The following is a 57,406-nucleotide window of genomic DNA, read 5'->3' as shown; positions in this document are numbered from 1 at the left end:
ACCTCGCCGGCCAGCACCTGCTGGTCCTTGGTGAAACCGTGGCGGCCGGCGGGCAGGACCGTCTGGCGGATCGGGCAGGGAAAGAGTCGCAGCCGTCGCGCGTCGGAGGTGACCTCGGCGATCATCTCGGTGCGGCTTTCGACCGGACCGGGCAGACCCAGCTCGCGGATGGCACCGCCGACCAGCGCGTCGATGGTCTGTCCCGCCGCCTGCTCGCCGATGCCATGAACGACCAGAACCAGATTGCGTTGCACCATGAAAACCCCGCCTGAAAACAGGACCGGCGTTAATACTATCATAGGGCAAGGAAATTCGAATGGAGTTCCATTCGGGCGCGGCCGCGAATGGGTCAGCCCTTGAGGGTCAGCAGATCCTCCAGCACCAGGGCCATGACCTTGGCGCTGTCGACCATGTCCTGAACACCGATCCATTCGTCGGGCTGATGGGCCAGATCCAGGATGCCGGGCCCGTAGGCGATGCAGTTCTTCAGCTTGCCGATGCGGTCGATATGTTTCTGGTCATAGGTGCCGGGGCTGACGACATAGGCCGCCTCGTGGCCAAGCACGCGCTGGATGGCCTGCGCGGTCGTGCGCACCACCGGCGCATCCCGGTCGGTCATCGAGGGAACCACCTCGAACAGGTCGCGCAACTCGTAGCGGAAGCTGGGGCGCTGTGCCTTCACGCGGTCCAGCAGCGCCGTAACCTCGGCCTTCACCTCGGCCAGATCCTCTTCCATCAGGAAGCGCCGGTCGATGACGATGCGGCAGCGGTCGGGCACGCAGGGGGCGGGCAGGCCGGTATAGTCGGCGTCATGTTCGGCCGCGCCGCCGTGGATGGCGTTGATGTTCAAGGTCGAGGATCGGGCGCCTTCGGGGATCACCGGCATCTCGGTCCTCTTGCCGGCCAGCAGCGGCCACAAGCTTGCCTCCATCTCGGCCAGCACGGCGCCCATGTGACGGACCGCGCAGTCGCCCAGGAACGGCATCGAGCCGTGGGCGATGCGGCCCTGGGTCTCGATCTCGGCCCACCACACGCCACGATGGCCCAGGCAGATCCTGTCCTTGTGCAGCGGTTCGGGGATGATGACGTGATCGACATGGGCGAAGGCCCCGTGTTCGGCCAGATACGCGACGCCGCCATAGCCGCCCGATTCCTCGTCCGCCGTTGCGCTGATCTCGATGCTGCCGGCATGGTCTGGCCAGGTCGCGACGAAGGCCTCGGCGGCGATGATGCTGGCGGCCAGCCCGCCCTTCATGTCGCAGGAACCGCGTCCATAGATGCGGCCGTCGACCAGTTCCGCCCCGAACGGGTCGCGGCTCCAGCCATGGCCGACCTCGACCACGTCGTGATGGCTGTTGAAGTGGACGCAGTCGCCACGCCGTGCCCCGGCCCGGCGCGCGACGAGGTTCCAGCGCGGATACCGGTCGCTGTCGCCCGGTGTGCCGGTCGCGCGGATCAGGTCGCATTTCCAGCCCTGGCGGGACATGCGGGCCTGAAGATACTCGCATATGTCCAGATAATGGCGTCCCGGCGGGTTCAGGGTCGGTATCCGGATCAGGTCCTGCGTCAGCGCGATCAGCTGCTCGCGGCGGTCGTCGATGGCGTCCTTGAGGCGGGTCATGGTGCCAAGGCTATGCGGGCGCCGCGTTGCTGACAACGGGCATTGTCCCGCCCGAAGACCGTTGCGCCCCTTGCGCCGCCGGGCTAGCGCCCTAACATCCCGTCAAACAGTCAGGGGGAACCGCGATGGCATCGCTGGAGAAGCAGATCGACGACAGCAAGAAGCAGGTGGCGACCGCGCAGGGCAAGATCGCCGAGATGACGGCCGCGCTGGATCGTGTCGCCGCGCGCGCCGAGACGGCGGAACTGCCCGTGGATGTGGCCAATGCCACACTGGCCGATGTCCACGCGCATACCGAGGCGATGAACGCCAATATCGCGGAACTGATCATGGGGCTGGACGACGTGACGGCGGGCTTTTCGAAGGATTTCGAGGAGTTGCGCAGCAAGACCGGCTGGGAAAGTCTTGTCGGCATCTTCGCCCGCGGCAAGTCCGAGGCGATGCGCCAGGAACGGTTGCGTGCCGCCAGCATCGACGACAAGTTGCAGGATCTTCTCGCCAAGTCCGACAGCATCACCCGGCTGTTGCAGGGCCAGCTTGAACTGCTGAACGACCAGAAGCAGAAGGTCGAGACCAACCTGAGTCAGACCCTTGCAGAACGCGAGGAAACCGTCGCCACGATGGAAAGCCTGCGCGACCGGATCAGGGCGATGGACCCGCAGCTGATCGAACTTGAGAACAGGGTCGCCTCGACCACCGATGCGACCGACCGCACGCGGCTGGAAACCGAACTGGCCAACGCCAACAGGGAACACAACGCGCTGGTGCAGGACGAACAGGTGGCGCTGGCCAAGTCGCAGACGCTGGAACGCTATATCGAGGCCGGCAAGACCTGGGTGGACAGCCTGCAGAACCAGGCCGCCACGCAGATGGTGCTGATCAACAAGCTGCAGACCGATACCCGCCAGCGGGTGGTGCTGTATGACGCCTTGACCAAGTCCCTGAAGACCGCGCAACAGCAGGACGTCGCCCATCGCATCAACGAGATCGGCGTCAGGACCGACCAGGAGGCGCAGGCCGCCATGGCCGCCATCGGCACCGCCACCAACGACCGCATGGCCGACATGCTGGAGGTCCACGGCGACCACATGATCTTTGCCCGCAAGGTCCTTGAGGAAAAGGCCCGGGCCGACGAACGCTTTGCACGCCGCTTCGCCGAGATCGTGAAAAAACACGACAGCAACCTGTATGGCGGCTGACCCGTGGCCGAGACGGGCAATCTGGACGCCGATCACCGCCGGCTTGACGACGACCTGACCGCGCGTGCGTTCTTCGACCAGACCCGGCGGATCGCCGGCGTGCTGCCCGCAGCGCTGGCCGAGATGGTTCGCGACGGCGTGTTCACGCGGATCGAGACCGAAGTGATTGGCGGTTACCTGGCCGCGCTGCGGACAAGCCTGGACGCACTGTCGATGAAATACCTGGTCTCGGGGCGGATCGAGGGGCCGCTGCGCCGGCACGTCACCATCGACATCCACGAATCCGGCTTTCCGGTCTGGTCCGAGATCGCCCAGACCGCCGCCGATGCCGCACAGGCGGGCGAGGAACTGGCCCGCACCCCCGATCCGCAGGCGATCAAGGACGACATGATCCGGCAGATCGTCGGCGATCTGGTGATCCCGACGCGGCTGCAATACGCGCTGTCGCAGCGGCTCTATTACGAGGCGCTGGCCAAAGGCGGGCTGTTCTGGCCGCAGATGCACCCGCAAGGCTACTGGCTGTCGGGCGATGACCGTCAGCGTCGTCGCTGGCTGCTGCACTGGGCGGTCTATGACAGTCAGCTGAACGTGCCGGTGATCTATCTGATGGACACTGACGACAGTGGCCGCCGGCCGCTGGTCGAGGATGCGAAGCGCTGGCCGGAACTGCGCGCCCATCTGCTGGCGCAGTCGGTGACGTCGTTGCAGCTGCTGACCATCGCACGGGGTTGCGATCGCGATTTCGATACGCTGCACCCGATGCGGCTGCGGCGGATCGTGCTGGGACCGGTCTATTCGCAGGGCTTCACCGTGCAGGAAGGGCCGATCCGGCAGGTTCTGGAAAACGCCGCCGCCCCCGCGGACGAGGATTGGGCGGTCGCTATGACCATCGAGGACCTGCAGGCAGAGCGCGCGACCATCGAGCACAGCGGGCTGTTCAGCGTCGTCGAGCGGCAGGTGTTCCGGCTGGACCCGCTGAACCGGCACGGAGCAGGGCAGGGGACGACGGCTGTCACGCGCGCGCTGATCCTGCCGCAGCGGCCCTATCAGGCGCTGGCGGCGCTGGACCCGGCCGGATTTCGCGACATCCGCAAATACGTGCCCGGCCCGGATGGCCGGGTCGCGGGGTATCGCTGATGGCCGGTGCGCTGATCCTGTGGCGCAGGCTGGACGTCCCCGGCCACGATGCCTGCAACCTGCGTTTCGATTCGGGCCAGTGGCATCTCGACGGCGCGGCGGCGTGGCGCGGCCGGGCGGGGCCGGCACATCTGGTCTATGAGGTGATCTGCGGCGAGGATTGGCACAGCCGCTCCGCGCGCATCCAGGGCCGGGTCGGTGGCCAGGGGCTGAGCCTGTCCATCCGCCGCGGCGCGGGGGGTGAGTGGCGCGTGAATGGCGATGAGGTGCCGGGCAGCCACGGTCTGACGGATCTTGATCTGGCCTTCACGGCGGCCACCCATGCGCTGGCGCTGAACCGTCTCAAGCTGTCAGGCGGAGGCGACAGTGCGGCAGCTTGGCTGGACGAGGCCGACTGGCGGCTGAGGCCGCTGCACCGAACCTATCGCCGGACCGATGGCGGGCGGTGGGATTACCGCGCCGCCGAAGGCGGCTCTGGCACGACATTGACGGTGAACCGACACGGCCTGGTGACCGATTTTCCGGGATTCTGGACGCAAGAGGACTGAATGGACGCCCGCAACGAGATGGAACTGCCCGAGGACGAGATCCGGCGGCGCTACCCGCAAGCTCTTTCCTTGCTGACCGGGTTTGAACATGCGCCGCGTCTGGGGCGGGCTGCACCGCAGGCCATGCCGGAACGCTCGCCCGGCATTCCGGCGGGCGGCCGGTTCCGCCCGACCACGCCCGGCCTCGTCGGGCGTCCGGTCGCCCGGCCTGACGGGGTGCGGCTTCTCGAGCGCATCGAGGATGCCGGCGGCGACGACCTGCTGACCCCCGCTGCCGCGACGATGGCGCGCGTGATGCGCCGGGCCATCGCCATCGCCCTGACCGTCGCGGACGAGGTGGCGGCGCGATCCGGAGCCGCGGAACTCAAGCGCATCAACCTGGAAAGCCGCTTGCCCGCCGACCGACACCGCGAGTTCGCCGAGCTGCTGGCGGTGGAATCGCTGGCCGCGCTGGCGGTGCTTGCCAACGCGACGACCTTTCTTCTGGCCGAACATGCCGGCGAAGAGACGACCGAGGGCGTCACCGCCGACGAGGTGCTGACCGACAACCCGCTGGCCGCGCTGAAGGGGGCGCTGTGGGAACTGGACCAGAATCTCGCACGCGAGGCCAGGACGGACGACAGCCTGATTGCAACCGCCCTGGCTTGGGCCGAGGCGCTTTCGGCGGCGGTCGCCGCGCGGGGCGAGAGTGCCCCCCGCGTCCGTGCCTTCACCGGCGCCGCCTGGCGGGTGGCCGAGGACGATCTGCCCATCGCCGGCTTCGCGCCCGCCACCAAGGCCAGGGGCGGCCCCGTCGCCATGGACTACAAGCGCCCCGACGAGGTGATCGGCAACGCGCTGGCCAAGCATCAGGCGATGCGGCTGGCCCGCATGATGGTCGCCTATGATTTCGATCGCATGATGAACCCGTTCGTGGAACTGGGCGGCTTCACCTTCACCTTCCTCGGAGATGGCCGTCCGGGAACCGGCAAGACCACGCTGATCCAGATGATGGCCGGTCTGATCCACGACTACTGCGCGGTGGCGGGCTATCCGTTCCGCTATCGCAACCTGTCGGTGGACAATGTCGACAGCTACCAGGGCAAGTCGGGCCAGAACGCGCGCGCCTTCATCAACGCGATCATCGACCCCAAGGTGATCGGTTTCGGCACGATCGACGATATCGACCAGATCGCCGGCCGACGCGGCGATCGGCAGTCATCATCGGGCCAGCAAGAGATCACCGCCGTGCTGATGGAGGCTTTCGCGGGGGCCTCGACGGTCGTGCGCGGCAATGCGACCTTCGGAATGTTCTCGAACCATGCCGAGAATATCGACGACGCCCTGCGCCAGCGGGCGAGCGCGCGTTTCCTGATCGACGGGCCCAAGACGCGCGCCGACTATATCGACATCCTCGCCCTGCTGCTGGGCCGCCGCCACGGCATCCCGGTGGGCGAACACGACCTGATGCGTGCACAGGCGATGCAGCGTGCCGTGGCCGAAAGCTATGAAAGCCATTTGCGGCCGCAAGAGGCCGGGCTCCAGAAGGTCTTTGACGCGGTCGCGGCGCAACATGGCCCGCTCGACAACCTTGCCGAGCTGGGCAGTTACCTGTTCGCCATCGCCCAGGCCGAGCCGCGCTTTACCGGCCGCGCGGTGAAAAGCATCACCGACGCGGTGAAGGCCCGTGCCATGGATTTCGACATGCCCGACGAATGGTTCCAGACGCCCGAGCCGTTCCTGCAACAGCCCTATGTCCGCAAGATCCAGATGATCGAGGAACTGCGCCGCCCCATCACCACGGAAATGGTGGTGCAGGAAATCAACCGATACGCCGACAGCGAATGGCGCTATTCCGACAGCGCCGACGAGAATGCCATCGCGGCGGCGGTGCGGAACATGGAACGGCTGGCCGAAGCCAGGCGGCGGTTCGAAGGGGAGGCATGATGCCGGACAATCTGGTTCTGATCCTGACTGCAGGATGGGCCTTCGGCCTTGGTCCGGCGCTGTCGGGCTTGATCGCGGGATGCCTGATGAGGAGCGCCGGGCCGTGAAGCGCCTCATCGAGAAAGGCCTGATGTTCGGCAATCTCATCCGGGTGGATTCGACCGCCTGGGTGGCGCTTTACAACCGTGCCCTCGCCAAGGCCATCGGGCAGCAGACCCGGCTTTCCGAATTCCACATCGACATCAGCGGCTATTCCCCCGAGGTCGGGGACGAGTTGGGCGACATGGACTATCTGTCGCTCAAGGGGGGCGAGCGGCAGTTCATCCTGCTGACGACCGAGCAGAAGTCCGCCCCGATGCTCAATGCGGATCTCTCGGTGCTGCGCGAGGTGATGCGGCGGTTCATCGCGGAGAACGAAAGCCAGCTGTTCAGCCTGACCGCCCGCGATGCTGTGCTGGGCCAGGTCGAGGATCAGGTCTGGACGCTGTCCGGACCTGCCGATCTGCCCGGTATCCGCCGCCTGAAGGTCAGCGCCGACACCACCGGCAACCATGTCGCCGAGGCCGACAGACTGGCCGCGATGATCGACACGTTCCGCAGCAAACCCGACGCGTGGTGGGACGATGTGCTGATCGCGCAGATGATCCGGCAGGCGCAGAAATCCGGCGACGTGCTGCGCAATCCGATCCGGCTGAAGCACACCGATTTCGACGTCCCCGATTTCTGGACAGCGGATTTCGGCGGCGTGTATCTGATACGCTCAGCGAAGGAACCGGCGATGATCTTCGCGGATCCCTCGCAGAGGACCGAGGTGCAGGGCTTCCTGACCCTGACCCTGAAGGATCGCCACCCGATCGCCGCATGGCTGGCCCGCAATGCGCTGGCCGAGCCGATCATCAACGCGCGCGGTGCCGACGCGGCCCCGATCCTGCGCCAGAAGATCGATTTCGTGCTGGCCGACGCCGCGATCCGGCTGGGACTGGGCGCCGGCGACGGGGGCCGTACGGCGCTACGCCGCGCGGCGGGGCGGATGGGCAGCGACCTGCCGCCCGAGATCAGGGGGCTGTCCGCCTTGCAGCGCTATGCCGAACAGGGTGGCGACTGGCCGGTGATCGACAGCGGCGACCCGGCCTATTTCTATGCCATCCGCGCCACGCCGGTCCCGGCGCGCGATCTGATCAACCGGCTGCTTGCCGAACTGGCGCCCCACGATCTGCGACAGCTTTTCATCACCCACAAGCCGCTTTTCTACCAACTCTACCAAAGCTGGCCCGACGAAAAGCGCGCCTATGTGGCCGACATGCTGGCGCGCGAATACCTCATCGACAAGCAGGGCACGCGCGATGCACTGTTCGGGCCCGAGCCGGGAATGTCCGAGGCTGACGCCACGCGACGCCCTGCGCCGGCTGGTCCCTGGGGCCCGGCACGTGTTAGCCTGACCGAGGCGGGGCTGCCGCGTCCATCCGGACCATGGGGCAGCGCGACAGGAGGTCTGGGGTGATCGCGCTGTTTCGACTGATCGTGCTGGTCCTGCTGCTTGAGGCGATGTTCTATCTGCTGCTGCGGATCTATATCCGGTCACTGCGGCGCGAGACGCTGGAAGAGAAATGGGACGAGCGCCATCCCGACATGGCGGGCGACAACGCGCTGCGCGACGAGTTCGTCCGCAAGTCGATGGTCGGCTTTGACAGGACGCTGAAATCGCGGCTGTTGTGGCTGGTCTTCATCATTCCGACGCTGGCGATCATGGCGATCGTCTACTGGGTCAACTGGCAATAAGGGGCCGGCGCTTATGTACTACGTCAAGGTCGTTCTGGGGGTCATGCTGGGGGTCGTGATCTTCCTGTTCCTCGATTATGCGCTGCCGTCGCAGAACACGGTGCGGATCACCAACACCTATAACCGGCTGACGGCCGTCACCTCGTCGAACGCGATCTTCTATGCCTCCGAGGACACCGGGACGGTCGAGAATGCGGCCGGTCAGCGCGACGTGCGGTTCATCGAGACCGTGCGCCCCAACGGCAAGGTCTTCGTCTATCGCAACGAGGACACAGGCTGGATCTGGCCTCCCTATTTCAAGTATGACAGCGCCAACCTGCACGCCGAGGCGACCAATCTGAAATCAACCGCGGCGGCGCCGACCTGGGTCAGCGTGACCGCCTATGGCTGGCGGCTTCCGTGGCTGACCGCCTATCCCAACGCCATCGCGATCGACACGCTGGCCTCGCCGAACGAACGGCCGCGCAACTGGGGTGCGCTCATCATCTGCGCTTTGCTGCTGCTGTTCCTGATCCTGCTGTGGCGGATGTGGGCGCAGTTCCGCGAGCGCACCATCGACCCGGCAATAAGGTCTGTCGATGACGGCTGGGACCGTGCGACCGACCGCGTCTCCTCCGAGGCGGCCGAGGCGCGCGGTCACGTGCGCGGGTGGTGGAACAGCTGGAAGGGGAAGCCCCGCAAATGAGGCGAAATCCCGGCACCGCGCTGGACACGGCGTTCTTCTCGGACATCCGGATCAACACCCCGGCGGTCGAACGCCGCGCGGCCACGCTGCCGGCTCGGCGCAGCCTGAAAAGGGAATGGCAGGCAGCATGGCTGCTGAACGCGGTCCGTTGCATCGACCTGACCACCCTCGCGGGTGACGATACCGAGGACCGGGTCGCCCGGCTATGCGCCAAGGCGCGCCAGCCAGTCGCGCCCGACCTGTTGCAGGCGATGGGGGTCGAAGGACTGACCACGGGGGCCGTCTGCGTCTATCCGACGATGGTCGCGGCGGCGAAGCGCGCGCTTGGCGACTGCGGCATTCCCGTAGCCAGCGTGGCGACCGGCTTTCCCGCCGGGCTGATGCCACTCGACCTGAGACTGGCCGAGATCCGCTATGCGGTCGATCAGGGGGCCGACGAGATCGATATCGTCATCACTCGCGCTCATGTGCTGAGGGCCGAGTGGTCGGCGCTGTATGACGAGATCCGCGCGATGCGCGAGGCCAGCGGCGCGGCGAAGATGAAGGCGATCCTGGCGACCGGCGATCTGAAGTCACTGGAAAACGTCGCGCGCGCCAGTCATGTCGCGATGCAGGCCGGCAGCGACTGGATCAAGACCTCGACCGGAAAAGAGAGCGTCAACGCGACCCTTCCCGTCTCTCTGGTCATGTGCCGCGCCATTCGCGATCATCACGCGCAGACCGGCCACAAGGTCGGGTTCAAGCCCGCCGGCGGGCTGCGGACGGCCAGGGATGCGATCGCCTGGCAGGTGCTGATGCGCGAGGAGCTGGGGCGCGACTGGCTTGCGCCTTGCCTGTTCCGGATCGGCGCAAGCTCTCTGCTTGGCGATATCGAGCGCCAGATCAGCCACCACGTGACGGGCCGCTATGCCGCTGCCCATCGCCAAGCTGTCGCCTGAGGAAGAAATGAGCCGTGTGAGCGAAATCATGGAAAGCCTGGAATACGGCCCTTCGGTCGAAGACAGCGGCGCCGTTCGCGCCTGGCTGCGCCAATATGCGCCTTTCGGGCATTTCATCGGCGGCCGGTTCACGACGGCCGGCAACATCTTCACCAGCCGCGATCCATCGACCGGCGAGGCGCTGGCGGACGTGTCGCAAGGATCGCCCGCCGACATCGCCCGCGCCGTCGAGGCCGCCCGCAAGGCGCAGAAGACATGGGCTGCGCTGTCGGGCAGCGAACGCGGCCGCCATCTTTATGCCATCGCGCGGCATGTGCAGAAACGCGAACGGTTCCTGTCGGTGCTCGAGACGCTGGACAACGGCAAGCCGCTCCGCGAATCGCGCGACATCGACATCCCGCTGGTCGCCCGGCATTTCTATCACCATGCCGGCTGGGCCGAACTGCGCGACAGCGAATTCCCGGGCCAGGCCCCGCTTGGCGTCTGCGGCCAGATCATCCCGTGGAACTTTCCGCTGCTGATGCTGGCGTGGAAGATCGCGCCGGCGCTGGCGGCCGGGAATACCGTCGTGCTGAAACCCGCCGAATACACGCCGCTGACCGCGCTTGCCTTTGCCGAGATATGCCATGAGGTCGGGCTGCCGCCGGGCGTGGTCAACATCGTCACCGGGGACGGCCAGACCGGTGCGGCGCTGGTCGAGGCAAAGCTCGACAAGATCGCCTTTACCGGCTCGACCGAGGTCGGCCGGCAGATTGCCGACAGGCTGGCCGGCAGCGGCACCCCGCTGACGCTGGAACTGGGGGGCAAGTCGCCTTTTGTCGTGATGCCGGACGCCGATCTGGACGCCGCCGTGGAAGGGGTCGTGGATTCGATCTGGTTCAACCAGGGCCAGGTTTGTTGCGCGGGTTCGCGAATCCTCGTGGCCGAGGCCGTGGCCTCGCGTTTCGAGGATCTGCTGCGCGCCCGGATGGCGCGGTTGCGCGTCGGCGCGCCGCTGGACAAGTCGACCGATATCGGCGCGATCGTCGATCCTGTCCAGAAGCATCGCATCCTGGCGATCTGCGCCGCCGCGACCGCCGCGGGGGCCGAACTGGTCGGCGGGGAATCGGGCGAGGGCTGCTTTGTCGCGCCTGGCTATCTGAGAAATATCGCGCCGGCCAATCCGGGGATGGAGCAGGAAATCTTTGGCCCGATCGCAACCCTCTCGACCTTCCGCACGGCGGATGAGGCGATCGAACTTGCCAACAACACCCGCTACGGGCTGGCGGGCTCTGTCTGGTCTGAAAGCGCGACCGTCGCCACTGACATCGCGGCGCGTATCAAGGCGGGCGTCATCTGGATCAATTGCGCCAACATGTTCGACGCCGCCGCACCGTTCGGCGGTTATCGCGAAAGCGGATTCGGTCGCGAGGGCGGCCGGGCGGGCATGCGGGACTATCTGGTCGAACCGAAGGCGAAGCCGGCCAAGGAACCGCCTGCAAGCCAGCCTGTCCTGCTGGACCGGACAGAGGGCAAGGGCGGTGAGATCGACCGGACCATGAAGCTGTATATCGGCGGCGCGCAGAAGCGCCCGGATGGCGGGGCGATGTATCGGGTCCCGGGCGGGCTTGCGCCACTGGGCAGCCGCAAGGACATCCGCAACGCGGTCGAGGCGGCGGCGAAGGCCGGCAGATGGGCCGCCATGGGCGGTCACGCCCGCGCGCAGGTGCTGTATTACATCGCCGAGAATCTGGCGGCGCGGGCCGAGGAGTTCGCCCGGCGCACCAGCCGGCAGGAAGCCGACGCGGCCATCGCACGCGCCTTCCACTATGCCGCCTGGGCGGACAAGTTCGACGGCGCGAATGTGCAGGCCAGGCCGGGTCATCTGGTGAACGTGATCCCCGAACCGTTCGGAGTCATGGCGATCGCCTGCCCCAACACCCAGCCGCTGGCCGCGTTCATGTCGCTGGTCATGCCGGCCATCGCGATGGGCAACAGCGTGGTCGCGATCGCTGCGCAGGACGATCCGCTGGTTCTGGCCGATCTGTACCAGGTGTTCGACACCTCGGACCTGCCGGGTGGGGTGGTGAACATCGTGACGGGTGTCAGGGGGGAACTGGCGCGGACGGCCGCCGCCCATGATGCGGTCGCCGCGATGTGGCATGTCGGGGACACGGACGGACTCGCGGCGGTGGAACATGCGGCCGGCGGCAACCTGAAACCGGTCTGGTCGCCCGCGAACCGCGACTGGACCAAGGACGATGCCCAGGGCGCGGTGTTTCTGCGCCACGCCACGCAGTGGAAGACGGTCTGGCTCCCCTATGGTGCCTTGCCGGCGGGATCGGGCAGCGCCGCCTATTGACCGGCCGGCGCGCCGTAGCCGCCGCGCGTGGCCCGGTCCCCTGCGATCAGGCGGCGGCCTGCGCGCGGGACAGGGCGTTCTGCACGGGGGCCCCTGCGCGCCGAAGATCCCCCGCAACGCAGAAGGGCTGCGCCCGCGTCAGCGTCCGCGAATGCGCGGGTCCATCGCGTCGCGCAGGCCGTCGCCGATATAATTCACGCACAACACGGTCAGCGAGATGAAGATGCCCGGCAGGATCACCCGGCTGGGATACAGCACCATCTGGTCCACCGCGTCAAACAGCAGCCGACCCCAGGTCGGAAAATCGGGCGGGAAGCCCAGTCCCAGGAAGCTGAGCGCGCTTTCGGTGATGATTGCCGTCGCGATCCCCAGCGTCGCGGCCACCATGATCGGCGACATCACGTTGGGCAGGATATGACGCAGGATCATCCGCCGGGGCGGAGTGCCGATGGATTTCGCGGCCAGGATGAACTCTCGCTCCTTCAGGCCCAGCACGTCGCCGCGCACGATCCGTGCGGCCTGCATCCAGCTGGTGGCCCCGATGGCCGAGACGATCAGGATGAAGATCCCCATCGCCGGTCCGAAATTCTGCGACAAAGGCTCGCGGAACAGCGTGACCATCAGCAGCAACAGCGGCAGCAGGGGCAGCGCCAGGAACAGTTCGGTCATGCGCATCAGCGGGGCGTCGAGGCGCCGGAAATAGCCGGCCATCACGCCGATGAAGCTGCCAAGCGTGATCGCGATGATCATCGCCGTCAGTCCGACCGCGATCGACACCCGCCCGCCCGCCATCAGCCGTGCCAGCATGTCGCGGCCCAGCTGGTCGGTTCCCAGGGGATGGGCCAGCGAAAAGCCCGAGTTGCGGGCACGGATGTCCACATAGGTCGGGTCGAGCGTCCACAGATACGGCCCCACCGACACGAACAGCAGCACGCCGACGAACAGCAGCAGCGCGACCATCGCGCCGGTGTGGTTGCGGAACTGGCGCCACACGTCACGCCACTGGCTGCGGCTTTCACCGCCGGCGGTGACCGGATCGTCCGGCGGCAGTTCGCCGGTCACGGGGGCGGGGCCGGCCGTTTCAGCGACCTGTTCGGCGACATCCAGGGCTCTTTGACGTTCGCGGTCAGTCATAGCGGATCCTCGGGTCGAGAATGCCGTAGAGGATATCGGCAATCAGCGTGAACATGACGATCAGGATCGCGAACAGGAATGTCACGGTCAGCACCATCGGCAGGTCGTTGGCATAGATCGCGGTGATCAGCAGCTGGCCGATGCCGTTGATCTTGAAGACCTGCTCGGTGATCAGGGCTCCGCCGAATACGGTGGGCAGGCCCAGTGCGATCACGGTGATGACCGGGATCAGGCTGTTGCGCAGCACGTGCTTCAGGACGACGGCGCGCTCACTCAGGCCCTTGGCGCGGGCGGTCCGCACATAGTCCTGCCCCAGATTGTCCAGCATCGAGGCGCGCATGAAACGGCTGACCTGTGCGGCGTTGTACAGCGCCAGAACCGTCACCGGCATCACCATCTGCCGGGCCTGCGCCAGGAAACTGTCCCAGTCCCGCACGACAAGGGTGGTGTCATAGACCGAGGGAAACCATTGCAGCTTGACGCCGAAGACGATGATCATCACCACGCCGGTAAAGAAGGTCGGCATCGAAAAGCCGATCATCGACACGAAGGTCCCGATCTGGTCGAACCAGCTGTATTGCCGGTAGGCCGAGATGATGCCGATCGGAATCGCGATCATCACGCCGACGACATAGGACATGCCCACCACGGTCAGCGTCTGCGGCACCCGCTGTGCAATCACGTCGAAGACCGGGCTGCGCGACTGAAAGCTGATGATGCGCTGCGCGCCCTGGCTGAAATCGGTGCCGAAGATCTGGTCGAACCAATGCAGCGGCTCGACCCAGAAGAACTGCTTCAGCCAGAGAACATAGCGGATATACCACGCCTGGCCCAGCCCCAGCGCCTCGCGCATCTTTTCCTTCACCTCGGGCGGCACGGTCAGCGGCACGTCGCCCAGAGGATCGCCGGGCGAGGCCTCGAGAAGCAGGAAGATCACCAGCGAGATGAACAGCAGGGTCGGGATGGCAAGCAGCAGGCGGCGGATGGTGAAGTTCAGCATGGCCTCTCCTTACGGGTCCTTGGTCTGATCGCCATCGGCAGTGTCACTTGCACCGGCGCCGGGCGGTTCGCGGCGACGCAGGAAGGACCGCCCCGCGCAAGGCGGGACGGTCGCGGTCATGTCATTCCTTGATCCGGTGCCAGTCGGCGACATTCCAGATTTCGGTGTCCCAGGCGTTCAGCTGCACACCGCCAAGGGTGTTGCTGACCGCCGAGGCGGTGCCGCGATAGACCAGCGGAATGAGCGAGTTGCTTTCCTTGGTCACCATGTCGTTCATCTTCTTGCCCAGCTCTCCGCGCGCCTCCAGATCGACCGTCTTGCCCAGTTCCGCGACCAGCTTGTCGTATTCGGGATCGCAATAGCGGCTGGTGTTTTCGCCTTGCCACTGGTTTTCCGGGCCCGGCGCCTTGTCGCAGGTCATCTTGGCCAGATAGGGCTCGGGGTTGTTGCCCTCGAAGTTGTTGGCATACATTTCGACATCGGCATAGAACTTCTGCAACGTGTCGGGTGAGCCCGCGTCGCTGCCGAAGAACACCGAGGCGTCGATCGTCTTCAGCTCGGTCTCGATCCCGATCTCGGACCACCACTGCTTGATCAGCGCCTGGAAGTCCTGACGCACCGCGTTGACCGAGGTCTGATAGACCATCGACAGCCGCACACCGTCCTTTTCGCGCACGCCGTCGCCGCCCGGCACCCAGCCGGCATCGTCAAGCAGCTTCTTGGCGCCCTCGATGTCCTGCGTCAGGCACTCGGTGTTGTCGGATGCCCAGGCTGCCGGCGCCGGCACAAGGTTGCAGGTCGGCTGGCCGGCCTGGCCATAGCCGATCTCGGTCAGCAGGTTGCGGTCGATTGCCATCGACAGCGCCTGACGCACGGCCGGGTCGGTCAGGAACGGATGCGGGTGCTTGGTGGTTGACCGCTCTCCCTCGGGAAGCGAGGGCGAGGGGTCGGTCAGGTTGATGTGGATGCGTTCGACCAGGCTTCCGAAGGCAGCCTCGACATGGCCCTTGCCGCTGGCTTCCATGCCCTGCAGGACCTCGGGCGCCAGCTGGGTGTTCCAGGCATAGTCGAACTCGCCGGTTTCCAGCACCGATCGCGCCGCCGCCGCCGCATCGCCGCCGCCCTTCATGGTCAGGGTCGCGAAGGCCGGCTTGTCGGGCTCGCGGTATTCCGGGTTCGCCTCGAAGGTGATGACGTCATTGGTCCTGAACTCGACCACCTTGAAGGGGCCGGTCCCGATCGGGTTGAAGTTCTGGTCGGTGCAGGTCGGGGCCGCCGCGCCCAGGCAGTTCTCGAACTGCGCCTTCTGCAGGATCGGCGACTGGCCGCCCACGAAGGCCGAGAACGGATCGGGATGCGGCTCGGTGAATGTCACCTTCACCGTCAGCGGATCGACGGCCTCGACAGTCTCGATCCCCTCGAACTTGGCCAGTTGCGCGCAGCCGCCCTCGGGGTCCATGCAGTAATTGGCGGTAAAGACCACGTCATCGGCCGTAAGGTCCGAGCCGTCGGACCACTTGATGCCTTCCTTCAGCGTCCAGGTGACGGTCTTCAGATCCTCGGAGATCCCGCCATTCTCGATCGAGGGCAGCTCTGCCGCGAGGCGCGGCGACAGCAGGCCGTCCGGGGTGAAGTTGGCCAGCGGTTCCAGCACCATGCTGGCCGCGATGATGTCCTTGGTGCCACTGGACAGATACAGGTTCATCGTCGAGGGCGCCTGCCACATGATGATGTTCACCTGGCCGTCCGCACCGCGTTCGGCGAAAGCCGCCGGGGCCAGCGTCAGCGTCGCTGCCGCGCCCATCAACAAGGTTTTCAGTTTCATGACTCGCTCCTGTTGGGTGTCATTGACCGCGGGATGTGGGCGTACAGATCACTCAAGCCTTTGCCCGGCCTTGATTTTTGTCAGTTTTCTTCCCGTCTTTTCCGGGTGTTGTTCTATCGACCGTCATCCCTGCGGACTGGCGTCAGTTTCAAACGAAGGCCATTTGGAAATCAAGACCAATCGCATCGCGGCCGACCGCAGGTTTCGTCTTTGACATTTCGTGCCGTGAGGCTAGCCTCTGGCGGTGAACCGGACAGAGGGCGCGACATGCTGGACGAGAAACCGCTTGTTTCCATTGAGGAACTTCGCGTTGAATTCGAAACGAACGATGGCGTGGTCGTGGGCGTCAAGGATGTCAGCTTCGATATCAAGCCGGGCGAATGCGTTTGCGTGGTTGGCGAAAGCGGGTCCGGGAAATCGGTCAGTTCGCTGTCACTGATGCGGCTGGTCGAGTTCGGCGGCGGCACCATCACCAACGGCAGGCTGATGTTCGACCAGGGCGACGGAAACGTCATCGACCTTGCCCTTCAATCCTCGCCGACCATGCGCGATATTCGCGGCAACAAGATCGGCATGATCTTTCAAGAGCCGATGACCGCGCTCAATCCGGTTTTCACCGTCGGCGACCAGCTGACCGAAGGCCTGATCGAACATCGCGGGCTGTCCAGGGCGCAGGCCCGCGCCCGCGCGCTGGAGATCCTGAAGCAGGTCCGCATCCCCGAACCGGAACGCCGGCTGGACCAGTATCCGCACGAATTGTCGGGCGGCATGCGCCAGCGCGTGGTGATCGCGATCGCCATGGCATGCGAGCCCCGGCTGCTGATCTGCGATGAGCCCACGACGGCGCTGGACGTGACCATCCAGGCCGAGATCCTGGCGCTGATCGACCGGTTGAAGCGCGAAAAGCGGATCGCCGTGCTGTTCATCACCCATGACATGGCGGTGGTCGCGCAGATGGCCGACCGCGTTGTCGTGATGTATCGCGGCGACAAGGTCGAGGAGGGTCCGGTCGAACAGATCTTCGAGGCGCCGCGCAAGGATTACACCAAGATGCTGCTGGCCGCCGTGCCGCGACTGGGCGAAATGACCGGCAAGCCCGCGCCGGAACGGCTGCGGCTGATGGGCGACGGCACGATGGGCGATGCCGAGCCGATCATCGTCAAGGACCCGAAACCGCTTCTGACCGTCGAGAATCTGGTGACGCGCTTTGCGGTCAAGGGTGGCCTTTTGCGACGCACGGTCGCCAAGGTCCACGCGGTCGAGGACGTGTCGTTCACGATCAATGGCGGCGAAACCATGTCCCTCGTCGGGGAATCGGGCTGCGGCAAATCGACCTGCGGCCGGTCTATCCTGCGTCTGGTGGAACCGGAATCGGGCAAGGTCGACATCGGTGGCACCGATATCCTGGCGCTTTCGCCGTCCGATCTTCGCAAGGCCCGGCGCGACATGCAGATGATCTTTCAGGATCCGTTCGCCAGCCTCGATCCGCACATGAAGCTGTATGACCAGGTCGCCGAACCGATGCAGAATTACGGCATCGGCGACCGCGCGGAACGGCAGGACCGTGTTGCCGCATTGTTCGACCGGGTCGAACTGCCGCGCAGCTTCATGCGCCGCTTTCCCCACGAGATGTCGGGCGGCCAGCGCCAGCGTATCGCGATCGCCCGCGCGCTGGCGCTGAACCCGAAACTGATCGTCGCGGACGAGGCCGTGTCTGCGCTGGATGTCTCGGTGCAGGCGCAGGTGCTGAACCTGCTGATGGAGTTGCAGCAGGATCTGGGCATCTCGATGCTGTTCATCAGCCATGACATGGCGGTCGTCGAACGCGTCAGTCATCAGGTCGGCGTCATGTATCTGGGCCGCATCGTCGAGATGGGCAGCCGTGCGCAGGTCTTCGAGAACCCCCAGCACAGCTATACCAAGCAGCTCATGCTGGCGGTGCCGGTCGCTGATCCACGGCAGAAGAAGATCAGCGAGGATCTGAACTTCAAGCCGATCCCGTCGCCGATTCATCCGGTCGACCATGTGTCCATGCCCTCGGTCTATCACGAGGTCGCGCCGGGCCACCGCGTGCTGGTCGATCCCGTGACCCATTCGTGAAGCCTGCCCCGCCGATCGCGCCAGACAGCGCGCCCGGGTTCCAGGCGAATCTGCCCGATGCTGCCGACGTCGTCATCATCGGCGGCGGCATCGCCGGCGTGACCGCCGCGCTGTATCTGGCGCGGGACGGGCTGTCGGTGGTGCTGTGCGAAAAGGGCCTGGTCGCGGGCGAGCAATCCTCGCGCAACTGGGGATGGGTGCGCGCGCAGGGCCGCGACGAGGCCGAGATCCCCATCATGTTGCGGGCGCGCCGGTTGTGGCAGGCGCTTGCGCAGGATCTGGGTGACGTGCTGGGCTTGCGGACCTGTGGGGTCACCTATCTTGCCAGCGATCAGGCCGGCATGGACCGCTATGCGGCCTGGCTGGCGATCGCCCACGCCCATGGTCTCGACAGCCGCCTGATGGGGCGGGCCGAGCTGCGTGATGCGCTGCCGAACGCGGCCGGTTGGCCGGGGGCGCTGACGACGCCTTCGGACATGCGGGCCGAGCCCGCAACCGCTGTCCCTGCCATCGCGCGGCTCGCCGCGTCAGAAGGCGTCATCATCCGCGAACATTGCGCGGTCCGCGCGCTGGACGTGGCGGCCGGACGGGTCGCGGGCGTCATCACCGAGGCGGGGCGGCTTCGCGCAGACAGGGTCTTGCTGGCTGGCGGCGCATGGTCCGGGCTCTTCGCCGCCAATGCTGGGCTGAACCTGCCGCAGCTGTCGGTCCGCGCCACTGTTGCCGCAACCGAGCCGATGGAGGAATTCTGGCCGGGGGCCGCCGCCGATTCCGGCCTGGCCTTCCGTCGCCGCGCCGATGGCGGCTATACGCTGGCGCCGGGCATGGCCCATGATTTCTGGATCGGTCCGGCCGCATTCCGCCATCTGCGCGCCTATCTGCCGATGATGCGCCGCGACCTGCGCCTGACCCGCCTGCAACCCGCCGCGCCGCGCGGCTATCCCGATGCCTGGACCACGCCGCGGCGCTGGTCCGCCGACCGACCGTCGCCGTTCGAGGCGATGCGTGTCCTGTCGCCGGACCCGAACCCGGTACGGATCAGCAGGTTGCAGGACGACTTTGCCGCCGCCTTCCCCCGGATCGGCCGCCCCAGGATCCGCGCCGCATGGGCCGGCATGATCGACACGCTGCCGGACCAGGTCCCGGTCCTGGACCAGACCACGCTGCCGGGCTTCTTCGTTGCCACCGGGCTTTCCGGCCATGGTTTCGGCATCGGGCCCGGCATCGGCCGAGTGATGGCGGACATGATCCAGGACGGCGATACCGGCCACGATTTGTCGCGTTTCCGGTATCGGCGGTTCCTGGACGGCTCGGCCATCAGGCTTGGACCCGATCTCTAGCCGCGCGGCCTCCTCGGCAGTCTCGTGCAGAAATCGCCCGTCACATGCGCGCGCGGCCACTTGCAGACTCTGCACGAAGGTTCCATCCTGTGGCGCGAAGGAGACCGAACATGCCCGTCAAGAACCGCTTTGCCGAACTGCTGCCCGAAATCACCGCCTGGCGCCACGACTTTCACGAACATCCCGAACTGCTTTATGACGTGCATCGCACGGCGGGGAAGGTGGCCCAGCTGTTGCGGGATTTCGGCTGCGACGAGGTGACCGAAGGGGTCGGGCGGACCGGGGTGGTCGGCGTCATCCGCGGCCGGACCGACAGCCGGGGGCGGGTGATCGGATTGCGCGCGGACATGGACGCCCTGCCGATCACCGAGCAGACCGGGGCCGAATACGCCTCGAAGACGCCCGGCAAGATGCATGCCTGCGGCCATGACGGCCACACCGCCATGCTGCTGGGGGCGGCCAAATACCTGGCCGAGACCCGCAATTTCGACGGCACCGCGGTGATGATCTTCCAGCCCGCCGAAGAGGGCGGCGGCGGCGGAGACGCGATGGTCCGGGACGGGCTGATCAACCGCTGGAAGATCGAAGAGGTCTATGGCATGCACAACATGCCGGGCATTCCGACCGGCAGTTTCGCGATCAAGCCGGGCGCGATGATGGCGGCCGCCGACCAGTTCGACATCACCGTGACCGGGAAGGGCGGGCACGCCGCCAAGCCGCATGAATGCATCGACACCATGCTGACGGCTGCCCAGATCACCGTCGCGCTGCAATCGATCGTCGCGCGCAATATCGACCCGCTCAAGAACGCCGTGATCTCGGTCTGCGTCGTCTCGACCGACTCGACCGCGCATAACGTCATCCCGCAGGTGGTCAAGCTGAAGGGCACCGCTCGCAGCCTGGCTCCGGAGGTCCGCGACCAGCTTGAAGAGGGGATTACCCGCGTGGCCACACATGTCGCCGCGGCGATGGGCGCCCGCGCCGAGGTGGTCTATGAGCGCGGCTACCCGGTAACGATGAATGACGAGCAGGCGACCATCTGGGCTGCGGATGTCGCGCGGCAGATCGCCGGGGATGTCGATCTGGAGATGCAGCCGATGATGGGCGGCGAGGATTTCAGCTACATGCTGAACCAACGCCCCGGCGCCTATATCTTCGTGGGCAACGGCGACAGCGCGATGGTCCACCACCCGTCCTACAATTTCAACGACGATGCGATCCCGGCGGGTGCCAGCTGGTACGCGGGCATGGTCGAAGCCCGGATGCCCGCTGCCTGAACCCGCATCGCCGGGTCATCGGCGGCAATGTCGCAGATGACCCGGCGGTGTCGGAAACGCGATGGCCGTTCCGCGCCATTCGTCCGAGATGTGACACAGCCGGGCCGGCGCGGCGCAAGGCCCCGACACATTGAACGGAACCTGACATGAAAAGCTATACTCTGCGCGTCACCTGCGCCTCGACCCGCGGCATCGTGGCAGCGATTTCGGGCCTGGTTGCGGCCCAGGATTGCAACATCACCGACAGCGCGCAGTTTGACGATTCCGAGACCGGCCGCTTTTTCATGCGGATGAGCTTTCGGTCCGAGGGCGATGCGAAGCTGGCCGATCTTCAGGCGGCGTTCAAGCCGGTCGCCGAGAAATTCGGGATGGAGGTCGAGATCACCGATGATGCGGTGAAGAAGAAGGTTCTCATCATGGTCTCGCGTTTCGGGCACTGCCTGAACGACCTTCTGTACCGCTGGCGCATCGGCGCGCTGCCCATCGACATCGTCGGTGTGATCTCGAACCACCACGAATATCAGAAGGTTGTCGTGAACCACGACATTCCGTTCCACATGATCCGGGTCACCCCCGAGAACAAGCCCGCGGCCGAGGCACGGCAGATGGACCTGATCGAGGAGACCGGGGCGGAACTGATCGTGCTGGCGCGCTATATGCAGGTTCTCTCGGACCAGATGTGCCAGAAGATGTCCGGCCGGATCATCAACATCCACCATTCCTTCCTGCCCAGCTTCAAGGGCGCCAATCCCTACAAGCAGGCCTATGAGCGCGGGGTCAAGCTGATCGGCGCGACGTCCCATTATGTCACGGCCGATCTGGACGAGGGGCCGATCATCGAACAGGACACCGTCCGGGTGACGCATGCGCAAAGCCCCGGCGATTACGTCTCGCTGGGTCGCGACGTGGAAAGCCAGGTGCTGTCGCGTGCGGTTCACGCGCATATCCATGGCCGTGTGTTTCTGAACAGCGCGAAGACCGTGGTCTTCCCGGCCTCGCCCGGCAGCTACGTCAGCGAACGGATGGGATGATCCCTGCCGCGGCCGCGGCCGCGTCGCGGGTCGGTTTCGGCGGTGGGGGGCGTTGCGCCCCCGGCCGCGCGCGCCATGCGCCGTCCCTCGCAGGACATGTCCGCCAAGGCAAATTCCTTGAACGCGTCTCGACGGTCACCTGGCAGTCCAGGTCTTTCGGGACAGGCGGGCAAGGAAGCTGACCGTTCGGCGCAAAACGCCCCGTTTCCGTGCGGAAACGGGGCGTCGGTCGGCCTTGTGCCGGTCAAAGCATCCCGGGGGCGCCCCGAAGGGATGCGGACGGCGCCCCCGCTTCTTTCCTATTGCGGAATTTCGGCCGTGATGCCTTCGACGTAGAAGTTCATGCCGGACAGTTCTTCATCGGTCGCAACCTGACCTTCGGCCAGCCAGGCGCTGCCGTCGGCCTTGTTCAGCGGTCCGGTGAAGGGATGGTATTCCCCCGAGGCGATCTGGTCCTTCAGCGCCAGCGCCTCTTGCTTGACCTCTGCGGGCACGGCGTCGGTGATCTCGCCGATCTCGACCTCGCCCTCGGCAATGCCGGCCCAGGTGGCCTTGGATGTCCAGCTGCCGTCCAGCATCGCTCCGACGCGCTCGATGTAATAGGGCGCCCAGTTGTCGATGATCGACGAGACCCGCGGCGAGGGCTTGAAGGCAGCCATGTCGCTGGCCTGGCCAAAGCCGATCGCACCGGCCTCTTGCGCCTTCGCCAGCGGAGCGGTCGAATCGGTGTGTTGCAGGATCACGTCCACCCCTTCGGCCAGCAGCGCCGAGGCGGCGTCAGCCTCTTTCGCGGGGTCGAACCAGCTATAGGCCCAGACGACCTTCATCTCGACCTCGGGGTTGACCTTTCGAGCGTGGATGAAGCTGGAATTGATGCCCTGGATCACTTCGGGGATGGGGAACGACCCGATATAGCCGATCTTGTTCGATTCCGTCATCCGGCCGGCGATGGTGCCCATGACCGCGCGTCCTTCGTAGAAGCGCGCGTCATAGGTCGCAACATTATCGGCGCGCTTGTAGCCGGTGGCATGCTCGAATTTGACGTCCGGGAACTTGGCGGCGACATTCATCACCGGGTCCATGAAGCCGAAGCTGGTCGCGAAGATCAGCGTGTTGCCGGCCAGCGCCAGCTGGGTCAATGCGCGTTCGGCGTCGGCGCCTTCCGGCACGCTTTCGATGAAGGTGGTTTCCACCCGGTCGCCATATTCTGCCTCGATCGCCTGGCGGCCCAGATCATGCTGATAGGTCCAGCCGCCGTCGCCCACCGGACCGACATAGATGAATCCTACCTTCAGCGGTTCGTCCTGCGCGAATGCCGGTGCGGCGAGGCTGATCGCCATCATGGCGGCGACACTGGTAACAAGGTCTCTGCGGTTCATGTTTTTCCTCTCTGTTGGCGCCCTGCGTTCAGCGCAGGGCGTGGAAGTTCTGGCCGAGCGAACCGGGTGCTGCCCCACCCGCGCGGCGGCTGAATTTCTGCCGGGCCGATATCAGCACCAGCACGATGATCGTGGCAAGATAGGGCGCCATCGACAGAAGCTGGACGGGCACCTTGATTCCCGCAGCCTGCAGGCGCAGTTGCAGCACGGTAACCCCGCCGAAAAGCCAGGCCCCGGCCAGGACGCCAACCGCCGTCCAGTTGGAAAACACCACGATCGCAAGCGCGATCCAGCCGGCACCGGCGGTCATGCCCTCGGTCCATTGCAGCACCGTGGCGATCGAGATGAAAGCGCCCCCGACGCCGGCCATCGCTCCGCCGAAGGCGATCGCCGCGCCGCGGACCAGATGCACCGGATAGCCCAGGGCATGGGCGGCGTCATGGTTCTCGCCCACGCCGCGCAGGATCAGCCCGGCGCGCGAGCGGTTGAGGAACCACCAGATCAGCGGCACCATCGCCAGCCCCAGCCAGACGATCCAGCTGATCCCCAGCGGGCCGGCGGTCATCGAGGGGGCCTTGATCCCCTCCAGCGGCTTGCCGAACAAGGCGGCAAGCCCCAGCCCGAACAGCGTCAGCGCCAGTCCCGATGCCACCTGGTTTGCCAGCAGCACCTGCGTCAGCAGCGCGAACAGCAGCGAGATCGCGGCCCCGCCGACAGCCGCTGCCAGGAAACCCACAAACGGATTGCCCGTCGCATGGGCGGCTGCGAAGCCGGACAATGCCCCGGCGATCATCATCCCTTCGACGCCCAGGTTCAGAACGCCCGCGCGTTCGACGACCAACTCGCCCAGGGCCGCGAACAGGATCGGCGTGGCGGCGGCCACAAGCAGCAGGAAGACCGAGAGCGGATCGATCATGCGGTGATCCTCCGGGCGATGCGGAAGCGGGTCAGCAGATCGAAGCCGAGCAGAAAGAACAGCAGCATCCCCTGAAAGACCTGCACCGTCGCCGCCGGCAGTTGCAGTGTCAACTGCGCCAGTTCGCCACCGATATAGGTCAGCGCCAGCAACAGTCCGGCCAGCAGGATGCCGACCGGATGCAGCCGCCCCAGGAAGGCCACGATGATCGCGGTGAATCCGTAGCCGGTGCCGAACTTGTCGGTGATCTGTCCTGCCGGGCCTGCGGCCTCGAACAGGCCCGCCATGCCCGCGAGCGCGCCGGACAGGCCAAGGCAGAAGGCGACCAGCGTCTGCGGCCGGACGCCGGCGAAGCGGGCCGCACGCGGTGCAAGGCCCGCCGCGCGGATGTGAAAGCCGCGGATATGGCGGCTCATCAGGAACCATGTCGCCAGAACCGCGACCGCCGCAGCGACCACGCCCCAGTGCGCGCCGGTGCCCGCGACCAGTTCCGGGTTCGCTGCCGCCGGGTATTGCTGAAGATTGCGCGAGCCGGGAAAGCCGAAGCCTTCGGGGTTTTTCATCGGCCCGAAGGCCATCCAGGCGGCGACCTTCTGCGCGACATAGACCAGCATCAGCGAGACGAGGATCTCGGAGGCCCCGAACCAGTTTCTCAGCAGCGCCGGCACCATCCCCCAGGCCCAGCCCCCCAGCGCGCCGGCCAGGACCATCGCCGGAAAGATCCACATGCCTTCGGCCGGATAGGCGGCCAGCGCGACGGCCGCACCGGTGACGCCGCCGATGATGTATTGCCCCTCGGCGCCGATATTCCAGATCCCGGCCCGAAAGCCGATGGCCAGGCCCGAAGCGATGAGGATCAGCGGCGCGGCCTTCACCAGCAGTTGCGGCCGCGAATAGCCCGAGGCCGCACCGAAGATCGGGTCCCAGAAGATCGTGCGGATCGCGGCGAACGGGTCGTGGCCCATGATTGCAAACAGCGTGCCGCCTGCGACCATCGTGGCCAGCACCGCCAGCAGTGGGGTCGCCAGCTGCCATGCGGCCGAGTTCTCGGTACGCGGAACCAGACGGATCATATCTGCGCCACCTCCATGCCATGCGCGCCGCCCAGCAGCAGGCCGATTTCGTCGATGCCGAGATTTTCGGTCGGGCGTGGATCGGACAGCCGCCCCTCGTTCAGGGCGCAGAAACGGTCCGACAGTTCCAGCAGCTCGTCCAGATCCTGACTGATGACGATGATGCCCGCGCCCTGGCGTGCCAGATCGAGCAGCGACTGGCGGACCGCGGTCGCGGCACCGGCATCGACGCCCCAGGTGGGCTGGTTGACGACCAGCACGCGCGGCGACTGCAGGACCTCGCGGCCGATGACGAATTTCTGCAGGTTGCCGCCCGACAGCGCCCGCGCGGCGGTTCCGGGGCCGGGTGTGCGGACGTCAAAGACGCGGATGATCTCTTCGGCATAGGCGCGCGCGGCCCCCCGGTCGATCAGCCCGCGCCTGACCAGCGACTTGCGGCGCCCTGCGGTGAGCAATGTGTTCTCGGTCAGGCTGAAATCCGGCACCGCGGCATGGCCCAGCCGATCCTCGGGCGCGGCCAGCAGTCCGGCGACGCGCCGGGCCTGCGGGCTGGCCGCGGACAGGTCGCGTCCTTCCAGCGTGATCGCACCGGGCTGGCTGCGCATCTCGCCGGACAGGGCGGCCAGCAATTCGTCCTGGCCGTTCCCGGCGACCCCGCCGATGCCCAGGATCTCGCCGGCGCGCAGGGTCAGGTTCACGGATTTGAGCGCGGTGCCTTCGGCGTTCGGGGCGGGCAGGGACAGGCCGCTGACCTCCAGCAGGACCGGGCCCGTCCGTCGGCCGCTGCGGTCGATCCGGCGCATCTCGCCGCCGACCATCATCGCGGCCAGTTCGCGCGCGCTGTGGGCGCGGGGATCGCAGCTGTCCACCACGCAACCATGGCGCAGGATCGTGGCGCTGTCGCAATGGCTGCGGATTTCCTCGAGCTTGTGGCTGATATAAAGGATCGCGGTGCCGCGGTCGGCCAGCTTGCGCAGCGTCTCGAACAGCAATTCGGCCTCTTGCGGGGTCAGCACGCTGGTCGGCTCGTCCATGATCAGAAGTCGCGGATCCTGCAACAGGCAGCGAATGATCTCGACCCTCTGGCGTTCGCCCGCCGACAGGGTGACGACGCGTCGCGCGGGATCGAGGGGCAGGCCGAAATCGTGGCTGACCTTGGTGATGCGGGCCGACAGCGCGCGGCGGGGCGGCGGGTTCTCCATCCCCAGTGCGATGTTCTCGGCCACCGTCATCGCATCGAACAGCGAGAAATGCTGGAATACCATCGCCACGCCGGCCGCACGTGCGGCGCGCGGATCGCCCGGTCGATGGGACTCGCCGTTGAGGAACATCTGTCCGTCATCGGGTTGCACCAGACCATAGATCATCTTGACCAGCGTGGACTTGCCGGCACCGTTCTCGCCCAGCAGCGCGTGGATCTCGCCCGGCGCGACGTGGAAGGACACGTCGTCGTTCGCGCGAACGCCCGGATAGGACTTGCCGATGCCCTCGGCGCGGAACACCGCATCTGCCACCAAATTTGTCCCTCCGGTCAAAACCTTGTCATGCATAGCGCGCCGCACCGGCTTTGGGCAATTGCGCTGTTTGGTCAGGCTGCGATAACGTCCCGCCCATGGTGACAGCATATCCCCGATTCATCCATCTGCGGACCCATTCCGAGCATTCCCTGCTGGAAGGCGCCATTCCCGTGGGCAAGCTGCCCGGCCTTGCGGCGGATGGCGGCATGCCCGCCGTGGCGCTGACCGACACCAATGTCATGTTCGCGGCGCTGGAGTTCAGCGTGAAGGCGGTGGAAAAGGGTGTGCAGCCGATCGTCGGCTGCCAGATCACTCTGGCGGCCGAGGCGACCGGACCCGTCGTGCTCCTGGCGCAGAACCACGAGGGCTGGCTGAATCTGATGGCGCTGTCGTCCTGCCTTTATCTGCGCGAGGGCGGTGCGCTGCCGCATGCCTCGCTGGACGAGCTTTGCGACCACGCCGAAGGGCTGATCTGCCTGACCGGCGGTGCGACCGGGCCCGTCGGCCTTCTGATCGCGCAGGGCCAGACGGACAAGGCCCGTGCGCTGGCCGAGCGGCTGGCCGTGGCCTTTCCGACGCGGCTTTATATCGAACTTCAGCGCCATCCGGGCGAAAACGGCCAGTTGATGCCGGCCGAGGCTGCCAGCGAGGCGGGGCTGATCGACCTGGCCTATGCGCGGGAATTGCCGCTTGTCGCAACGAATGACGTCTACTTCCCGAAACCCGACCTCTACGAGGCGCATGACGCACTGATCTGCATCGCGGAAAAGGCCTATGTGGACCAGTCGCAGCCGCGTCGCCGCCTGACGCCGCAGCATTACTTCAAGTCTCCCGAAGAGATGGCGGTGCTTTTCGCCGACCTGCCCGAGGCGCTGGACAACACGGTCGAGATCGCCCGTCGCTGCGCCTTTGCCGTCAGCCGGCACAAGCCGATCCTGCCCCGCTTTGCCGATGACGAGGTGGCCGAGTTGCGGCGGCAGGCCAAGACAGGCCTCGAGGCGCGGCTGAAGGTCATCCCGCATGCCGTCCCGGTCGAGGACTATCAGGCGCGGCTGGAGTTCGAGCTGGGCATCATCGAGCAGATGGGCTTTCCCGGCTACTTCCTGATCGTGGCGGATTTCATCCGGTGGGCCAAGGAACACGACATCCCGGTCGGGCCGGGACGGGGTTCGGGCGCGGGCAGCCTCGTGGCCTATGCGCTGACGATCACCGACCTCGATCCGTTGCGCTATTCACTGCTGTTCGAGCGGTTCCTGAACCCCGAACGCGTCTCGATGCCGGATTTCGACATCGATTTCTGCATGGATCGGCGCGAAGAGGTGATCCGCTACGTTCAGGAGAAATACGGCAAGGAAAAGGTCGGCCAGATCATCACCTTCGGCGCGCTGCTGTCCAAGGCCGCCGTCCGCGATGTGGGCAGGGTGCTGCAGCTGCCCTTCGGGCAGGTGGACCGGCTGTCGAAGATGATCCCGGTCGAGGGGGTGAAGCCGGTCAGCATCGCCAAGGCCCGCGCCGAGGAGCCGCGCCTGCGCGAGGCCGCGAAGGAAGAGGTGGTCGGGCGGCTGCTGGACTATGCCGAAAAGATCGAGGGGCTTTACCGGAACGCCTCCACCCACGCCGCGGGGGTGGTGATCGGGGACCGCCCGCTGGACCGGCTTGTGCCGCTTTACAGGGACCCGGCATCCGACATGCCGGCCACGCAGTTCAACATGAAATGGGTCGAGCAGGCCGGGCTGGTGAAGTTCGACTTCCTGGGGCTGAAGACCCTGACGGTGATCCAGAACGCCGTCGATCTGATCAATGGTGGCGGTCGGCCGCTGCATCTTGCCGCGGACGGGCGCAGGCTCTACGACCCGCCCGAGGGAACCGAGAACCAGATCAACACCATCCCGCTGGACGACAAGGCCAGCTATGACCTGTTCGCCAGCGCGCGGACCGTGGCGGTGTTCCAGGTCGAAAGCAGCGGCATGATGGACGCGCTGCGGCGCATGAAACCCACCTGTATCGAGGATATCGTCGCGCTGGTGGCGCTGTATCGCCCCGGCCCGATGGAGAACATCCCGACCTATTGCGACGTGAAGAACGGTGCCCGCGCGCTGGAATCGATCCATCCCAGCATCGACCACATCCTGGCCGAGACGCAGGGCATCATCGTCTATCAGGAACAGGTGATGCAGATCGCGCAGGTGATGGCGGGTTACAGCCTTGGCGGTGCCGACCTGCTGCGCCGCGCGATGGGCAAGAAGATCGCCGCCGAGATGGCCAGGGAACGCCCCAAATTCGTCAAGGGCAGCATCGAGAACGGCGTGCCCGAGAAAAAGGCCGGCGAGGTCTTCGACCTGCTGGAAAAATTCGCCAATTACGGCTTCAACAAATCCCACGCTGCGGCCTATGCGGTGGTCAGCTACCAGACCGCCTGGCTGAAGGCGAACCACCCGGTCGAGTTCATGGCCGCGGTGATGAACTGCGATATCCACCTGACGGACAAGCTGGCGATCTACAAACGCGAATGCGACCGGATGGGGATCGAGATCGTTCCGCCCTGCGTCAGCCGCTCGGCCCCGACCTTCACGGTCCGTGACGGTCGCATCCATTACGCGCTGGGGGCGCTGAAAGGCGTGGGCGTCGAGGCGATGCGACTGGTCCACGAGGCCCGAGGGGCGGGCGAGGGTGGCGGCGCGCCCTTCCGCGACATGATCGACTTCGCCCGCCGGGTGGACATGAGGCGCGTGGGCAAGCGACCGCTGGAGATGCTGGCCCGCGCCGGCGCATTCGACCTGATGGACGACAACCGGGCGCGGGTGCTGAAATCGCTGGACGGGCTGGTCGCCTGGTCCGCGGCGGTGCAGCAGCAGGCGGCCTCGTCGCAAACCTCGCTGTTCGGCGGCGGCGAGGATCTGCCGCCACCGCGACCGGCGCTGGCGCAGGTCTGGCTGCCGGCCGAGAAGCTGGGTGAAGAACACAAGGCGATCGGCTTCTACCTGTCCGGTCATCCGCTGGACGACTATCTGCCGGCGCTGAAACGCAAGAAGGTCCAGACCCTGGCCGAGATCAGCATCGAGGCGGCAGGCGGACCGCTGGTCACGTCGATCGCGGGAACCGTGGCCGCGCGCATGGAGCGGAAATCGGCCAAGGGCACGCAATACGCCTTTGTCAGCCTGTCCGATCCGACCGGTCTTTACGAGGTGACCGTGTTTTCGGACCTGCTGAACGCGGCGCGCGACCGGCTTGAGCCGGGCGAGAACGTCGTCCTGCAGGTCAAGGTCGAACCCTCGGGCGACCAGGTGAAGCTGCTGGCCAATTCCGTGACCCGGCTGGAAGACGCGGTGGCGGATGCCGGTGCGGGCTGTCTGGCGGTCGAGATGCAGGGCGCCGACACGATCCCGCGCCTGGCCGAGGTGTTGGGACGCATCCAGACCGAAATCCGGGTCCCTTCACGCTCGCGCGGGCCGGTGCTGCTGCGGCTGCGCGAGGGCGACGAACTGATCGAGATCGAGATCGCCAACGATGCGCCGCTGACAACGCCCGCGCGCCAGGCGCTGCGGGCGATTCCGGGCGTTCTGGATGTCGTCGAGGAATAGGGCGGGCTGACGCGGCTGGAGCCCGCGCCTATTCGCGATGCTCGCGTTCGTCCTGTCCGATTTCGGGATCGGCATCCATCAGGCTGCTATCGGCTGAATCGCCGAACGTGGCCCAGTTGCGGTCCTCGCCCGGATCGGGCAGTTCTTCGGGGTTCCATGTCAGGTGCATGTTGGTCTTGGCGATCATCAGGCCGGTGATCGGCGCGGTCAGGAACAGGAACAGCGTGATCATCAGTTCGTGCCAGCTGGGATGGTCCCCGAAGAAGAAGAACCAGGCAAGCGAGGCCAGCAGCACGCCGCCGACCCCCAGCGTGGCCGCCTTGGTCGGCGCGTGCAGACGTGTCATCTGGTCGGGCAGCTTGACCAGTCCGTACGAGCCGACGAATCCGAAGATGCCGGATATGACCAACATCGCCGCCACGATGATTTCCCCAAGAAGTTCCACGGTCATCTCTCCTTACTCGATCACGTCGCCGCGCAGCAGAAACTTGGCATAGGCCACGGTCGAGACAAAGCCGACCATCGCGAACAGCATCATGATCTCGAAATACATCGTCGTGTTGTGCAGGATGCCGAACAGCGCGATCAGCGCGATCATGTTGATGGCCAGCGTGTCCAGCGCCAGGATCCGATCACCGACGCCGGGCGCGAAGACCACCCTGTAGAGGCAGAACAACTGCCCCATGCCGAAGGCGCCGAAAGCGAAATAAAGCGCGTACTGGATCATTCGAAGATCTCCTTCAGCCGGGCCTCGTAGCGGTTCTTGATGTCGAGGATGACGGATTCGGGGTCGGGCGCATGCAGGCAATGCACCAGCAGCGCGTGGCCATCCTGCGACAGGTCCGAGCTGACGGTTCCCGGCGTCAGCGTGATCGTGCCAGCCAGCACCGTGATCGCCTCGGGCGAGTGCAGGTCAAGCGGTATGGTGATCCAGGCCGGCTGCAACTTGCGGTTCGGCTTGAACAGCACGATCATCGCCACCTGCACATTGGCGATGACGATGTCCATCAGCACCAGCAGCATGTAGGCGGCGATCTTGACCGGGTTGCGCAACCGCGCCCGGTCCGGCCAGTACGGCGCGGTCAGGGCCGGGATCGCGATGCTCAGCAGCACCGCGAAGACCAGCGAACCCCACGCGAACCGGTTGACCAGCAGCATCCAGACAAGCACCAGAACCGCCGACAGATAGGGGTGGGGAAACAGGCGGCGGATCATTTCGAACCCTCCTGCTGGCGCAGCACCGATTCATAATAGAGCTGGGGATTGGCAAGCTGGTCGGCGGTAGCCTGAAGATAGCGGGTCAGCGGTCCCGCGAACAGCGTCAGCGCCACCGCGCCGGCAAGCAGCATGCCCGTCGACACGAAGGACAGCCATGGCGCGGCCGAATCGTCCACGTCCTGGATCGGCTCGTCGGTCTCCAGCTTGGGCGGGATCGCGCCACGGACGGGCGCTTCGCCCTCGTCGGTGTCGTTGCCCGGCTCGGGGTCCATCTCGTGGGTCTTCCAGAACAGGATCGAACCCGCGCGCGCGAACCCCACCAGCGCGATCAGCGAGGTGACCAGAATCGTGCCCCAGATCCAGGTCTGCCACGGGTCGTCGGCGGTGGCGTCGAGGATCATCAGCTTGCCCAGGAAGCCCGACAGCGGCGGAAGCCCGACCACCGCGATGCCGGTCAGGAAGAACAGGGCAGAGATCAGCCCGGTGTTCCGGATCGCAGGCCGCAGGCGCAGCCAGAAATCGCCGCCGCGGCGGGCCGCGATCATGTCCACGACCAGGAACAGCGCCGCGCCCGCCAGCGTCGAGTGGATCATGTAGTAAAGACCCGCCGTCAGCCCCTGCGCGTCGAAGCGGGCCACCGCGATCATCAGCGTGCCGATCGAGGCGATCGCGGCGAAGGCGGCAAGCCGTGTCAGGCTGCGGGTGCCCAGGACACCGATCTGCCCCAGCGCCAGGGTGATCAGCGCGGCGGGCAGGATCAGGTCGGTGGCGATGGTCTCGATGACGGAATCCGCGGGAAAGACCAGGGTGAAGAAGCGGATGATCGCGTAGACGCCGACTTTCGACATGATCGCGAACAATGCCGCGACGGGGCCGGGCGCGTTGGCATAGGTCGAGGGCAGCCAGAAATGCAGCGGCACGATGGCGGCCTTGATCGCGAAGACCAGCAGCAGCAGCACCGCCCCGGTCCGCAGCAGGGCGGAATCCTCGGCCGGCATCTGGGCGACGCGCTCGGCCATGTCGGCCATGTTCAGCGTGCCCGTGACGGCATAGAGCGTCCCCAGCGCGGCCAGGAACAGCGCCGATCCGGCCAGGTTGTAGCTGATATACTGCACGCCCGCGCGCAGCCGCATCGGACCGCCGCCATGGATCATCAGCCCGTAGCTGGCAATCAGCAGAACCTCGAAGAACACGAACAGGTTGAAGGCGTCGCCGGTCAGGAACGCGCCGTTCAGCCCCATCAGCTGGAACAGCCACAGCGAATGGAAATGCCAGCCCTTGCGATCCCAGCCAGAGCCGATGCCGTAAAGCTGGACGACCAGCGCCAGCACCGCCGTCAGGACCAGCATCAGCGCCGCCAGGCGATCCAGCATCAGGACGATCCCGAAGGGCGCCGGCCAGTTGCCGAGGCGATAGACGATGACCTCGCCACCCGCCGCCATGACGTGCAGCTTCAGCGCCACCGCAAGCGTCAGCAGGCTGCCGATGACGCCGAAGACGCGCTGTTGCAGCAGGTCGTGCCGCATCCACAGGATCATCAGCGGACCCAGCAACGCGGGAAGAAGGACCGGAGCGATCAGCCAGTGGTTCATGCGGTCTCGTCCTCGATCTGCTTGGCGTCGTCGATGGTCTTCAGCGGCGGCATCAGGCGATCTTCGTCGGGCATGTTGATGTGGTCGTCCCCGCCCTCGATAAAGGCGCCAAGCGCCATCATCACCACGACCGCCGTCATCCCGAACGAGATCACGATCGCGGTCAGCACCAGCGCCTGCGGCAACGGGTCGGTATAGACGTGGTTGCTGTCCACATCATGGGACAACAGGATGGGCGGCAGGTCCACGACCAGACGTCCGGAGGTGAAAAGGAAGGCGTTGATCGCATAGGTCAGCATGGTCATGCCAAGGACCACGGCGAAGGTCCGCAGCCGCAGGATCAGATAGACGCCCGCCGCCGTGATCGCGCCGATCGCCGACGCGACAAGGATTTCCATCAGTTCGCCTCCTTCGGCTGGTCTTCGTCGCTGAGGTCGATATCCATCGGCCTCGTGTTCACCGTCACGCCCGCCTTGCGCGCGATCCGGGACAGCGAATTCAGGGCAAGCATGACCGCGCCGACAACACACAGGAACACACCGAGGTCAAAGCCCATCGCCGTCGCCAGCTCGAACTCCTCGAGGAACGGCAGCTTGAAATAGCCATAGGCCGAGGTGAGGAACGGCTTGCCGTTGAACCAGGCACCGATCCCGGTCACGCCGGCTGCCACCACGCCAGCGCCGATCAGCGCGTGATAGGGCAGCCCCTGCCGGTCCTGCGCCCAGGCATAGCCCGATGCCATGTATTGCATCAGCAGCGCGACCGCGACCACCAGGCCCGCGATGAAGCCGCCGCCGGGCAGGTTGTGGCCGCGCAGGAAGATGTAGATACCCACCACCAGCGAGATCGGCAGGATGACCCGCGTCGCGATCACCAGCATCAGCGGATGGCGGTCGCCCGCGCGGCGATGGTCGTGGACCCAGTTCAGCAGCCGCTTGGACGAGCGACCCTGAAGCAGGGTCTGGGTCAGCGCGAAGATGGCCAGCGCGGCGATGCCCAGCACGGTGATCTCGCCGAATGTGTCGTAGCCGCGGAAATCCACCAGGATCACGTTCACCACGTTGTCGCCCCCGCCCAGCTTGTAGCTGTTGGCGAGGTGATAGTCCGAGATCGTCGGGAAGGCGAAGTCGCGGCGCAGGACCGCATAGGTCAGCCCGCCAAAGCCAAGCCCTGCCAGCGTGGCGATGAAGGCGTCCCAGCCCCGATGCAGCGAGGAGGTTTCGGTCAGCGTCCGCTTTGGCAGGAAGTTCAGTGCCAGCAGCAGCAGGATGACCGTCACCACCTCGACCGAGATTTGCGTCAGCGCCAGGTCGGGGGCCGAGAAATACGCGAAGAAGATCGACACGACCAGACCGACGATGCCGACCAGCACCAGCGCCAGCACGCGGATGCGGTGGAAGAACACCATGCACCCGGTCGCCGCGATCGCCATCAGCCAGCCGATGAACGCAATTGGCTCGATCGGCAGCATCGGCCGCGTGACCGGTCCCGCGGACCCGGTATACCAGGCGATCCCGCCCGCGAACAGCGAGGCCAGCGTGAACGCCGCCAGCGCGCGCGGCATCGAGCCGTTGGTCAGCGCGTCGGTCAGCGCGCGCCCCATGAACACCACCCGCAGCACCAGCCAGTCAAAGATGGTCTTGGCATCCGGGCGCGGCGTGCGATCCCACAGGGCCAGCACCGGCCTGTGCATGGACAGCAGCACCGCGCCGCCGGCGATCGCGAGGATCGACATGATCAGTGCGTTGTTGACGCCGTGCCACAGATAGATGTCCGACTCGGTCACCTGCCCGGTCACGGCGCTTGCCGAAGCATCGACCAGCCAGCCGGCCATGGTGTTCGGAAACAACCCGATCAGGATGACCAGCACCACCAGCAGGGCCGGGCCGGCCCACAACCCGAAGCCCGGATCATGCGGATGATGGGGATAGTCGTCGCGCTGCGGCCCAAGGAAGACATGCACGATGAAGCGCAGCGAATAGCAGACCGAGAACAGCGCCGCTATGGTTGCCACGACCATGAATCCCTGCCGTGCCATGTCCAGATGATCGACCTCGTAGAGCATCATCTCCTTGGACAGGAAGCCGTTCAGAGGCGGAATGCCGGCCATCGACAGCGCCGCCACGGTGCCGATCAGGAAGGTGACCGGCATCAGCTTGCGCAGCCCGCCAAGACGCGCGATCGACCTTGTATGCGTCCCGTGGTCGATGATCCCGGCGGTCATGAACAGCGCGGCCTTGAAGGTCGCGTGGTTGATGATGTGGAAGACCGCGGCGATGGCTGCCTCGTGGGTGCCAAAGCCCAGCAGCATGGTGATCAGCCCCAGATGGCTGACGGTCGAGAAGGCCAGCAGCGCCTTGAGATCGTCCTTGAAGGTTGCGATCAGCGCGCCCAGCAGCATGGTGACGAGGCCGGTGGTCGCCACGATCCAGAACCATTCCGGCGTTCCCGACAGCACCGGCCACAGCCGCGCCATCAGGAACAGGCCGGCCTTCACCATCGTGGCGCTGTGCAGATAGGCGCTGACCGGAGTGGGTGCGGCCATCGCGTGCGGCAGCCAGAAATGGAAGGGAAACTGCGCCGACTTGGTGAAGGCGCCGATCAGGATCAGGATCAGCGCCGTCGTGTAATGGGGGCTGGACTGGATCGCCTCCCTGGCGTTCAGGATGTCGCTGATGTCGTAGCTGCCAGCGATCTGGCCCAGGATCAGCATGCCCGCAATCATCGCAAGCCCGCCCATGCCGGTGACGGCCAGCGCCATCCGGGCACCCTGACGGCCCGCCGGCAAGTGCCGCCAGTAACCGATCAACAGGAACGACGACAGCGAGGTCAGTTCCCAGAAGATCAGCAGAAGCAGGATGTTGTCGGACAGCACGATGCCGATCATCGCGCCCTGGAACAGCATCAGATAGGTGTAGAACTTGCCGATCGAATCCTGTCGCGACAGGTAGAAACGGGCATAGGTGATGATCAGAAGCCCGATGCCGAGGATCAGGATTCCGAACAGCAGGGCCAATCCATCGATGCGGAAATTCGCATTCAGCTGGATCAGCGGCAGCCATTCGAAACGCGCGGTGATGACCTCGCCGCGCATGATGGCGGGGATGTGCAGCAGCAGCCCCAGCAACGCCACGAATGTCGTCGTGCCGCATGCCGTGGCGGCGACGGTACGGCCGGAACGGATCAGCAGACCGGGCAGCAGCGCCCCGAGAAAGGGCAGCAGGGCGATGAGGGCTGGCGACATGGGTCCTCGTTCCTGTTGTTCTTTGTTTTTCCCTTTGTGTTTCCAATCGCGGGGGGGGAGTCAAGCCGATGCCGGGCGTGATTGCGTTTCCCCTAGTCGATGTTCTGCTTTCGTGCTAACCCTTTGGAAAAAGAGAAGGGGCAGCGATGCGGGTTCTGGGGATCGATCCCGGCTTGAGGAATATGGGCTGGGGGGTGATTGCGGTGGACGGTCCGCGGCTGCGGCATGTGGCGAACGGCGTGATCCGATCGCCGGCCGATGGCAGCGGCGAGGATCTGGGCGCACGTCTGTCGCTGCTGTTCCGCGGCCTCTGCGCCGTGATCGTCGAGCATCGACCGGACGCGGCGGCGGTCGAGCAGACCTTCGTGAACAAGGACGCCTTCGGGACGCTGAAACTGGGGCAGGCGCGCGGGATCGCGCTGCTCGCGCCGGCCGAGGCGGGGCTGACCGTCGGGGAATATGCGCCCAACGCGGTCAAGAAGACCGTGGTGGGCGTTGGCCATGCGGGCAAGGAACAGGTGCAGCACATGGTGCGCGTCCAGCTGCCCGGCGTCCTCTTCGCCGGTCCCGACGCGGCCGACGCGCTGGCGATCGCGATCTGCCACGCCCATCATCTGCAAGGTCGCGCCATCCGCGCCGTGGCGTCGCGCCGGGGCGTGGCATGATCGGGCGGATTGCCGGGATCATCCTGCATCGCGCCCGCGACCAGGTGCTGATCGACGTGCGCGGCGTGGGTTATATCGTGCATGTCAGCGAACGCACGGCGGCCGGCCTGCCTCCGGCGGGCCAGGCGGTGGCGCTGTATACCGACCTGCTGGTGCGCGAGGATCTGTTGCAGCTGTTCGGGTTCCCGACGATGCTGGAGAAGGAATGGCACAGGCTTCTGACCAGCGTTCAGGGGGTCGGGGCGAAGGTGTCGCTGGCGATCCTGGGCACATTGGGTGCGGAAGGCCTGTCGCGGGCGATCACGCTTGGCGACTGGGCTTCGGTTCGCAAGGCGCAGGGGGTGGGGCCGAAACTCGCGCAGCGCGTGGTTCTGGAACTGAAGGACAAGGCGCCGGGCATCATGGCGCTGGGTGGGGATCTGACCGTGGATGCCGGTGCCCTGGGTGGCGGCGATGCGGCCGGGCCGGGCATCGAGCACGGCCCGGCCGCCGCCGAGGCGTCCGCCTCGGCGCGCGCGTCCTCGGGACCTGCGCCTTCGGCACGATCGGCCGGCGATGCGCTGTCGGCGCTGACCAATCTGGGCTATGCCCAGTCCGAGGCCGCAGCCGCCGTGTTTGGTGTGCAGGCGCAGGAGCCGGATGCGGACACTGCGGCGTTGATCCGCGCGGCGCTGAGGTCGCTGGCACCCAAGGGGTAGATGATGGGAAACGCGCGTACCTTTCTTCTGATGGCTTCCATGACCGCGCTGGTCATGGCGCTTGGCTGGATGCTGGGCGGGCGGGGCGGGGCGCTGCTGGCGCTGATCCTCGCGGGGGGCGGCAACCTCTATGCATGGTGGAACAGCGACAAGATGGTGCTGCGCCAGCACGGCGCGGTCGAGCTGGGCCCGCAGCAGGGCGGGGATCTTCATGCGCTGGTCGCCGAACTGGCCAGCCGCGCCGATTTGCCCATGCCCAAGGTCTATCTGCTGCCGACCGAGCAGCCCAATGCCTTTGCGACCGGCCGCAATCCGCAGAATTCCGCCGTGGCGGTCACCCGGGGATTGCTGCGCGGCCTGGACCGCGACGAACTGGCGGGCGTCATCGCCCATGAGCTGGCGCATATCCGCAACCGCGACACGCTGACCATGACGCTGACCGCGACCATGGCCGGGGCGATCGCGATGATGGGCAACATGCTGCTGTTCACGGGCGGGCGCAGCGATCGGGGCGGCGGTCTGGGCGCCATCCTGGCGATGATCCTTGCGCCCATCGCGGCGATGATGGTCCAGATGGCGATCTCGCGCGCGCGCGAGTTCGAGGCCGATCGCGAGGGCGCCCGGATCTGCGGCCAGCCGCTGGCGCTGGCCTCTGCCCTGGGGCGCATCGCGCAGATGGCGGGCCGCAGCCTGAACATGCCGGCCGAACGCAACCCGGCCTCGGCGGCGCTGTTCGTCATCAACCCGTTGCACGGATTGCGGATGGATCGCATGTTCGCCACCCACCCACCGACCGAGCAGCGCATCGCGCGGTTGCAGGCGATGGCCGGCCGATGACCCAGTCCGACCCGATGCTGCGGCCCGAACCGCTGGACGGAGAGTTCGAGGATCGCGCCCTGCGCCCCCAGGCCCTGACCGATTTCGTGGGTCAGGCCGAGGCGCGCGCAAATCTGCGCGTCTTCATCGACAGCGCCAGGATGCGCGGCAAGGCGATGGACCACACGCTGTTCTTCGGGCCACCAGGCCTAGGCAAGACCACGCTCGCCCAGATCATGGCCCGCGAACTGGGCGTGAACTTCCGGATGACCTCGGGACCGGTTCTGGCCCGGGCGGGCGACCTGGCGGCGATCCTGACCAATCTCGAGGCGCGCGACGTGCTGTTCATCGACGAGATCCACCGCATGAATCCGGCCGTCGAGGAGGTTCTCTATCCGGCTATGGAGGATTTCGAGCTGGACCTGGTCATCGGCGAGGGTCCGGCCGCCCGGACCGTCCGGATCGAGTTGCAGCCCTTCACGCTGGTCGGCGCGACCACGCGCCTGGGCTTGCTGACCACGCCACTGCGCGACCGCTTCGGCATCCCGACCCGGCTGCAGTTCTACGAGATCGACGAGCTTGACCTGATCGTCCAGCGGGGCGCGCGCCTGCTGGGAATCGACGCCGATCCCGATGGCACGCGCGAAATCGCCCGCCGGGCGCGCGGAACCCCAAGGATCGCGGGGCGGCTTCTTCGCCGCGTCATCGATTTTGCGCTGGTCGAGGGCGATGGCCGTCTGACCCGCGGCATTGCGGATTCCGCGCTGGTCCGGCTGGGCGTGGACGATCTGGGCCTCGACGGGGCCGACCTGCGATACCTGACGCTGATGGCGCAGCATTACGGCGGCGGGCCGGTTGGCGTCGAAACGCTTTCGGCCGCGTTGTCCGAAAGCCGCGATGCGATCGAGGAGGTGATCGAACCCTATCTGCTCCAGCAGGGCCTGATCGCCCGGACGCCACGCGGGCGGCAACTCGCCGCGCGGGCCTGGCGGCATCTGGGTCTGGCCGCGCCGGTCACGCCGGGCCAGGCCAGGCTTTTCGAGAGCTGATCGGTGGCAGCCGGCCGGAAAAAGGGGGCGCTGCCCGCGTTGCCTGGGGCGATCCCCCCGGATATTTCGGGACCAGAGCAGGCACCGGATAACGCCCCATCCCGCCACGGGATGAGGCGCCTGCCTCGGTCGCGCTCAGCGGCGTCCCCGCCTGCACCGCAGGGTCCTCGATCGAGGTGAAGCCTGAAGAAAGTGCTGATCGGCCGGCCTTGGTCTTCACCTATCCAGCCTGGGTTCGGTTGCGGGAAACCCCCGGCGGGTGCCTCAGGGCGTCAGGCCCTCGGGGTCGGGCAGCCCATTGCTGCGCGCGGTCGCGGTCAGGGTGTTGGCCAGAAGGCAGGCAATGGTCATCGGTCCAACGCCCCCGGGCACCGGCGTGATCGCCCCCGCGACCTGCGATGCGGCGGCGAAATCGACATCCCCGACAAGCCCATCCTCGGTGCGGTTGATCCCGACATCGATGACGGTGGCGCCCGGCTTTAGCCAGTCGCCTTTCACGAAATGGGCCCGGCCGACGGCCGCGATCACGATATCGGCCTGACGGCACAGGTCGGGCAGGTCCGTCGTGCGCGAATGCGCGATCGTGACCGTGGCGCTGTCGCGCAGCAGAAGCTGCGCCATCGGCTTGCCGACGATATTGGACCGGCCGATCACCACGGCGCGCTTGCCCGACAGGCTGCCAAGCTGGTCACGCAGCAGCATCAGGCACCCCAGCGGCGTGCAGGGCACCATCGCCTTCTGACCGGTGGCCAGCCTGCCGACATTCAGGATGTGAAACCCGTCCACATCCTTGTCCGGGTCGATCGCGTTGATCACGGCGGCCTCGTCCATGTGCGCAGGCAGCGGCAGCTGCACCAGGATACCGTTGACCGCCGGATCGGCGTTCAGGCTGGCGACCAGCTCCAGCAGAGCGGTCTCGGGTGTGTCCGCGGGCAGCCTGTGTTCGAACGAGTTCATGCCGATCTCGCGCGTCTGTTTGCCTTTCGAGCGGACATAGACCTGGCTGGCCGGGTCCTCGCCCACCAGCACCACCGCCAGCCCCGGCGTGATGTCGCGGGCCTTCATCGCGGCGACTTCCTTCGCAAGCCGCTCGCGCAGGCGCGCGGCGAAGGCCTTGCCGTCAATCAATGTGGCAGTCATGGGCGATCTCCCTTCAGATGTCTGTTTTCCTGAGCGATCGCGGCATCGACCAGCTGGCGCCAGATTGCCTCGAAAAGCGCGCCGTCCAGCCCGGCGGCAGCGGCATTGCGGCGCGCATTTGCGACGACTTCGTCCACTCTCCAGTCGATCCGCGCGGGCAAGCCCTCGGCGGCCTTGATGCGCGCAGCGCGGTCGATCAGCGCGCTGCGCCGCGCAAACAGGGCGATCAGCTCGGCGTCCAGCGCGTCGATCCGGGCGCGCAAGGCATTCATGTCGGCAATATCGTCGATCTCGCTCATGGTCCCGAGGGAATGCACCGGCAGGGGCCGGGGCACAAGAGGCATGGGTCAGCTGTCATCCGCGTCGGCGGGGACCTCCGGCCTGCAAATCTGCGCCACCTGCCTGCGTCCAGGCCCGGGCATGCGGCTTGCCCCGCCTGGATCGTGCCGCCGCGTCGCCATGCGCGCCTTGCGGAACGCCTTGCGAAACTAGAGACCGGTGGTCGCCAGCACGCGCGTGATGACCGGGGCCAGGCGCGCGGCCCATTCGGCCTGGCCTGCCTGACTGCGGATCAGGTCGTTGCGAAGTTCGATCAGCATGTTCGGCCGGCCATGGGACAGCGCATGGCGATCGACGGAATCGCCATCCAGATGACCGCTATAGGGCTGGTTCTCGCCGGTGATCCAGCCCTCGTCGCGGCAGGCCTGCACCATCGCGGGACCAAGCCGCGAATCACGATGCGAATACAGGATGCCGATTTGCCATGGGCGTGGCGGCCGGCCCCGCAATTGCGGCGTAAAGCTGTGGATCGCGCAGATGCAGCGCGCCGGATGGCGGGCCGCCAGAGCCTGAAGTGCGGCGTGATAGGGCCGGTGCAGCCGCTCGAGGCGGCGCTCGCGCTCGGCCGCTCCCGCCTGCTTGTTCGCCGGGATCACCGTGCCGTCATAAAGCCGCATCAGCAGCGTCGGATCATCCTCGCCGCGATTCGGGTCTATCACCAGGCGCGAGAAATCCGAAAAGATCGCGGGGGCGTCCAGCAGGGCGGCCAGCCGCGCCGCCAGCCCCGCGGCCCCCACGTCGAAGGCGATATGGCGCCCCATGTCGGCCTGGGCGATGCCCAGATCCCCGCCGTTCACCCAGTCGGGCACGCGATTCGTGGCATGATCGCAGGTGATCAGCCAGCGCGAGGGCCGGTCTTCGCCATCCGTCCAGAACGCCCGCTCTGTCATCGAGTCGTGATCCTTCATATCGCCGGCTGTCTATGCCACTAAAGCGACAGACGCCAGTTGCCGCTGAGCGGCGATTGTGCCATTGGTAGCGCTAAAGTCAGGAAGGGCGGGACGATGAGACGACATCGCAATGTGAAGATCGTGGCCACGTTGGGACCGGCATCCAGCAGCAAGAAGATGATCCGGGCGCTGTTTGACGCCGGTGCGGATGTGTTTCGTCTGAACATGAGCCATGGCAGTCACGACGACCACCGCGCCCGGCACGCGACGATCCGCGAGATCGAGGCCGAGACCGGAAGGCCGATCGCGATCCTTGCCGATCTGCAGGGCCCCAAGCTGCGCGTGGGTCCGTTCACGGCCGGCGCCCATGACATGGAAGAGGGCGACAGCTTCCGTTTCGATCTGGACGACGCGCCGGGCGATAGCCGCCGCGTGCAGTTGCCGCATCCCGAGATCTTCGCGGCGCTCGAGAAGGGCAGCGAACTTCTGGTCAATGATGGCAAGATCCGTCTGACGGTCAGGGATTGCGGTCCCGATTTTGCCGAATGCACGGTGACGGTGGGCGGCACGATCAGCGACCGCAAGGGCGTGAACGTGCCCGACGTGGTGCTGCCGCTGGCCGCCTTGTCCGACAAGGATCGCGCGGACCTCGAATTTGCATGCGAGCTGGGCGTGGACTGGCTGGCCTTGTCCTTCGTGCAGCGCGCCGAGGATGTCGAAGAGGCCAAGCGGCTGGCGCAGGGTCGTGCCGCGGTGCTGTCCAAGATCGAGAAACCCTCGGCCGTCCGCGCCTTCGACGAGATCCTCAGGGCGTCCGACGGGATCATGGTTGCGCGCGGCGATCTGGGGGTCGAATTGCCGGTCCATTCGGTGCCGCCGATCCAGAAAAGGCTGGTGCGTTTGTGCCGGGCCGCCGCCAAGCCGGTGATCGTCGCCACCCAGATGCTGGAATCGATGATCGAAAGCCCGATGCCGACCCGCGCCGAGGTCAGCGACGTGGCCAATGCCATCTACGAGGGCGCCGATGCGGTGATGCTGTCGGCCGAAAGCGCTGCCGGCCAGTATCCCATCGAGGCGGTGACCACGATGGACAACGTCGCCCGATCGGTCGAGGCCGATCCGAATTATCGTGCCATCATCGAGGCCGCGCGCGCCGCCAAGCTGCACAGCATCGCCGACGCCATCGTGACCGCCGCGCGCGAGATCGCGGAAACCACCGACATCGCCGCGATCTGCGCGTTCTCGCAATCCGGCACGACCGTCAGTCTGGTCGCGCGCGAACGACCGCGCGTCCCGATCCTTGCGATGAGCCCGGTGGATACCGTCCTGCGCCGCATGTGCCTGACCTGGGGCACGCATTGCGTGAAGACCCCACGGTTGAGCCGCTTCAAGGAAGCCGTCGTCAACGCGACCCGCGCGGCGCGCGATTTCGGCTTTGCCGACGAAACGCGCCAGGTTGTTGTCATGGCTGGCGTGCCGTTCAACGTGCCGGGCACCACCAACATCCTGCGCATCGCGCCCTGTGACGAGCGGTTGATTTACGCGACCGATCCGGAATAAACCCGCCAGACAATAACAAGAACGGGTGTCTTCATGTCCGATTATCTGCTGCTTGCCGGTGTGGCGCTGTGCCTGATCTCGGTGCTGGTCGCCGTTGCCCAGCTTGTTCAGACAAGACCGCCGCGCGCGGGGGTCATCCTGCTGGTGCTGGGCATCGTCGCGATCTTTGCGGCGGCCTATCTGCAGCCCGGCCCGTTCACGCCGCAGGATGTCCTTGCCGCCTGGGACCGCGTCTCTGCCGAGGCGCAGGGCACCGCGCCCTGATCCGCGCCCCTCGGGGCCGCAGCCACTTGTCAAATCCCGCGCGCGCCCTTATACGGCGCGCTTCCGATCCGCGCGGCCGGCCGACATGGCATTGCCGAGTTGCGCGTTCACTCTGACGAAGGAGATGAAAATGCCGAAGATGAAGACCAAAGCGGCCGCCAAGAAGCGGTTCTCGACGACGGCCACGGGCAAGGTCAAGGCAGGTCAGGCCGGCAAGCGCCACGGCATGATCAAGCGTTCGACCAAGTTCATTCGCGACGCGCGCGGCACCACCATCCTGTCGGATGCGGATGCCAAGATCGTCAAGAAATACATGCCCTATAACCGCTGATTCGAGGACCGAGACATGGCAAGAGTTAAATCCGGCAAGGTTACCCACGCCCGCCACAAGAAGATCCTGAAGGCGGCGAAAGGTTACTATGGCAACCGTTCGCGCAACTTCCGCACCGCCACGCAGGCCGTCGACAAGGCGAACCAGTACGCCACGCGCGACCGCAAGAACCGCAAGCGCAATTTCCGCGCGCTGTGGATCCAGCGGATCAACGCCGCCGTCCGGCTGGTCGATGGCGAGATGACCTATTCGCGCTTCATCAACCTGCTGTCGAAAGCCGGCATCGAGGTGGATCGCAAGGTTCTGGCCGATCTGGCCGTGAACGAGCCCGATGCGTTCGGCGCGATCGTCGAAAAGGCGAAAGCCGCGGCCTGAGCGAACACTTTCGGCAGATTTCGACGGCCCGCCCTTCCGGACGGGCCGTTTTTTGCCTTTCGGCGGGGCCGGGGTCGCACTGACCGACTGCGCTGGGGTGCAATCCGGCCCGTTGCGCCCCGTGACGACGTCGATCACGCCCTGACGAACGCCATCCGATAGATCACCTGTTCGCCCGTCACCGGCGCGGTCCCCGGCGCGCCGCCGATCGTCAAACGTCCCCCGGACAGCGTGAGGGGCCGCGACAGTTCAATCTCGCCATTCGGATTCCAGGCGCGTTCGACAGGGGGAACGACCCTGTTCCCGCTGAGGCTGTCGCTGGCCACATGGGCCGCATGCTGTCGAAAGCCGTCACCTTCTCGCCGTCCGACCGGGGCCCGCCGTCAGGGTTTCGACACGCTGTCGAGGTATCCGATCGCGTCGCGCAGTTCCTCCAGGATGTCATACCACAGCCGGATATCCCGGATCCGCCTGAACTCGGCCTTCACTTCCTCGTCATGCATCATCCCCTTGGCTTCCTTGAGGCTGTCGCGGGCCTGTTCGGGCTCGCCATCCTCGGCCATCCGCCCGGCCGCGGTCAGAACCTCCAGTATCTGCCGCAGCGCGGTGGTGCCCGGCGTCGGCGGGCGCGGCGGGATGATGGGCATGTTCGGCAGGTTCTGGCCGGGCGGCTGCATCACCTTCAGGGCGGCCTCGATCTTGGCCTTGAGATTTGCGATCTCCTTCAGAAGGTCCGAAAAGCTTCGGACCTCCTTCAGCCTGTCCAGACGCCAGGGCGGGGGCAAGGGAACGGGGCACGGCATCGCGCCGGTCGCGGGGGCAAGCAGACCGGGCAGGTCCAGCCTGACGAATTCGCTGATCTTGTGATCCGCGATCACCGCCGCCTGGTAATCGTTGGCGTCGTTCCACATGATTTCGGGGTCGGGGTGTCGGCTGGCCATGGCCACCTCCTGCTTGTCGCGCAACGCGCCAGGAGGCTGGGGCCGCATGGCGCCACAGGCTTTCATCATACACCGATTCGTCCTCTCGGTCGAGCGACAGCCGGCTGACGTGTCGCAGGCCGGGCTCATTGTCGCCGGGCCCGTTGCGGCCTATTCTCGACCGATGAGCGAGCTTTCGACCTCCGCCTCCCGACCGACCGCGGCGTCCCCTGACCGGGACGAGCCGGTCAAGGTGGAACTGGCGCGCAAGCCGATGGGCATCATCGGCACGGTGCTGGCGGCGCGGCGCAACCTTCTCAGCATCATTCCCGAACTGGCCCTGCGCCAGCCGATCGTGTCGGGACGCACGGGCATCCGCTGGCACATGGTCATGGATCCCGAAAGCCTGCGCCACATCCTCAAGGACCGGGTCGAGGACTATCCGAAATCCGTCACGACCAAGCTGATCCTGGAACCCGCCATAGGCGACAGCCTGTTCATCGCCGAGGGCGCGCAGTGGCGCTGGCAGCGGCGCGCGCTGGCGCCCGCCTTCGCCCATCGCCACGTCACCGCGCTGGGGCCGGTGATGACCGCCGCGGCCGAGGCGTCAAGCCGCCGCCTGGCCGCCGCGCAGGAACCGGTGGACATGTTCGAGGAAACCGTGGCGGCGACATTCGAGGTGATCTCGGACGTGACGCTGTCCGGTGACGCGGCGTTCGACCGCGCGGCGGTCCATAATGCCATCAACGGCTATATCGCGCAGACGGCCAAGGTCTCGCTTCTGGACGTGATGGGCCTGCCCGCCTGGCTGCCGCGTCCGGGGCGGCTGTTCTCGGGCGGAGAGTTGAAGCGCATGCTGCGCATCGCGGACGAGGCCATCGCGTCGCGCGCCGCCGCGGGGCATGCGGGCGCGCCCGACCTTCTCGATCTGCTGCTGGACGCCAAGGACCCCGAGACCGGCCGCAGCATGACCCGCACCGAGCTGCGCGACAACCTGCTGACCTTCATCGTCGCGGGCCACGAGACGACGGCGCTGACGCTGGCCTGGGCGCTGTATCTGTGCGCCTTCGACCCGTCCGTCCAGGACCGGGCCGCCGCCGAGGCGCGGGCCGCGATCGGTGACCGGGCCGCGACCGCCGACGACATGGGCGCGCTGCCCTATACGCTGCAGGTGGTGAACGAGACGCTGCGGCTGTATCCGCCGGCGGCGTTCCTGTCGCGCACCGCCCGCATGCCCGACCGGCTTTGCGGGCGCGAGGTCCGGCCGGGCGACACGGTGATGCTGCCGGTCTACGCGCTGCACCGCCATCACCTGCTGTGGGACCGGCCAGACGCCTTCGATCCCGACCGGTTCCAGACCGCCCCCGACCGCTATGCCTTCCTGCCCTTCGGCGCCGGTCCGCGGATCTGCATCGGCGCAAGCTTCGCCTTGCAGGAAGCGGCCATCATCCTGGCCACGCTGCTGGCGCGGTTCCGCTTCGAGGCGCTGCCCGGCGTCGCGCCCGAACCCCGCCTGATCCTGACCCTGCGCCCGCATGGCGGCGTGCGCCTGCGTGTCTCGCCCCGCTGATCGCGCAGCGACACGCGTCGCGGCTTGCGATACTCACGAATTCGTTACAGTCTTGGCCTCACTGCGCAATCAGGAGGCTTTCGCATGAACGCGATCATCGATTTTCTCAACACCATCTTCTGAGGTTATGTTCTGATCTACGGCCTGCTGGCCGTCGGCCTCTATTTCACGATCCGGCTGGGCTTCATCCAGTTCCGGCACTTCGCCGAGATGTGGCGCTGCGTCGTCGGCTCGGGCGAGACCGACCGTGACGGCATCACCCCGTTCCAGGCGCTGACCATCAGTCTCGCCAGCCGTGTCGGCACCGGCAACATCGCTGGCGTAGCGGTCGCGCTGACACTGGGCGGACCGGGGGCGATCTTCTGGATGTGGATGGTCGCGCTGGTCGGCATGGCCACGGCCTACGCCGAATCGACGCTGGCGCAGCTTTACAAGATCCACGGTCCCGGCGGCATGTATCGCGGCGGCCCGGCCTTCTATATCGCCCGCGGGCTCAAGCAGCCATGGCTGGCGGCACTGTTCTCGCTGGCGCTGATCGCGTCCTTCGGGCTGATCTTCAACGCCGTGCAGGCCAACTCGATCGCCGAGGCGGTCGAACGGTCCTTCGGGATCGACAAGGCCATCGTCGGCGTGGTGCTGGCGGGGCTTGCCGGGATCATCATCTTCGGCGGAATCCCGCAGATCGCGCGGGTGGCCGAAAAGGTCGTGCCGGCAATGGCGGGGCTGTATCTCCTGGCTGCGATCATCGTGCTGGCGATGAATATCGGCGAGGTGCCCGGCATCCTGGCCGGCATCGTCAAATCGGCTTTCGGGCTGCAAGAGGCGGTGGGCGGCGTTGCCGGCGGGATCATGGCGGCGGCGCTGAACGGCATCAAGCGCGGCCTGTTCTCGAACGAGGCGGGGATGGGCTCGGCCCCCAACATCGCGGCCGTCGCCACGCCCGACCCGCATCACCCCAGTTCGCAGGGCTTCGTGCAGGCGCTTGGCGTGTTCATCGACACGCTGCTGATCTGCACGGCGACGGCGGTGATGATCCTGCTGGCCGACGTCATCCCGTCTGCAGAACTGACCGGGGTGAACCTGACGCAGGCCGCGCTGACCGACCATTTCGGCGGCTTCGGCGGCATCTTCGTGGCCATCGCGATCTTCTTCTTCGCCTTCACCTCGATCATCGGCAACTACACCTATGCCGAAAACGCGGTGGTGTTCCTGGGCGGTGGCACGACCGGGATCATGGTCCTGCGCGTGGCGGCGCTGGCGATGGTGATCTGGGGCGCGATGCAGGCGGTCAGCACGGTGTTCAACTTCGCGGATGCCAGCATGGGCCTCATGGCGACGATCAACCTGATCGCGATCGTGCTGCTGTCCGGTACGATCGCGCATGTGACGCGCGACTATGTCCGCCAGCGCAAGGCGGGCCAGGAACCGCGCTTCCACATCGCGGACCATCCCGAGATCGCGCCCGGCGTCAATGGCGAGATCTGGAAATAACCATCCTGGAAAGGGGGCATCACGCCCCCTTTTCACGGCGCTTCATTTCGATTATTCTGGAAAGATGGAAATGAACGCCGCCCTCGACTGCTTTGCCGCACTCGGTCAGCCGATGCGGCTTTCGGTCTTTCGCCTGCTGGTCCATGCAGGTGCCAACGGCATGGCCGCCGGAGAGATCGCCCAGGCGCTGAACGCGCGCGAGAACACGCTGTCCTCCAACCTGTCGCTGCTGGCCAAGGCCGGGCTGGTGCTGCGGCGCCGCGAGGGCCGGTCGATCCGCTATTTCGCCGACCTGACGACCATGCGGCATCTGGTCGATTACCTGCTCAGCGATTGCTGTGGCGGCAATCCGGCTCTCTGCCGCCCGGCCATCAATACCCTTATCTCAGCCCCGGTTCCCGATCTGTCAACGGAGTCCAAGATGCGCGACGAACCCTTCAACGTGCTGTTTCTGTGCACCGCCAACTCTGCCCGCTCGCTGATCGCCGAGGCGATCCTGAATGCCGACCCCTCGGGCCGCTTTCGCGCGTTTTCGGCCGGTTCCCATCCCGCGGGCCAGCCCAACCCGCGGACCCTGCAACTGCTGGATCGGCTGGGCTACGATCTGTCGGGCATCCGCTCGAAAAGCTGGGATGAATTCGCCGGCCCGGACGCGCCGCGCATGGATTTCGTCTTTACCGTCTGCGACAGCGCCGCCGGCGAGGTCTGTCCCGTCTGGCCGGGCTATCCGGTGACCGCCCATTGGGGCGTGCCCGATCCGGCCGCCGTCTCTGGCAACGATGCCCAACAGGCCGCCGCTTTTGCCGCGACCCACAAGATGCTGGCGACCCGGCTTTCGGCCTTCACCAGCCTGCCGCTGGAATCGCTGGGACGCAATTCGCTGCAGGCCCGGGTCGACAGGATCGGCCGGGATGAAACCCCTCTTTCGGACGCACGAGGCTGACATGACCGACCTGACCGCCACGGGACCCGCGCCTCTTGGCACATTCGAACGCTGGCTCAGCCTGTGGGTGCTTGCCGCAATGATCGGCGGCATCGGGCTGGGCGTGGTCGCGCCCGGCCTGGTGCAGGCCGTCGCCGGGGCCGAGGTCGCCTCGATCAACCTCGTGGTCGCGGTGCTGATCTGGGCGATGGTCTATCCGATGATGATCGGTGTGGATTTCGGCGCCGTCTCGGGGATCGCGCGACAGCCGCGCGGCCTGCTGATCACGCTGGCCGTCAACTGGCTGGTCAAGCCGTTCACCATGGCCGCGCTGGCGGTGCTGTTCTTCGAATACATCTTCGCGCCCTGGATCGACCCGCAGGATGCCACGCAGTATATTGCCGGGCTCATCCTTCTGGGCGCCGCGCCCTGCACCGCGATGGTCTTCGTCTGGTCGCAGCTGACCCGCGGGGACGAGACCTACACCCTGGTGCAGGTCTCGGTGAACGACCTGATCATGGTCGTGGCCTTCGCGCCGATCGTCGCCTTTCTGCTGGGCGTGACCGATGTGCAGGTGCCATGGCAGACGCTGGTGCTGGCGACCGTCCTTTACGTGGTGCTGCCGCTGATCGCCGGCCAGATCACCCGCCGCGCGATGGGCGACCGAACCGCCGCCTTCATCGCCCGGATCAAGCCCTTCTCGATGATCGGGCTGCTGGCGACCGTCGCCATCCTGTTCGCGCTGCAGGGGCAGGTGATCCTGGACCGCCCCATCGTGATCGCGATGATCGCCGTGCCGATCCTGATCCAGAGCTATGGCATCTTCGCGCTGGCCTATGCCGCCGCCCATGCCTTGCGCGTGCCGCACCGGATCGCCGCGCCCTGCGCGCTGATCGGCACGTCGAACTTCTTCGAACTCGCCGTCGCGGTCGCGATCAGCCTGTTCGGCCTGAATTCCGGCGCCGCGCTGGCGACTGTGGTCGGCGTGCTGGTCGAGGTGCCGGTGATGCTGTCGCTGGTGGCCTTCGCCAACCGCACGCGAGACCGTTTCCCCGAGGTCCGGACATGATCGTCATCCACCACAACCCCGATTGCGGCACCTCGCGCGACGTGCTGGACATCATCCGCGCCTCTGGCGCCCGGCCCGTCGTGATCGACTACCTCGCCGAGGGCTGGACCCGCCCGCAGCTGCTGGCGCTGTTTGCCGCCGCCGACCTGACCCCGCGCCAGGCGTTGCGGGCCACGAAATCGCCGGCCGCGGATCTGGGCCTGCTGGATGAGGGCGTATCCGACGACGCGATCCTCGACGCGATGCTGGCCCATCCGGTGCTGGTCAATCGACCCATCGTCGCCTCGCGCAAGGGCGTGCGCCTGTGCCGCCCCTCAGAGGCCGTGCTGGGCCTCCTGGACAGCCTGCCGCCCGGCCCGCTTCGCAACCAGGACGGCCAAGGGATGCGGAATGAGGGGGGCACGATCCTTGACTGACCTGCCGAACGTCAATCCCGACTGCTTCGACCCGATCACCGCCGCGGGGCTGAAGCCCGCCACCTCCAGCACCCACAAGCCGCGCATCCTGCTGCTATACGGCTCGCTGCGCGAACGCAGCTTCTCGCGCTTCGCGGCCGAGGAATCCGCCCGCATCCTGACCGAATACGGGGCCGAAACGCGGCTCTTCGATCCACGCGACCTGCCGCTGCCCGACGCGACCGATGCCGAACATCCCAAGGTCGCCGAACTGCGCGCGTTGGTCGGGTGGTGCGAGGGCATGGTCTGGTCCTCGCCCGAACGCCACGGCGCGATGTCCGGCGTGATGAAAGCCCAGATCGACTGGATCCCGCTGTCGCTTGGTGGGGTGCGCCCGACCCAGGGCAAGACGCTGGCGGTGATGCAGGTCTGTGGCGGCAGCCAGAGCTTCAACACCGTCAACCAGCTTCGCATCCTCGGCCGCTGGATGCGGCTGCTGACGATCCCCAACCAGTCCTCGGTCGCCAGGGCCTGGGACGAATTCGACGACCAGGGCCGGATGAAACCCTCGCCCTATTACAACCGCATCGTCGACGTGATGGAGGAGCTGATGCGGTTCACCCTGCTGACCCGCGACCTGCGCGACCATCTGACCGACCGCTACTCGGAACGCGTCGAAAGCCACGCCGCCCTGTCGGCGCGCGTCAACCAGTCGAAGGCGGTCTAGTGCCCGGCCTTCCCCCGCCCGCCGACAAATGCTAACGCAGGCGCCGACACGCGACGCGAAGGCAAGACGATGGATGATCTGACCCCCCTGCGCCAGCAATGGCTTGACCGCATCAAATCCGCCGCAGACCCCGCGGCGATCGAGGATGTCCGCCTCGCCGCGCTTGGCAAGAAGGGCGAGATCAGCCTGAAGATGCGCGAACTGGGCCGGATGAGCCCCGAGCAACGCCAGACCACCGGCAAGGCGCTCAACGCCCTGCGCGACGAGATCGACACCGCGCTGCGCGCCCGCAAGGCCGCGCTGGACGATGCCGCGCTGGAGGCACGGCTGGCCGGCGAATGGCTGGACGTGACACTGCCCGGCCGGCCGCGCCCGCAAGGCACGATCCACCCGGTCAGCCAGGTCATGGACGAGGTGACCGCGATCTTCGCCGATATGGGCTTTGCCGTGGCCGAGGGCCCGCAGGTCGAGACCGACTGGTACAATTTCGACGCGCTGAACATCGCGCCCGAACACCCGGCGCGCCAGGAACACGACACGTTCTTCATGCACCGCGCGCCGGGCGACGACCGCCCGCCGCATGTGCTGCGCACGCATACCTCGCCGGTCCAGATCCGCGCCATGCAGGATCAGGGTGCGCCGATCCGCGTGATCGCGCCGGGCCGCGTCTACCGCATGGACATGGACCAGACGCACACGCCGATGTTCCACCAGATCGAGGGGCTGGCCATCGACCGCGACATCTCCATGGCGCAGCTGAAATGGACGCTTGAGGAATTCTTTTCGGCCTTCTTCGGCACCCGCGTGAAGACCCGCTTTCGCGCCAGCCATTTTCCCTTCACCGAACCCTCGGCCGAGGTCGATATCCAGTGCTCGTGGGAAGGCGGCACGCTGAAGCTGGGCGAGGGCGAGGGCTGGCTCGAGGTGCTGGGTTCGGGGATGGTCCATCCGCATGTGCTGCGCTCGGGCGGCATCGACCCCGACGCATGGCAGGGCTTCGCCTTCGGCATGGGCATCGATCGCATGGCGATGCTGAAATACGGCATCCCCGACCTGCGCGCCTTCTTCGAATCCGACCTGCGCTGGCTGCGCCATTTCGGCTTCATGCCGGGCGACGTGCCAAGCGTGGCGGGCGGGCTCAACCGGTGACAAGCGGCCCGCCGCCCGCGGTTCATCGATACCCGACCGCCTCCGCCGTCAGCCGCTGCCGGATCATCGCCTGATCCTCGCGGATCATGCCGGGGATCAGGAACAGATCGACCAGCGCCCAGATGCTGACCAGGGCGATGGGCAGCCAGCCGATCAGGATCGGCGCGGTCAGCCAGCCGATGCCCCACAACAGCAGCATCAGCGCGCCGCTCATGTAGCGGCCCAGATAGAACCGATGCGCGCCGAACCCCCACAGCAGGATCGCCAGCAGATAGGCCACGAAGGGCGATCTCGCCTCGTTCGCCACGCGTTGCTCGATCAGCAATTCCCGTTCCACACCCATCAGCCTCGTGTCCCTGCAGGTCTCGGGCGGAAACCGCCGCCCACGCGCAAGAGATAGGGCAGGATCGCTGCCGCGCAAGGCCGCGCGCCCGGGACCAGGGCCGCCGCGCGGCCGCGCCCTGCCTTGGTCGGGACATATCCTCGGGGGTCCGGGGGCAGACAGCCCCCGGGCGTCGCGGGACGCAAACGATGCTGTTGCGCCATTCCGCGCAACAGCGCGCGCAAGCGGTGTACAGCCTGTGCACGGCCGGTGCACGCCTCGTGCATGCTCCGTGCACGGGCCAGTGCCTGGTGCCGTGCCTCCTCCTGTGCCTGTCCGGTCCGCGCCCGGCGCGATGAAAACCGGGTCGTCTGCCGGCATCATCGCGATCGCCTGGAAAACCCCGCGCCGCGTCGGGGCCAACGCTGCGCGGGCCCCTACCATTCGCCGCCGCCTTGGGTTAGGAACCGGTCCAAACCCCGAACCGGGGGGCCGAACGGAAGTCTGCGACATGAAATTTACCTTCTCCTGGCTCAAAGAGCATCTCGATACCCGCGCGACCCTCGGCGAGATCACCGAGGCGCTGACCGATCTGGGCCTTGAGGTCGAAGAGGTTTCCGATCCGGCGGCAAAGTTGAATTCCTTCACCCTTGCCAAGGTCTTGGAGGCGACACCTCATCCAGATGCGGACCGTCTGCGCGTCTGTCGCGTGCTGACGGACGAGGGCGAGAAACAGATCGTCTGCGGGGCTCCCAATGCCCGCGAGGGCATCACCGTCGTGCTCGCGAAGCCGGGCGATTACGTCCCCGGGATCGACACCACGCTGGCTATCGGCAGGATCCGCGGCGTCGAAAGCCACGGCATGATGGCGTCCGAGCGCGAACTGGAACTGTCGGACGAACACACCGGCATCATCGAACTTGCCTCGGGCGAGGTCGGGCAGAAATTCACCGACTGGCTGGCCGCCAACGCGCCCGAAAAGATCGACCCGATGATCTACATCAAGATCACCCCGAACCGCCCCGATGCGCTGGGTGTCCACGGCATCGCGCGCGATCTTGCCGCGCGGGGGCTGGGCGTTCTCAAGCCCGTCCGCGAGACCCGGATCCTGCCTGCATTCCCGTGCCCGATCAAGGTCAGTATCGACGCCGATGTGTCTGACAAGGCGCCGTTTTTCAGCGGTCGCGTGGTGCGCGGCCTGCGCAACGGTCCCAGCCCGGAATGGCTGCAAAAGCGCCTTCGCGCGATCGGTTTGCGGCCCATCAATGCCCTGGTCGATATCACCAATTTCTACACCTACGACCTGAACCGTCCCTTGCACGTCTTTGACGCCGCGAAGATCGAAGGCGACCTGACCCTGCGCGCGGCCCGTCCCGGCGAGCAGGTCGTCGCGCTTGATGACAAGACCTACAGCCTGCCTGAAGGTTGCGTGGTGATCTGCGACCGGAACGGGCCGGAAAGCATCGCCGGCGTCATGGGCGGGGCCGTGTCGGGTGCCAGTGACGAGACCACCGATGTCTTTATCGAAGCTGCGTATTTCGACCCGATCAGCACCGCTGCGACCGGTCGTGCGCTGAAGATCAACTCGGACGCACGCTATCGGTTCGAACGTGGAATCGATCCGAATTTCACGCTGCATGGCCTTGATCTGGCGACGCAAATGGTGATCGATCTGTGCGGGGGCGAAGCCTCCGAGGTGGTGACTGCCGGCGCCATTCCCGACAGCGACCGCGCCTACCGCCTGGACCCGGCGCGCACGACCAGTCTGGTCGGCCTCGACATTCCGGCCGTCACCCAGCGCGCGACGCTGAGCGCGCTCGGCTTTCGGCTGGAGGGTGACATGGCGCATGTGCCCTCGTGGCGCCCCGACGTGCTGGGCGAGGCCGATCTGGTCGAAGAGATCGCCCGCATCGCCAGCCTGACCAGGCTCGAGGGCAAGCCGATGCCGCGTCCGCAGCCCGGCGTTCCGAGGCCCGTCCTGACGCCCTTGCAGATGCGCGAGAAGGCCGCGCGGCGTCAGGCGGCGGCGCTGGGTTACAACGAATGCGTCACCTACAGTTTCATCGACGAGGCGGCGGCGACGCTGTTCGGCGGTGGCGGCGACGCGCTACGCGTCGACAATCCGATCAGCAGCGAGATGACCCATCTGCGCCCCGACCTGCTGCCCGGCCTGCTGGCCGCGGCCTCGCGCAACCAGGCACGCGGCTTTGCGGATCTTGCCCTGTTCGAGATCGGCCCGGTGTTCACCGGCGGCGAGCCGGGCGAACAGGCCACGCAACTGAGCGGTCTGCTGGTCGGCGCCAGCGCGCCGCGCGATCCGTTCGGCAGCCGCCGCAAGGTGGATATCTATGATGCCAGGGCGGATGCCGAGGCGGTGCTGGCCGCCATCGGCGCGCCCGCGAGGGCGCAGGTCAACCGCAAGCTGGATGGATGGTGGCACCCGGGCCGCGCCGGCAATATCGCGCTGGGGCCGAACGTGCTGGCCACGTTCGGAGAGATCCATCCCAGGGTCTTGCGCGCCGTCGACGTGAAGGGTCCGGCAGTGGGCTTCACGATCCACATCGCCAGCATCCCCTTCCCGAAGGCCCGCACCGCATCGCGCCCGGCGCTGGAGCTGCTGGAACTGCAATCGGTCGAGCGTGACTTTGCCTTCGTCGTCGATGCCCAGGTCGAGGCGATGACGCTTGTCAACGCCGCGCAAGGTGCCGACAAGGCGCTGATCCAGAGCGTGTCGGTCTTCGATCAGTTCACCGGGCTTGACGATGGCCGAAAGTCGATTGCCATCACCGCCCGGCTTCAGCCGCGCGGCAAGACGCTGACCGATGCCGAGATCGAGGCGGTGAGCCGGAAGATCATCGACAAGGTCGAGAAGGCCACCGGCGGCACGCTGCGCGCCTGACCACACAGGGATGGGGCGTCGAGGCCGCGCCATCGGGCACGCCTGCGTCTTCGGGATCGGCGCTATGCTGCCTGGTGACATGCGGAACCGGTCGTCAGGCTTCGTGACGCGTGGCGGATGCGGTCCGCTCCCTGCCGCTGGGGTGATGGCGAATGACCGCCTGCCCGACCTGCGCCGGACGGGTCTGCCGTCGATCGATCGATGCCGTTCACAGCGGCCCATCCCTGCGATCTGGCCGCCAGGATGATACACGGGGGATGATGGAGCGGGTGATGGGAATCGAACCCACGTATTCAGCTTGGAAGGCTGCTGCTCTACCATTGAGCTACACCCGCGTGCCCCATCTATAGGCGGGACGGCGCCGGGCTGCAAGCTGTCCGATGCCGTCTGCGTGGTCCCGGGGCGCAGATCGGACCCGGCGCAGCCTAGCGGCGACGCGCAAAAAATCCTTGCAGCAGCGCGCGCGACTGATCGGCGCAGATCCCGTCATAGACCTGCGGACGGTGGTGGCATTGGGGGTGATCGAAGACTCGCGCGCCATGCGCAACGCCGCCCATGCGGATGTCGGCGGCACCGTAATACAGCGTCTCGATCCGGGCGGCCGAAATGGCGGCGGCGCACATCGGGCAGGGTTCCAGCGTCACCCACAGCGCATGACCGGGCAGGCGTTCCGATCCTGCGGCGGCGCAGGCGGTGCGAATCGCAAGGATTTCGGCATGGGCGGTGGGGTCCGACAACTCGCGCGTGCGGTTTCCCGCCGCTGCGGCTATGCGACCCTCGGGGGATACCAGGACCGCGCCCACCGGAACCTCGCCGCGATCCGCGGCCGCACGCGCCTCGGCCAGAGCCTGCGCCATATGCGAGGTGAACGCCATTCCCGCTTGTCGCAAGCGCGTGACCGGCACGCAAGCCGGCAAAAGAATCCTTCCCCCGCGCCGGGCAAACCTCTAGTAAAGCGCCTTTGCCACCGCAGAGATGCGAAGGAGATTGTCGCCATGACCGACACACCCCGGAATTCCGACACACCCGCGAACTCGGACAAGCCCGCCGAGGCCGACCGGATCGCCAAGGTCATCGCGCGCGCCGGCGTCGCCAGCCGCCGCGAGGCCGAGCGCATGATCGTCGAGGGACGCGTGACGGTCAACGGCCGCAAGATCGACAGCCCGGCGCTGGATGTGCTGCCCGCGGACCGCATCACGGTTGACGGCAAGCAGCTGGATGAAAAGCAGGAAACCCGCCTCTGGCTGTATTACAAGCCGGTCGGACTGGTGACGACCGAATCTGACGAGAAGGGGCGCCAGACGATCTTTGACGCCTTGCCGCGCGACCTGCCGCGGGTGATGACGGTCGGCCGGCTTGACCTGACCTCCGAGGGGCTGCTGCTGCTGACCAACGATGGCGATCTGAAGCGGCG

Annotated in this window: 52 protein-coding genes and 1 tRNA gene (2 of these 53 only partly in view); 31 read left to right on the top strand and 22 right to left on the bottom strand. The window is 66.4% G+C overall.

Going from position 1 to position 57,406, the window contains the following annotated elements; genetic code table 11:
• Together L1965_RS02500 and L1965_RS02495 are read right to left on the bottom strand one after the other, a co-directional pair.
• On the bottom strand, nt 1-257 hold the start of the coding sequence (locus L1965_RS02500; protein ID WP_235754816.1) for a hypothetical protein. 1,948 nt of this gene lie to the left of the window's left edge; 257 of the gene's 2,205 nt are visible here — the first part of the coding sequence; it begins with the start codon at nt 255-257; its stop codon lies beyond the left edge, outside the window.
• 92 nt (nt 258-349) lie between these two features.
• Nucleotides 350-1,621 carry an acetylornithine deacetylase/succinyl-diaminopimelate desuccinylase family protein gene (locus tag L1965_RS02495; RefSeq protein WP_235754815.1) on the bottom strand — a complete coding sequence of 424 codons (1,272 nt, stop codon included), beginning with the start codon at nt 1,619-1,621 and terminating at the stop codon, nt 350-352.
• Nucleotides 1,622-1,746: 125 nt separating this feature from the next.
• On the opposite strand from L1965_RS02495, the gene L1965_RS02490 reads away from it, so the two are divergent.
• The 9 genes from L1965_RS02490 (at nt 1,747) to L1965_RS02450 (ending at nt 12,174) form a co-directional block, all read left to right on the top strand.
• Entirely contained in the window at nt 1,747-2,820 is a 1,074-nt protein-coding gene (locus L1965_RS02490) for a coiled-coil domain-containing protein (RefSeq protein ID WP_235754814.1), read from the top strand.
• A gap of 3 nt (nt 2,821-2,823) precedes the next feature.
• Nucleotides 2,824-3,957, top strand: coding sequence for a hypothetical protein (locus L1965_RS02485; protein WP_235754813.1), 1,134 nt, complete (start codon nt 2,824-2,826; stop codon nt 3,955-3,957).
• Nucleotides 3,957-4,505: a putative glycolipid-binding domain-containing protein gene (locus tag L1965_RS02480; protein WP_235754812.1), complete on the top strand. Its 549-nt coding sequence runs from the start codon at nt 3,957-3,959 to the stop codon at nt 4,503-4,505. Before L1965_RS02485 ends, L1965_RS02480 begins: the two co-directional genes overlap by 1 nt.
• Nucleotides 4,506-6,431 carry an AAA family ATPase gene (locus L1965_RS02475; protein WP_235754811.1) on the top strand — a complete coding sequence of 642 codons (1,926 nt, stop codon included), beginning with the start codon at nt 4,506-4,508 and terminating at the stop codon, nt 6,429-6,431. It begins immediately after the preceding gene.
• 103 nt (nt 6,432-6,534) lie between these two features.
• Nucleotides 6,535-7,932, top strand: a complete 1,398-nt coding sequence (locus tag L1965_RS02470) for a DUF6638 family protein (RefSeq protein ID WP_235754810.1) — start codon at nt 6,535-6,537, stop codon at nt 7,930-7,932.
• Nucleotides 7,929-8,210: a hypothetical protein gene (locus tag L1965_RS02465; protein ID WP_235754809.1), complete on the top strand. Its 282-nt coding sequence runs from the start codon at nt 7,929-7,931 to the stop codon at nt 8,208-8,210. The genes L1965_RS02470 and L1965_RS02465 overlap by 4 nt, the downstream gene beginning before the upstream one ends.
• A 13-nt stretch (nt 8,211-8,223) precedes the next feature.
• Nucleotides 8,224-8,895 (top strand): DUF1523 family protein, encoded by a 672-nt coding sequence (locus L1965_RS02460; RefSeq protein WP_235754808.1) that lies wholly within the window; start codon nt 8,224-8,226, stop codon nt 8,893-8,895.
• Nucleotides 8,892-9,833 (top strand): deoxyribose-phosphate aldolase, encoded by a 942-nt coding sequence (gene deoC / locus L1965_RS02455; protein ID WP_235754807.1) that lies wholly within the window; start codon nt 8,892-8,894, stop codon nt 9,831-9,833. Before L1965_RS02460 ends, deoC begins: the two co-directional genes overlap by 4 nt.
• Nucleotides 9,834-9,840: 7 nt before the next feature.
• Nucleotides 9,841-12,174 (top strand): aldehyde dehydrogenase family protein, encoded by a 2,334-nt coding sequence (locus L1965_RS02450; protein ID WP_235754806.1) that lies wholly within the window; start codon nt 9,841-9,843, stop codon nt 12,172-12,174.
• A 138-nt stretch (nt 12,175-12,312) separates the two neighbouring features.
• Here L1965_RS02450 and L1965_RS02445 read toward each other — a convergent pair whose 3' ends face one another.
• The 3 genes from L1965_RS02445 to L1965_RS02435 form a co-directional block, all read right to left on the bottom strand.
• Nucleotides 12,313-13,308 carry an ABC transporter permease gene (locus L1965_RS02445; RefSeq protein ID WP_235754805.1) on the bottom strand — a complete coding sequence of 332 codons (996 nt, stop codon included), beginning with the start codon at nt 13,306-13,308 and terminating at the stop codon, nt 12,313-12,315.
• Nucleotides 13,301-14,308, bottom strand: a complete 1,008-nt coding sequence (locus tag L1965_RS02440) for an ABC transporter permease (protein ID WP_235754804.1) — start codon at nt 14,306-14,308, stop codon at nt 13,301-13,303. Before L1965_RS02440 ends, L1965_RS02445 begins: the two co-directional genes overlap by 8 nt.
• Before the next feature lie 121 nt (nt 14,309-14,429).
• Entirely contained in the window at nt 14,430-16,133 is a 1,704-nt protein-coding gene (locus L1965_RS02435; protein ID WP_235754803.1) for a peptide ABC transporter substrate-binding protein, read from the bottom strand.
• Nucleotides 16,134-16,400: 267 nt separating this feature from the next.
• Here L1965_RS02435 and L1965_RS02430 point away from each other — a divergent pair, with 267 nt between their 5' ends.
• From L1965_RS02430 to purU, 4 genes are all read left to right on the top strand, one after another.
• The gene (locus tag L1965_RS02430; protein ID WP_235754802.1) at nt 16,401-18,233 is read left to right on the top strand and encodes an ABC transporter ATP-binding protein; all 1,833 of its coding nucleotides are present in this window, start codon (nt 16,401-16,403) and stop codon (nt 18,231-18,233) included.
• Nucleotides 18,230-19,573 (top strand): NAD(P)/FAD-dependent oxidoreductase, encoded by a 1,344-nt coding sequence (locus L1965_RS02425; protein ID WP_235754801.1) that lies wholly within the window; start codon nt 18,230-18,232, stop codon nt 19,571-19,573. The genes L1965_RS02430 and L1965_RS02425 overlap by 4 nt, the downstream gene beginning before the upstream one ends.
• 110 nt (nt 19,574-19,683) lie before the next feature.
• The gene (locus tag L1965_RS02420) at nt 19,684-20,850 is read left to right on the top strand and encodes a M20 aminoacylase family protein (RefSeq protein ID WP_235754800.1); all 1,167 of its coding nucleotides are present in this window, start codon (nt 19,684-19,686) and stop codon (nt 20,848-20,850) included.
• Nucleotides 20,851-20,996: 146 nt separating this feature from the next.
• Nucleotides 20,997-21,881: a formyltetrahydrofolate deformylase gene (gene purU, locus L1965_RS02415; RefSeq protein WP_235754799.1), complete on the top strand. Its 885-nt coding sequence runs from the start codon at nt 20,997-20,999 to the stop codon at nt 21,879-21,881.
• A gap of 299 nt (nt 21,882-22,180) precedes the next feature.
• On the opposite strand, the gene L1965_RS02410 is transcribed toward purU, so the two are convergent.
• The 4 genes from L1965_RS02410 to L1965_RS02395 are packed head-to-tail and all read right to left on the bottom strand — an operon-like array spanning nt 22,181 to nt 26,799.
• Complete coding sequence (locus tag L1965_RS02410) at nt 22,181-23,260, bottom strand: BMP family ABC transporter substrate-binding protein (protein WP_235754798.1); 1,080 nt, start codon at nt 23,258-23,260, stop codon at nt 22,181-22,183.
• 28 nt (nt 23,261-23,288) lie between these two features.
• Nucleotides 23,289-24,176, bottom strand: coding sequence for an ABC transporter permease (locus L1965_RS02405; RefSeq protein ID WP_235754797.1), 888 nt, complete (start codon nt 24,174-24,176; stop codon nt 23,289-23,291).
• On the bottom strand, nt 24,173-25,249 hold the full coding sequence (locus tag L1965_RS02400; protein ID WP_235754796.1) for an ABC transporter permease: 1,077 nt from the start codon (nt 25,247-25,249) through the stop codon (nt 24,173-24,175). Before L1965_RS02400 ends, L1965_RS02405 begins: the two co-directional genes overlap by 4 nt.
• Nucleotides 25,246-26,799 carry an ABC transporter ATP-binding protein gene (locus L1965_RS02395; protein WP_235754795.1) on the bottom strand — a complete coding sequence of 518 codons (1,554 nt, stop codon included), beginning with the start codon at nt 26,797-26,799 and terminating at the stop codon, nt 25,246-25,248. The genes L1965_RS02400 and L1965_RS02395 overlap by 4 nt, the downstream gene beginning before the upstream one ends.
• Before the next feature lie 62 nt (nt 26,800-26,861).
• On the opposite strand from L1965_RS02395, the gene dnaE reads away from it, so the two are divergent.
• Nucleotides 26,862-30,347, top strand: a complete 3,486-nt coding sequence (dnaE, locus tag L1965_RS02390) for a DNA polymerase III subunit alpha (RefSeq protein ID WP_241865382.1) — start codon at nt 26,862-26,864, stop codon at nt 30,345-30,347.
• A 28-nt stretch (nt 30,348-30,375) separates the two neighbouring features.
• Here the strand turns inward: dnaE and L1965_RS02385 are convergent, their stop codons facing one another.
• Genes L1965_RS02385 through L1965_RS02360 form a run of 6 tightly spaced genes read right to left on the bottom strand, consistent with a single transcriptional unit; the run spans nt 30,376 to nt 36,401 of the window.
• Entirely contained in the window at nt 30,376-30,798 is a 423-nt protein-coding gene (locus tag L1965_RS02385; protein WP_235754794.1) for a Na+/H+ antiporter subunit G, read from the bottom strand.
• A gap of 6 nt (nt 30,799-30,804) precedes the next feature.
• Entirely contained in the window at nt 30,805-31,074 is a 270-nt protein-coding gene (locus L1965_RS02380; RefSeq protein ID WP_235754793.1) for a K+/H+ antiporter subunit F, read from the bottom strand.
• Nucleotides 31,071-31,562 carry a Na+/H+ antiporter subunit E gene (locus L1965_RS02375; protein WP_235754792.1) on the bottom strand — a complete coding sequence of 164 codons (492 nt, stop codon included), beginning with the start codon at nt 31,560-31,562 and terminating at the stop codon, nt 31,071-31,073. The genes L1965_RS02380 and L1965_RS02375 overlap by 4 nt, the downstream gene beginning before the upstream one ends.
• Nucleotides 31,559-33,157, bottom strand: a complete 1,599-nt coding sequence (locus tag L1965_RS02370; RefSeq protein WP_235754791.1) for a monovalent cation/H+ antiporter subunit D — start codon at nt 33,155-33,157, stop codon at nt 31,559-31,561. Before L1965_RS02370 ends, L1965_RS02375 begins: the two co-directional genes overlap by 4 nt.
• The gene (locus tag L1965_RS02365) at nt 33,154-33,555 is read right to left on the bottom strand and encodes a Na+/H+ antiporter subunit C (protein ID WP_235754790.1); all 402 of its coding nucleotides are present in this window, start codon (nt 33,553-33,555) and stop codon (nt 33,154-33,156) included. The genes L1965_RS02370 and L1965_RS02365 overlap by 4 nt, the downstream gene beginning before the upstream one ends.
• Nucleotides 33,555-36,401: a monovalent cation/H+ antiporter subunit A gene (locus L1965_RS02360; RefSeq protein ID WP_235754789.1), complete on the bottom strand. Its 2,847-nt coding sequence runs from the start codon at nt 36,399-36,401 to the stop codon at nt 33,555-33,557. The genes L1965_RS02365 and L1965_RS02360 overlap by 1 nt, the downstream gene beginning before the upstream one ends.
• A gap of 146 nt (nt 36,402-36,547) precedes the next feature.
• Here L1965_RS02360 and ruvC point away from each other — a divergent pair, with 146 nt between their 5' ends.
• The 4 genes from ruvC to ruvB are packed head-to-tail and all read left to right on the top strand — an operon-like array spanning nt 36,548 to nt 39,629.
• Nucleotides 36,548-37,066, top strand: coding sequence for a crossover junction endodeoxyribonuclease RuvC (gene ruvC / locus L1965_RS02355; protein WP_235754788.1), 519 nt, complete (start codon nt 36,548-36,550; stop codon nt 37,064-37,066).
• Nucleotides 37,063-37,764 carry a Holliday junction branch migration protein RuvA gene (gene ruvA / locus L1965_RS02350; RefSeq protein WP_235754787.1) on the top strand — a complete coding sequence of 234 codons (702 nt, stop codon included), beginning with the start codon at nt 37,063-37,065 and terminating at the stop codon, nt 37,762-37,764. Before ruvC ends, ruvA begins: the two co-directional genes overlap by 4 nt.
• A gap of 3 nt (nt 37,765-37,767) precedes the next feature.
• Nucleotides 37,768-38,601 carry a M48 family metalloprotease gene (locus L1965_RS02345; protein WP_235754993.1) on the top strand — a complete coding sequence of 278 codons (834 nt, stop codon included), beginning with the start codon at nt 37,768-37,770 and terminating at the stop codon, nt 38,599-38,601.
• The gene (gene ruvB / locus L1965_RS02340) at nt 38,598-39,629 is read left to right on the top strand and encodes a Holliday junction branch migration DNA helicase RuvB (protein WP_235754786.1); all 1,032 of its coding nucleotides are present in this window, start codon (nt 38,598-38,600) and stop codon (nt 39,627-39,629) included. The genes L1965_RS02345 and ruvB overlap by 4 nt, the downstream gene beginning before the upstream one ends.
• Before the next feature lie 264 nt (nt 39,630-39,893).
• Here ruvB and folD read toward each other — a convergent pair whose 3' ends face one another.
• The 3 genes from folD to L1965_RS02325 form a co-directional block, all read right to left on the bottom strand.
• Entirely contained in the window at nt 39,894-40,769 is an 876-nt protein-coding gene (folD, locus tag L1965_RS02335; protein ID WP_235754785.1) for a bifunctional methylenetetrahydrofolate dehydrogenase/methenyltetrahydrofolate cyclohydrolase FolD, read from the bottom strand.
• Entirely contained in the window at nt 40,766-41,068 is a 303-nt protein-coding gene (locus L1965_RS02330; protein ID WP_235754784.1) for a chorismate mutase, read from the bottom strand. The genes folD and L1965_RS02330 overlap by 4 nt, the downstream gene beginning before the upstream one ends.
• Nucleotides 41,069-41,257: 189 nt before the next feature.
• Entirely contained in the window at nt 41,258-41,998 is a 741-nt protein-coding gene (locus tag L1965_RS02325; protein ID WP_235754783.1) for an N-formylglutamate amidohydrolase, read from the bottom strand.
• 114 nt (nt 41,999-42,112) lie between these two features.
• Here L1965_RS02325 and pyk point away from each other — a divergent pair, with 114 nt between their 5' ends.
• From pyk to rplT, 4 genes are all read left to right on the top strand, one after another.
• Complete coding sequence (pyk, locus tag L1965_RS02320; protein WP_235754782.1) at nt 42,113-43,558, top strand: pyruvate kinase; 1,446 nt, start codon at nt 42,113-42,115, stop codon at nt 43,556-43,558.
• Nucleotides 43,559-43,591: 33 nt separating this feature from the next.
• Entirely contained in the window at nt 43,592-43,822 is a 231-nt protein-coding gene (locus L1965_RS02315; RefSeq protein ID WP_235754781.1) for a hypothetical protein, read from the top strand.
• 130 nt (nt 43,823-43,952) lie between these two features.
• Nucleotides 43,953-44,153: a 50S ribosomal protein L35 gene (gene rpmI / locus L1965_RS02310; protein WP_235754780.1), complete on the top strand. Its 201-nt coding sequence runs from the start codon at nt 43,953-43,955 to the stop codon at nt 44,151-44,153.
• Between the two features lie 15 nt (nt 44,154-44,168).
• Nucleotides 44,169-44,528 (top strand): 50S ribosomal protein L20, encoded by a 360-nt coding sequence (rplT, locus tag L1965_RS02305; protein WP_235754779.1) that lies wholly within the window; start codon nt 44,169-44,171, stop codon nt 44,526-44,528.
• Nucleotides 44,529-44,911: 383 nt separating this feature from the next.
• On the opposite strand, the gene L1965_RS02300 is transcribed toward rplT, so the two are convergent.
• Nucleotides 44,912-45,469, bottom strand: coding sequence for a hypothetical protein (locus L1965_RS02300; protein WP_235754778.1), 558 nt, complete (start codon nt 45,467-45,469; stop codon nt 44,912-44,914).
• Nucleotides 45,470-45,632: 163 nt separating this feature from the next.
• Here L1965_RS02300 and L1965_RS02295 point away from each other — a divergent pair, with 163 nt between their 5' ends.
• The 7 genes from L1965_RS02295 (at nt 45,633) to pheS (ending at nt 52,771) form a co-directional block, all read left to right on the top strand.
• Nucleotides 45,633-47,018, top strand: coding sequence for a cytochrome P450 (locus L1965_RS02295; protein WP_235754777.1), 1,386 nt, complete (start codon nt 45,633-45,635; stop codon nt 47,016-47,018).
• Between the two features lie 132 nt (nt 47,019-47,150).
• The gene (locus tag L1965_RS02290; RefSeq protein WP_338421462.1) at nt 47,151-48,509 is read left to right on the top strand and encodes an alanine/glycine:cation symporter family protein; all 1,359 of its coding nucleotides are present in this window, start codon (nt 47,151-47,153) and stop codon (nt 48,507-48,509) included.
• Between the two features lie 70 nt (nt 48,510-48,579).
• Nucleotides 48,580-49,452: a metalloregulator ArsR/SmtB family transcription factor gene (locus L1965_RS02285; RefSeq protein ID WP_338421460.1), complete on the top strand. Its 873-nt coding sequence runs from the start codon at nt 48,580-48,582 to the stop codon at nt 49,450-49,452.
• Nucleotide 49,453: 1 nt separating this feature from the next.
• Nucleotides 49,454-50,500, top strand: a complete 1,047-nt coding sequence (gene arsB, locus L1965_RS02280) for an ACR3 family arsenite efflux transporter (protein ID WP_235754775.1) — start codon at nt 49,454-49,456, stop codon at nt 50,498-50,500.
• Entirely contained in the window at nt 50,497-50,916 is a 420-nt protein-coding gene (locus tag L1965_RS02275; RefSeq protein WP_235754774.1) for an arsenate reductase family protein, read from the top strand. Before arsB ends, L1965_RS02275 begins: the two co-directional genes overlap by 4 nt.
• Entirely contained in the window at nt 50,909-51,622 is a 714-nt protein-coding gene (gene arsH, locus L1965_RS02270; protein ID WP_277882926.1) for an arsenical resistance protein ArsH, read from the top strand. Before L1965_RS02275 ends, arsH begins: the two co-directional genes overlap by 8 nt.
• Before the next feature lie 69 nt (nt 51,623-51,691).
• Nucleotides 51,692-52,771, top strand: coding sequence for a phenylalanine--tRNA ligase subunit alpha (pheS, locus tag L1965_RS02265; protein WP_235754773.1), 1,080 nt, complete (start codon nt 51,692-51,694; stop codon nt 52,769-52,771).
• A gap of 22 nt (nt 52,772-52,793) precedes the next feature.
• Here the strand turns inward: pheS and L1965_RS02260 are convergent, their stop codons facing one another.
• A complete protein-coding gene (locus L1965_RS02260; RefSeq protein ID WP_235754772.1) occupies nt 52,794-53,114 on the bottom strand; it encodes a TM2 domain-containing protein in 321 nt (106 codons plus the stop codon).
• A 490-nt stretch (nt 53,115-53,604) separates the two neighbouring features.
• On the opposite strand from L1965_RS02260, the gene pheT reads away from it, so the two are divergent.
• Nucleotides 53,605-55,992, top strand: a complete 2,388-nt coding sequence (gene pheT, locus L1965_RS02255; RefSeq protein ID WP_235754771.1) for a phenylalanine--tRNA ligase subunit beta — start codon at nt 53,605-53,607, stop codon at nt 55,990-55,992.
• Between the two features lie 261 nt (nt 55,993-56,253).
• On the opposite strand, the gene L1965_RS02250 is transcribed toward pheT, so the two are convergent.
• A tRNA-Gly gene (locus tag L1965_RS02250) sits at nt 56,254-56,327 on the bottom strand.
• A 90-nt stretch (nt 56,328-56,417) separates the two neighbouring features.
• Entirely contained in the window at nt 56,418-56,867 is a 450-nt protein-coding gene (locus L1965_RS02245; protein ID WP_235754770.1) for a nucleoside deaminase, read from the bottom strand.
• A gap of 120 nt (nt 56,868-56,987) precedes the next feature.
• Here L1965_RS02245 and L1965_RS02240 point away from each other — a divergent pair, with 120 nt between their 5' ends.
• Nucleotides 56,988-57,406: the 5' portion of a pseudouridine synthase gene (locus L1965_RS02240; RefSeq protein WP_235754769.1), read on the top strand. The gene runs 1,066 nt beyond the window's last position; 419 of the gene's 1,485 nt are visible here — the first part of the coding sequence; its start codon is at nt 56,988-56,990; its stop codon lies off the right edge, out of view.

Origin of the sequence: Paracoccus salsus, from assembly GCF_021556615.1 — a bacterium.
GTDB classification, from domain to species: domain Bacteria; phylum Pseudomonadota; class Alphaproteobacteria; order Rhodobacterales; family Rhodobacteraceae; genus Paracoccus; species Paracoccus salsus.
This window is presented reverse-complemented; position numbering and strand designations above follow the sequence as displayed.

Coding starts and splice junctions, on each gene's coding strand:
- L1965_RS02315 (WP_235754781.1), top strand. CDS start 43,592: ATGTCCGATTATCTGCTGCTTGCCGGTGTGGCGCTGTGCCTGATCTCG.
- L1965_RS02395 (WP_235754795.1), bottom strand. CDS start 26,799: ATGCATGACAAGGTTTTGACCGGAGGGACAAATTTGGTGGCAGATGCG.
- L1965_RS02430 (WP_235754802.1), top strand. CDS start 16,401: ATGCTGGACGAGAAACCGCTTGTTTCCATTGAGGAACTTCGCGTTGAA.
- purU (WP_235754799.1), top strand. CDS start 20,997: ATGAAAAGCTATACTCTGCGCGTCACCTGCGCCTCGACCCGCGGCATC.
- rplT (WP_235754779.1), top strand. CDS start 44,169: ATGGCAAGAGTTAAATCCGGCAAGGTTACCCACGCCCGCCACAAGAAG.
- dnaE (WP_241865382.1), top strand. CDS start 26,862: ATGGTGACAGCATATCCCCGATTCATCCATCTGCGGACCCATTCCGAG.
- L1965_RS02475 (WP_235754811.1), top strand. CDS start 4,506: ATGGACGCCCGCAACGAGATGGAACTGCCCGAGGACGAGATCCGGCGG.
- L1965_RS02385 (WP_235754794.1), bottom strand. CDS start 30,798: ATGACCGTGGAACTTCTTGGGGAAATCATCGTGGCGGCGATGTTGGTC.
- L1965_RS02435 (WP_235754803.1), bottom strand. CDS start 16,133: ATGAAACTGAAAACCTTGTTGATGGGCGCGGCAGCGACGCTGACGCTG.
- L1965_RS02450 (WP_235754806.1), top strand. CDS start 9,841: ATGAGCCGTGTGAGCGAAATCATGGAAAGCCTGGAATACGGCCCTTCG.
- L1965_RS02300 (WP_235754778.1), bottom strand. CDS start 45,469: ATGGCCAGCCGACACCCCGACCCCGAAATCATGTGGAACGACGCCAAC.
- pheS (WP_235754773.1), top strand. CDS start 51,692: ATGGATGATCTGACCCCCCTGCGCCAGCAATGGCTTGACCGCATCAAA.
- L1965_RS02490 (WP_235754814.1), top strand. CDS start 1,747: ATGGCATCGCTGGAGAAGCAGATCGACGACAGCAAGAAGCAGGTGGCG.
- L1965_RS02495 (WP_235754815.1), bottom strand. CDS start 1,621: ATGACCCGCCTCAAGGACGCCATCGACGACCGCCGCGAGCAGCTGATC.
- L1965_RS02445 (WP_235754805.1), bottom strand. CDS start 13,308: ATGACTGACCGCGAACGTCAAAGAGCCCTGGATGTCGCCGAACAGGTC.
- L1965_RS02480 (WP_235754812.1), top strand. CDS start 3,957: ATGGCCGGTGCGCTGATCCTGTGGCGCAGGCTGGACGTCCCCGGCCAC.
- L1965_RS02330 (WP_235754784.1), bottom strand. CDS start 41,068: ATGAGCGAGATCGACGATATTGCCGACATGAATGCCTTGCGCGCCCGG.
- L1965_RS02365 (WP_235754790.1), bottom strand. CDS start 33,555: ATGGAAATCCTTGTCGCGTCGGCGATCGGCGCGATCACGGCGGCGGGC.
- L1965_RS02460 (WP_235754808.1), top strand. CDS start 8,224: ATGTACTACGTCAAGGTCGTTCTGGGGGTCATGCTGGGGGTCGTGATC.
- L1965_RS02285 (WP_338421460.1), top strand. CDS start 48,580: ATGAACGCCGCCCTCGACTGCTTTGCCGCACTCGGTCAGCCGATGCGG.
- ruvA (WP_235754787.1), top strand. CDS start 37,063: ATGATCGGGCGGATTGCCGGGATCATCCTGCATCGCGCCCGCGACCAG.
- L1965_RS02260 (WP_235754772.1), bottom strand. CDS start 53,114: ATGGGTGTGGAACGGGAATTGCTGATCGAGCAACGCGTGGCGAACGAG.
- arsB (WP_235754775.1), top strand. CDS start 49,454: ATGACCGACCTGACCGCCACGGGACCCGCGCCTCTTGGCACATTCGAA.
- L1965_RS02245 (WP_235754770.1), bottom strand. CDS start 56,867: ATGGCGTTCACCTCGCATATGGCGCAGGCTCTGGCCGAGGCGCGTGCG.
- folD (WP_235754785.1), bottom strand. CDS start 40,769: ATGACTGCCACATTGATTGACGGCAAGGCCTTCGCCGCGCGCCTGCGC.
- L1965_RS02440 (WP_235754804.1), bottom strand. CDS start 14,308: ATGCTGAACTTCACCATCCGCCGCCTGCTGCTTGCCATCCCGACCCTG.
- ruvB (WP_235754786.1), top strand. CDS start 38,598: ATGACCCAGTCCGACCCGATGCTGCGGCCCGAACCGCTGGACGGAGAG.
- L1965_RS02325 (WP_235754783.1), bottom strand. CDS start 41,998: ATGACAGAGCGGGCGTTCTGGACGGATGGCGAAGACCGGCCCTCGCGC.
- pheT (WP_235754771.1), top strand. CDS start 53,605: ATGAAATTTACCTTCTCCTGGCTCAAAGAGCATCTCGATACCCGCGCG.
- L1965_RS02400 (WP_235754796.1), bottom strand. CDS start 25,249: ATGATCCGTCTGGTTCCGCGTACCGAGAACTCGGCCGCATGGCAGCTG.
- L1965_RS02295 (WP_235754777.1), top strand. CDS start 45,633: ATGAGCGAGCTTTCGACCTCCGCCTCCCGACCGACCGCGGCGTCCCCT.
- rpmI (WP_235754780.1), top strand. CDS start 43,953: ATGCCGAAGATGAAGACCAAAGCGGCCGCCAAGAAGCGGTTCTCGACG.
- L1965_RS02360 (WP_235754789.1), bottom strand. CDS start 36,401: ATGTCGCCAGCCCTCATCGCCCTGCTGCCCTTTCTCGGGGCGCTGCTG.
- L1965_RS02380 (WP_235754793.1), bottom strand. CDS start 31,074: ATGATCCAGTACGCGCTTTATTTCGCTTTCGGCGCCTTCGGCATGGGG.
- ruvC (WP_235754788.1), top strand. CDS start 36,548: ATGCGGGTTCTGGGGATCGATCCCGGCTTGAGGAATATGGGCTGGGGG.
- pyk (WP_235754782.1), top strand. CDS start 42,113: ATGAGACGACATCGCAATGTGAAGATCGTGGCCACGTTGGGACCGGCA.
- deoC (WP_235754807.1), top strand. CDS start 8,892: ATGAGGCGAAATCCCGGCACCGCGCTGGACACGGCGTTCTTCTCGGAC.
- L1965_RS02275 (WP_235754774.1), top strand. CDS start 50,497: ATGATCGTCATCCACCACAACCCCGATTGCGGCACCTCGCGCGACGTG.
- L1965_RS02345 (WP_235754993.1), top strand. CDS start 37,768: ATGGGAAACGCGCGTACCTTTCTTCTGATGGCTTCCATGACCGCGCTG.
- L1965_RS02410 (WP_235754798.1), bottom strand. CDS start 23,260: ATGAACCGCAGAGACCTTGTTACCAGTGTCGCCGCCATGATGGCGATC.
- L1965_RS02420 (WP_235754800.1), top strand. CDS start 19,684: ATGCCCGTCAAGAACCGCTTTGCCGAACTGCTGCCCGAAATCACCGCC.
- L1965_RS02370 (WP_235754791.1), bottom strand. CDS start 33,157: ATGAACCACTGGCTGATCGCTCCGGTCCTTCTTCCCGCGTTGCTGGGT.
- L1965_RS02405 (WP_235754797.1), bottom strand. CDS start 24,176: ATGATCGATCCGCTCTCGGTCTTCCTGCTGCTTGTGGCCGCCGCCACG.
- L1965_RS02375 (WP_235754792.1), bottom strand. CDS start 31,562: ATGATCCGCCGCCTGTTTCCCCACCCCTATCTGTCGGCGGTTCTGGTG.